Genomic DNA, 57,486 nt, shown 5'->3' with positions numbered 1-57,486 from the left:
TTTCATAATGCTGAATTCTTCAGCGGTCAATTTGCCGGGCTTGGTGAGAATGTATTCAGGAATTTTAATCTTGCCGACATCGTGTACGAGACCGACGATAAAGGCAAGACTGATTTCATTGGAATTCATGCCCAATTGGCTGGCCAGGCCGGCCATGAGCTCCGCCACATGCTCCTCATGCATAGAGGTATAGGGGTCGCAATAGTACACTTCCCGGCAGAAGGCCTCAATAGCATCCATGTTTACTTTGTCGATGATTGGTACGTTACTTTGCACTGGCTCGTTCACTGTACCCTCGCTTGTTTTGCATAATTTTTAATGGACATTCTATTTTAGGAATATTCTGGGTAATTCTACATAAGCGATAGGCTTTCCTTCCGGGCGGTCAATCTTTTTTCGGTCTGCGCCGCTGGCGGAGCGTCTAACCGCAGGGCATTGTAATCTTTGCGATATCCGGTATAATAAAAAGCGAATCAGTTATTTACCGGATTATAGGGGGAGGTTCCGTGGTTAAAATAAGCAATCGACGGGAAAGAAAGAAGAGAGATTCCAAAAATGCCATTATTGAAGCGGCTGTTACGCTGTTTGCTCAAAAGGGCTACAATGATACGTCCATTGCCGAAATTATGAGTGAAGCCGACTTGGGGCTGGGAACTTTTTATAATTATTTTCAGTCCAAGGAAGAAATATTAAAGCATTTTCTGGCCGAAATAACGCTAAATATCAACCAGTCCTACACCAAATTGCTGCAGGAGCCCAGGCCGGCCGCCGAGGTGCTGTCCGAGATGTTTTTATTGACCGGCCGTATCCTGGATCAAAACCGTTTTGTGCTGCCTCTGTTTTTGAGCGCCGCTGCCAGAGGAGCGGGCGGTAAGCCCCATGCTCCGTCGCCGGGACGGCTGACTTTTAAAAGCATTTTTCTCAGCATTATTCAGGACGGGCAGGCAAAGGGTGAATTCCGGTCGGATATTCCGGCCGAAGTCATTACGGAAATGTTTCATGCCGTGTTTCAGGCCGCTTCGTTCAGCAGTCTGGACATCGGGTTTATGGAGAATATCGAATACAAGCTGAAAATTATCCTGACCGGTCTGGCGGCGGGCGGCCGGCAGCCGGGTTAAGACGGCTGCCTGGCATTGGAAAATTAATGAGCGGACATTGACCGGGCTGTGCCGGCATGATAAACTACAGTTAATAGTGAATGTGATTCAGTTATGAATTATATTCTGTTTTAATGGACAGATTACAATAAATCGAGATAGGTGCAGGTGGATAAAACGAATGATAAGCGTCACGAAATTGTTATTTTCGACCGATTATTTCGGCGATGGATTACGGTATAATCATGCGTCGCGAGGCGCGCGGCACGGTGTTACGAAAGGAGCCGGTCCGGTAGTGGTCTGGAATTCCACTAAGACCTGCAATCTGCGCTGCCGTCACTGTTATATGGAATCGGATGCGCAAAAGTACCAGGGGGAGCTGACGACGGCGGAAGCTCGGCGGTTTATTGATGATTTGGCGGAGTTCAAAGTGCCTGTCCTGCTATTTTCCGGCGGCGAGCCGCTCATCCGGCCCGATTTTTTTGAACTGGCGGCTTATGCGGCTGAAAAAGGTATCCGTCCGACGCTGTCGACCAACGGTACGCTTATCACAGCGGAGGTCGCGGCCCGGATCAAGCAGATCGGTGTGGGTTACGTGGGCATTTCTCTTGACGGATTGCGGGAAGTGAACGATGCTTTCCGGGGCAAAGAGGGAGCCTTTGCGGCGGCTATGCAGGGAATTCAAAACTGTGTGGCTGTCGGTCAGCGGGTTGGACTGCGCTTTACGATCAACAAGCATAATTTGCAGGAGCTGGAGCATATTTTCGACTTCATTGAAGAGGAAAATATTGACCGCGTCTGTTTTTACCATCTGGTATACTCCGGCCGGGGCAATCAGATGCTGGATGAGGATGTGACACCGGCCGAATCGCGGCAGGCGATGGATATCATTATTCGCCGGACCCGGGATTTTGAACGGCGCGGTCTGGCCAAGGAGATTCTGACAGTCGATAATCACTGCGATGGCGTATACATGTACTTAAAGGCATTGGAGGAGAACAATCCCGCTTTGGCCGCCAGAATTAAGGAACTCATTTCGATGAACGGCGGCAACCGTTCGGGCATTGCTTTTGCCGAAGTTGATCCCAACGGCTATGTGCACCCTGACCAGTTTACGCAGCACCATACCTTCGGTAATGTGCGGGAAAGAAAGTTCGGCGATATCTGGACCGATTTGAGCCATCCCGTTTTGGCCGGTTTAAAAGACCGTAAACCACTCTTAAAAGGCCGCTGTGCCGCCTGTCAGTATCTGGCCAACTGTAACGGCAATTTCCGTACCAGAGCCGAAGCGATTACCGGTGACTTCTGGGAATCCGATCCGGCCTGTTATCTTACGGACGAAGAAATCGGCATTTGCGGACAGCAGCAGGATGCCGTATAAGGGTAGCAGAAGGAGCAACAAACTATGATTATTTCCTGGAATACAACCAACGCATGCAATATGTACTGTGATCACTGTTATCGTGACGCCGGCTGCAAAGCGGAGGAAGAATTAAATACGGTGGAAGCCAAAACCTTACTGGAGCAAATTGCCCGGGCGGGGTTTAAAATTATGATTTTCAGCGGTGGCGAGCCTTTGACCCGTCCCGATATTGTAGAACTGGTGGCCTATGCTACCTCACTGGGACTGCGGCCTGTATTCGGTACCAACGGCACGTTGATTACGCTGGACCTGGCTAAGCAGCTAAAAGCCGCCGGGGCGATGGGGATGGGCATATCCCTCGATTCGATGAATGCCGCCAGGCACAACGAATTTCGCCGTTTCCCGGAAGCCTGGGAGGGAGCGGTACGGGGCATGCGTAACTGTCGTGAGGCAGGGCTGGCTTTTCAGATTCATACGACGGTGATGGACTGGAACTCCCATGAACTGGAGGCCATTACCGATTTTGCCGTGGCCGAAGGCGCTGTGGCGCATCATTTTTTCTTTTTGGTGCCCACCGGCCGGGCGACTTCGATTGAGGCTGAATCGCTGCGGGCCGAAGCCTATGAAGAGACGTTGACCCGGATTTTGCAAAAGCAGAAGGAAGTGCCGATTGAACTTAAACCTACCTGTGCGCCGCAATTTATGCGGATTGCCAAACAAATGGACCTGAAGCTGCGCTTTGGCCGCGGCTGTCTGGCCGGTACCTCTTACTGTATTATCAGTCCCAGAGGACAGGTGCAGCCTTGCGCGTACCTGAATATGCCGCTGGGTGATGTGAGAAAAACGCCGTTTGATGAAATCTGGCGCAATAATGAAGTGTTTCAAAAGCTCCGGACACTGGACTACCAGGGCGGCTGCGGTTCCTGCGAGTATAAACGGGCTTGCGGCGGCTGCCGGGCCAGAGCGGCCTATTATCACGAAGGTGATTATATGGCCGAAGAGCCCTGGTGTCTGTACCATGGCCGGAAAGGCGAATAGCGGTATTGGTGATTTGAATTCCTATATTAAGGCCGTACACTGCTGCAGCTTGTTAAACTGCAGCAGTTGGTGTTTTGGGGTGAATGTATAGCATGGGAATATGACATAATAATGTCATATTCCCATGCTATACTTATTTTGGGTGATAAGAAATGAAGATGAACCGTTTATTTGAGATAACTATTATTTTACTTAATAAGGGAACTGCTACGGCCAAAGAACTTGCTGAACGTTTTGGCGTGTCAACAAGAACGATTTACCGGGATATTGATGTTCTGTCCGGAACCGGTGTGCCTGTGTATATGAGTAAAGGCAGCGGAGGGGGGATCTATCTTATGGAAAATTATTCCATCAACCGGACCTTCATTTCCACTCAGGAAAGTGAAAGCTTGTTGTTGGCGATCAGAACACTACAGGCAACTAAATATCCTGAAGTGGACAAAGTCTTGGAAAAGCTGGGAGCCATATTTAAAGATCTACCCAGTCAGGACTGGGTAGAAGTTGACTTTTCTCCCTGGGGGAGCACGACGAATGAAAGCGATAAATTTAATGACATCAAACGGGCCTTGCTGCAACGAAGGGTAGTTTATTTTCGATATGTGAACGCCGAAGGGCAAAAGAGCAACCGGTACGTCGAACCGGAAAAGCTGGTTTTCAAAGATAATGCGTGGTATCTTACCGCTTTTTGCCGGCAGCGCCAGGAATTTAGAACGTTCCGTATTTCCCGGATGAAAGAGTTGATGGTATTGCCTGATCTCTTTGAACGGAAAGCAGCTTATATTACGGCTAAGGAAACGAAAGATTCCAGCCAGCCTTCAGTGCATCTAAAAGTGCGAGTCTGGGCAAAGGCATTGAATCGGTTATACGATTATTTTGACGATACCTATATCACTGCTAACGGTGATGGCAGTTTTACTTTAGCTGTTGATCTGCCCGGCGGAGAATGGCTTTATAGCTATATTCTGTCATTAGGCGATTCTGCGGAGGTACTGGAACCACTTTCGCTCAGAAGGGGTATCGTGAGCAGAATGAAGCAGGCATTAAATATGTACGAGGTAAATTAAATATGACATATAGTTGTCTTATTATCTTGTGTACAATAAAGACAAGCACGGGATGATAAATATAGATATAGGAGGATGGGACTATGATTATTAATAACCTATTGTTAAAGCTAAAAGACAGAAGTCCGGAGAATATAACAAAGGCACGGGAAGTGCTGCTAAGTATGAAGGGGGAAATCGAGGTTCTTGTTGATTTAACAGTAGCGGCCAATATTCGTTCAGGGCCGGCCGCTTACGACATCTTATTGATTGCAAAATATAACACGATGGAAGATCTTGAAGCATATTTGACTCATCCGGTACATGTTGAAGTGGGGAAATATATAGCCGGTGTGGTAGAAAGCAATGCAAGTGTGTGTTATAGGGACTGATTAATTCGCACTGCGCGTTCTGACGGAGCTTTTCCGCCTTGCTGCGTCAGAAAAACCTTGAATAACTTAACTATTCCTGCGGTTTTGCTTCCTTGCCAGAGCCAAAATCTCTCGTCAGCCAGTGGTTCTCTAGAGATAGCTTTAGGAGGACGCAGGAAAGTTAATGTAAAGATAATAAGCTCTTAGTATTTGCCCAATTTGATTGTCATATAATGAATGGTAGGAATTTGGCAGGGAGGGAGTCTATTTAGTATGGATGCGATGGAAGTTAAGGGGTTGCCGTCCCTGTTCGACTTGGAGGCTCACCGGGGCGGCCGGGCTGCCCGGCCGGAAAACACGCTGATAGCGTTTGCTTATGCCCTGGAACTGGGCGTGACAACTCTGGAACTGGACATGCAGTTGACCAGGGACGGCCATATTGTCATCAGTCACGATCCGTTTATGAACGGTAATCTGGTCAAAGGTCCGGACGGCCAGTATGTCCCTTACGGCCGGTATGACTTGCGTGCCATGACAATCGATGAAATCAGGCAGTTCGATGTGGGAACAATCAATCCCCAGGCCGGCGATTACTATAAAAGTTATGGCAAAACGCAAATCGCCGTTCCCGGCACGGTCATACCGACGCTGGCAGAAGTGTTTGAACTGGTCCGCGCTTACGGCAATACTCATGTCCTGTTCAATATCGAAACCAAATCCTACCCCGATCCGGCCTTGCCGGCAGCGAAAAACAATCCAGATCCGGCTGTTTTTGTGAAAAAGTTCTATGAAGTGATAAAAAAGTATCATATGGAGAACCGGGTTATGCTGCAGTCCTTTGACTGGCGAACCCTGAAAGAAATGAAAAAACTGGACCCTCAGATTACCCTGGTCGCCCTGACCTGTGAGCAGCCTGCCTGGGGCCGCGACAGCCAGTGCCGCCAACCTTATGAAAAGGACGCTTCGCCCTGGATGGCCGGTTTGGCTATTGACGATTTCAAAGGAGATTACATCCAGGCGGCCAAAGTCATGGGCGCCGACGTGGTATCGCCCTATTGGGAAGAGCTTTCCAATGAATTGGTGGCCGAGGCTCATGACTTGAGTATGAAAGTTGTTCCCTGGACAGTGAACAGTCCGGCTAAAATGAACATGCTGATTGACATGGGAGTTGACGGACTGATTACCGATAAGCCTTGGCTTTTGCGGGAATTGCTGATTAAACGGGGCATTCAGGTCGCCCGGCCAACCGTCAATACCGCCAGTCCTTACCATACCGGCACAGGCATTGCCGGCGGTGCTATGGAAAAGTTGGGTCAAGACGGTGATTCGGCCGGGTAATTTCATTTAGCTATCAAGTTGAAAATTCTGTGCGTTGCGGCACAGAATTTTTTTATTTTTTACCCGTATCCTTTTGCCGGTTTTAGTAACTAACTGTATAAAGAAAGGGTGATCAATATGAAAGACACAATTCGCGGACTTATTGCACCGCATGCTCCGACCATGCTGGAGGATGAACTGGACCGGAAAGCATCGGCCGTAAATATAAAGTTGCAGGAAATCGGCAAAGAACTGCTGGACTGGGGAATTGAAGCGGTGGTGGCCGTCAGCACCCATTGGCAGACCGAAAGCTTTCTGGTGGACGATGCGGACTTTCACCGGACGGTGACTGATTACTATGGTTTCCGCCGGGAAATCGAATATGATGTGGCCGGTAAGCCGGAACTGGCGCGACAGTTGTTAGCGTCCGGTGAAAAAAATCTAGTCTATCCGGCTGCCGCACAACACGGTGTTGATCATGCCATTACCATTCCGCTGCATTTTATGTTTCCGGAAAAAAATATCCCGGTCATTCCCGTTTCGGTGGCCGGCTCGGCCTTGTCGGCTTTTCGCTGGGGCCGGATTCTCGGCCATACCCTGCGGCAGTGGGGCGGCAAGACATTGATGTTAGTATCCGGTTCACTGTCGCATGATTTAATGGCCTTTATGACCGGCCGTCGCCGCGACGAGTATGAGGCATTTGACCGGCAGGTCATGCAATTGCTGACAGCAGGAAATGGCATGGATTTGTTAAATATGGACAGTAGGCTGATTGCGGCGGCCAAGCCGGAAGGTGCCTTCCGGGATTTGTATATGTTGCTGGGGGCCATGGGGTCGCAGAGCCGGGGCCGGGTAGCGGCCTATGAGAACCTGCCTGGTGTCGGCCTGGGCGTGATTGAGTTTACCGAAGCCGCTTATGCCGAAACCGAAGAGGAATGGCTGGCTGCGTTTCCCGCTAGCGGCAGCATTCATTGAAAAGAAACCCACAGAGAAAAGGAAAAGGGGGCTATGTATATGGCCGAACAGGATATTGCAGTTGACCGGGATATTTTAGATTTATATCAGTCGGGACAGGAGGAACAGGCCTTTAAACTGTTCATCAATCAGTATCAGGCGCGGCTGTATTCATTGGCTTACCGTCTGCTGGGCAATCATGATGATGCGATGGATGCGCTGCAGGAAATACTGTTGCAGCTTCACCGTTCGCTGAAAAACTTTAAAGGACAGTCCGGTTTATATACCTGGGTATACCGTCTAAGCTCCAATGTCTGCCTGAATTTCCGCAGAAAAATGCGTAAGCCCGGCGGGCAGCTGGAATGGACGGAAAACCTGCAGCAGGCGGTATTGCCTGTGGAGCGCCCCAATGAGGACCCTGATACCATGTGCGAGACAAAATACAGTCAGTTTTTGATTCAGCAAGCGGTTTTAAAATTGCCTGACAGTCAGCGCGTGCCTGTCGTGCTGCATGATTTGGAGGGGCTGTCGCTGGCGGAGATCGCTGCCGTGCTGGATAGCAACCCCAATGCGATTAAGGCGCGGCTGCAACGCGGCCGGGCGGCACTGCGGCGGATCATCAGCAAGGGGTTTGTCGTCAAAGGGATGGAAGGCGTCGGGGTATTTACGGTAGGTCATACCGGAAAACTCATGTAATAAGCAATGAAAGTATGAATATAAAGGAGAGATGTATCATGACTAATCGTCAGTACGAATATAGTTTGCTGGTGCTCCGCGTAACGCTGGGCGTCATCTTTTTAGCCCATGGCTTGCAAAAAATCAGTCAACTGGATGGGGTTATCCAGTTCTTTGGATCACTCGGCATGCCGCCTTTTGCCGTTTATGCGGTGGCGGCCACGGAAACCATCGGCGGCGCTATGCTGCTGACCGGGTTCTTCCCGCGCATCGCTTCCATTGGTATCAGCCTGGTGATGCTGGGCGCTATTTTTACTACCAAGCTGGATAAGGGATTGCTTAACGGCTATGAGTATGAATTGATGCTGCTAAGCGCGGCCGTGGCTGTGGGACTTTCCGGCAGCCGCATCCTCTCGCTGGGAGAGGCTTTAAAGGCAAAAAAACAGCCTGAACAAAAGCAGTTTTAAAAACTGCAGCAAATGCTAAAACCGCTGCCTGTCGTAAGACCGGTAGCGGTTTTTTCAGTGCGTTTTTTTATGATGTTAAGTAATTACGATGTACACCGGGCATCGTTTGGTTGTATACCTGTTTGCATTTAAAAGTTACTGTAAGCCGGATTTTGTTCAGGAAGACCTTGCGGCTCCCTCGGACAACATTTATCTCGCAGCCTCCGGCTGCGCCCTAATTCAGTTCGCATTCCCGTCTTAGGGTTCCTCTACCATAATTTGAGTTGCAGGCTTGCGGGGTTTACCCTTGCACCGTTCCGTCGCCGGAACGAATCGTTTCTGTGGCACTTTCAGGTTATTTTCCGCTCCGGCCTGTAAACAGCCGGAGTGGATTTCACCGCCGTAAGGAGGGTATGTCTCCTTCCGTGACTTATTGGGTCACGCGCAATCACTACGGGCATCGCAGCCCGTGCCTGTCCGGACTTTCCTCTGCAACACGCCTGCCTTTGCGCGATGAGCCGGCGCCAGCACATTCTGGCCGCCTGGTTCGCGCTTTACAGGCTGCATTGTTGCAGCGTTTCCGCGTACACTTTTAAATGGGTGTTGGAGTGTTATTATAATCGATAATCAATCGGAATGCAATGGTATGTTTAGGAAACCATTACGGCAAGTCGCGCTAATGGATGGGATCTCTTTTTACGCCCAATATATTCTCCAGTTTTTGCGCCAAAAAGAAGCGGCTTTCTTCCAGTGCCTGATCATAAAGGTAATGGCCGGTTTCCTGGAGCATGAAGCTGAGAAAGCGGGATGCCTGCGTTTCATCCAGTGTTTCCTGCCGTTCTTCTCGAAAGAAAGCCTGTATTTTTTTGATAAGTTCTTCCTGTTTTAATGCGTCAAGTTTGCATAGTTCCATCTTGTACCCTCCCTTATTTAGGGTAGCGTATCAGTCTTGGAAACAGCTTTAGAAGCAGACGTGATTTAAACGAGAATTTTTTTATTTATTGGAATGAATTTCCTGGTATGTATGGTGGCGTATTGCAGATAATAGCAGTGTAAAGGGTTCGTAATGGTCGAGCCAAGGTGGGTGCCGGATATGAGAGTGTTCGGTATTCGCCGGCCAAAGGTTGTTGTCGGGTCGGAAGGTTCGGCAGCAGCCGGCGGGCAGATCGTTGGTATTCCTTAAAGGCTGTATGGCAGCCCAACTGTTGTCATGTGGTCCCAAGGGAGTGGCGGCGGTCGAGTCAAGATCATTGTGGGTTGTGAATACCAAGGGGTCTATTGCAGTCGGGAGATTGCAGTAGGTTCGGTAGCTATCTGCAGTGGTCGGGCAAAGGTCTGTATTGGTTGTGTAATGCCTGTGGGTAGTCGAAAGATTGCGTATAGGTGTGAAATGATCAGTGCGGGCCGGCGCGAAGATCATTACGGGCTCTTTACTTTCATAAACATACCGGGAGTGCCAAGGGCACTCCTTTTCTATTTGCCGGTTTATTCTGGTATAATATATATTTATAATGGATGAAATGACAGGTGGGGACAGTATGACGCAACAACATTCAGAATTTGATCTGGAACGCCAGCATTTGGCGAAAACGATAGCCGATATGAAGCAGATTGTTGAGGAACTGAATACGGACATTGATGAACGGTTGCAGCGGGCTCAGAAGTCATTGTCGCTGAAGGATGAGATCAGCGCCTATGTGCACACGATGCTGCGCAGTGATCACTCGTACCGGATTCATGACCTGGAAGCCGCTTTGCCCAGTCCTTACTTTGGCCGGGTGGATTTCCGGGAGGACGGAACACCGGATTTTCACAGCTACTATATTGGGCGTACCAAGGTGGCCCGCCTGCATATTGAACAGGACGAGGATATACTGGTTTTTGACTGGCGTGATCCGGTTTCCACCATTTTTTATGAATGCTATGGTGGCCGGGCCAGTTATGAAGTGCTGGGGCGTTATCATTATGAAGGCGATGTCCGGGTGAAACGGCAATACAAAATCGAAGACGGCGAACTGAAAAGCATGGTGGATAATTATGTCATGGATCAGATCTTGTCGCGTCAGCAGCAGGCGCTGCTTGGCGATCCGCTGTTGACAGAGCGGCTGAAAGCGGGCGCGGCGGATAAATTGAAAGACATTATCACCTCTATTCAGGCCGAACAGAATCAGATTATCCGGCAGCCGCTGCAGCAGGTTACCATCATTCAGGGGGTGGCCGGCTCGGGCAAAAGCACCATCGGGCTGCACCGCTTATCCTACTTGCTATACAATGAAAAGTTGAAGCCTGAACGGCTGATTGTCATTGCACCTAACCGGATTTTTTTGGACTATATATCGGATTTGCTGCCGGACATTGATGCGGCTGATGTGAAACAACTGGTCTGGGATGATCTGGTTACCGCCCTCACCGGCCGGGTCTTTACCATTACGGCTAACGACCGGCTGGAACATATACTGGCTGGCCGGGACAAAAAAAGCAGCCGTCTGCTGGCCGATACCGCTCAACTCAAGGGCTCCCTGGATTTTCTAAAAGTGCTGCAGGCTTATGTGGAGCATAAACTGCAGCGATTTTGTGTCAAGCTGGTGGATATCCGGCTGTTTGACAGCGGTCTGACCGTTACCGCCCAGGAGCAGTTGGATACCTTTATGGAGGAAGGCAAAACGCCGTATAATGAGCGGCTGCATTCGCTGATCCGGCATATTACCTTCCGGGTGAACAATTATGTGGAGGTGCTGGAGGCCAGGCAGAAACAGGGTACGGTAGCTGATGAAGCGGTTAAGCGGTGCAGCCGGGAAAGAGATAAATTTCTGGGCAGCTATTTTAAACGCTGGCAGCCGCTGGAACTGCTGGAAGCCTATCGTGAGCTGTATGCCAGCAAAATGATGTTTAAACCGCTAAAAGATATGCGGTATGATCTGGACGCTATTCGCAGCCATTCGCAGGATGTACTGTCCGCCGGTCTGGTAGAGCGGGAGGATTTGGCGTTACTGGCCTATCTGGCCTTTTTGCTGGACGGGTGGCCCCGGACGATCCGCTACGATCATATTGTTGTCGATGAGGCGCAGGATTTAAATGCCGTGGAATTTGCCATGTTAAAACGATTGTCCAGCAACGGCTCGTTTACTATTATGGGGGATGTGTCCCAGGGGATTCATTCGTACCGGAGCATCAACAGTTGGAATGTATTGACCAAAGGGGTCTTTGCTGACGACCGGACGGTATACCGGGAAATTCTGCACAGTTATCGTTCGGCTAAAGAAATTATTGATGTGTTTAACTGTGTGGTGCCTGCCGGTCATTCCCAGGCCATTCCGGTCTATGAGACCGGACGCAGGCCAGTACTGAAAAAAATGATGTCTGTCAGCGACGGCTTGCGGCACTGTTTTGACAGCATCAAAGAATTTATTGCCGGCGGTGCTGCTTCGGTGGCCGTTATTACCAAACGGGAGGCTGAAGCCATGGCGCTTTATGAGCCGTTGTCAGCCGCCGCGACCGAAGCAGACCTTGCGCTGCCGGTCTATCTGCTGGCCGGCGAGGAAACCCTGTACCGGGGCAGCATTTCGATAGCTCCCGTGGCACTGGCCAAGGGGTTGGAATTTGACGCCGTAGTGGTCTGGAACGCCTCGGCCACCGAATACCCACCGGAACCGTTGGCGCGGCGTCTGCTCTATGTGGCCTTGTCCCGGGCGATGCATAACCTGCATATTCTATATCAGGGAAACCTGACGCCGCTCCTCAAAGACTGGCGGCCGCAAGGGGATGCGTGAGCAGAGCGCGGTCTGGACTATAATAGCGCTATGGATGGTGTAATATTACGGTTATTTGTTTCAAGAAAGGATGCTCGCCGCAAGGAACTGCAAAAAGCGTAAGATACAGCCGCATAATGGGATGTGGGCTGCAGAGAGCTAAATAGGTCACGGAAAGAACTGATTCTTAAAAGTCAGTTCTTTTTTTATTGGTTAATTAGCTATAGGAGATTGGCTGCGGATGTGAAATAGTTTATGTTGTGTTGCCTTAATGGGAGATTTTTTGTGATTTTTTTGTTGCTTTTTTATAACCACTTTATAAGGGGACCTGTCTGAAAATGATTTTTTTGTTTTTAGAGGAAAGAAATATTTCCGAATATTCTTGGATTTAGGGAACCGCTGATTAAATGAGCCTGCCTGCCTGGCGAGAGATTTTTTCGGCTGGCAAGGAAGTAAAACCGCAGGAATAGCGGTCCCTATTTCAAGGTTTTACTGACGCAGCCAGACGGAAAAAGATCCGCCAGGATGTGCAGTGTGAATTAATCAGTGGTTCCCTAGAGGGCGGTTTAACAAAAAGATCAGATGTTGGTATGAAAATTGCTTTATATAAAAGTGAGGGGAGACGGAATGAAAGAAAAGCTACGAAGGCTAGTACAAAGCGAGGATAGCAAGAATCCGCTGACTGATACGGAGCTTGCCGCCCAATTGGGCATTCGCCGGGAAGAAGTTACCATTATCAGAAATCAGCTGGGAATTTTAGATTCCCGGGAAAGGAGGAAGGCCGGGCTATTAAAACAGATTGAAACGTTTTTAAAACAAGAGCCGGACATCGGCATGGTGGATTTAACGAGACTGGTGAATCAGACGGGGTATGCCGTGGCGCGCTGCACAGTCAGCAAATATGCCGAGGAAGTAAGGCTGCAGGAACAGCCGGTCATGAAACCGGACGGTCCTGTAAGTATCCCGGCAGAACAGCCGGAAGCGCCGGAAGGAGATGTTTTTGCCAAGCTGGTGGGGTATAACCGCAGTCTAAAGTCACTGGTTCAACTGGCCAAGGCCGCTGTTTTATATCCGCCCCATGGCCTGCATACCATCATCACCGGGCCAACCGGTGTGGGGAAAAGCGAGCTTGCGGAATGCATGTACGAGTTTGCAGTGGCATCCGGCACCTTTATAAAAGATTCTCCCTTTATTGTTTTTAATGCGGCCGATTATGCGGAAAACCAACAGTTGTTACTGTCCCAGCTATTTGGCCACGTCAGAGGTGCTTTTACCGGTGCCGACACGGATAAAGCCGGTCTGGTGGAAAAGGCGAATGGCGGCGTGCTCTTTATCGATGAAATCCACCGGCTGCCACACGAAGGACAGGAAATTTTGTTTCAGCTTATCGATAAAGGCAAGGTCCGGCGTCTGGGGGAAACCAAATTGTCGCTGCCGATCCGGGTGATGCTGATCAGTGCCACCTCGGAGCCACTCGACTCCTATCTATTGACTACGTTTAAGCGAAGAATCCCCATGGTGATTGAAATACCCGATCTTAACTCGCGCCCGCTGGGCGAACGGTATCACATTATTAATAATTTTTTCGTCAGTGAGGCACGGCGGATTGGTGCTCCAATTCTGGTTAAGGCCGATGTCTATAAAGCGCTGATGCTGTACAAATGTCATGGCAATCTGGGACAACTGCGCAGCGATATTCAGGTGGCCTGTGCCAGAGGGCTCCTAAACCGGCTGACGATGAGCCGGGAATCGGTCTGGATCGGTATTTCCGAGGTCCCCGAATATGTCATGCAAGGCCTCATTGATATTCGCAACTATCGCAGCAAAGTGGATACCTATGTCAAGGGTGACGTTGAGATTTCACCTGATTCGAATATTAACCAGTTGCGGCCTAATGACAGCTTGTATCATTTTCCCGAGGGGATTTACCGGTATATGGAAGAACGTTATTTGACTCTGCTGGCGGAAGGGTTAGCTGTGGAAGCCATAAACCGGATTGTTGGCGGCGAAGTGGAAAAGAAGATCCAGCAATATATCAAGAATATGAAAACCGACAGTGGTGATTTGGACGTTAGAGAGTTGACTTCCGTGGTAGGCAAGCAAATTGTCTCTTTGACGGAAGAAATCATCGCGATTGCCTCGGAAAAAATGGGCGTTCTGGACGGAAATTTGCTGTTCAGTCTGGCTATCCACCTGAAAGCAACTATTAGCAGGCTGAAAGAAGGCAAGAAAATCCAGAATAACAATTTGGCTGAAATTGCCCGGAACTATTCCCGGGAATTGGCGGTAGCCCGGGACATTGCTCGGTATCTGGAGCAAACCTATGGTATCCTCCTGCCGGAGGAAGAATTGGGCTTTATGGCTATCTATCTGAATTCAGGATATCGCAACGAACTGTATGCACTGCCGAAAGTCGGTGTTCTGCTGCTGGCTCATGGCCGGGTAGCCAGTGCGGTGGCGGAAGTTGTGAATAAGCTGCTGGGAGTTATGAAGCATATCCGGGCCTTGGATATGTCCCTGGAGAAAACTCCGCAGGAGACTTTGAATGAAGCCATTCGGCTGGTAAAAGAAATGGATGAAGGAAAAGGCGTGATTTTGCTTGCCGATATGGGATCATTAGCTTATTTTGGTGAGTTCATCACCAAAGAGACCGGTATTGAGACAAGAACGCTGACAAGGTTGGATACCGTACTGGCTATTGAGGTAGCGCGGCGAACGAATCTGCCGGACTTGGGGCTGGATGATGTTTTGTCTTCTATTCGCAATGAACTGCCTTACAATCTGGAGCCGGAAATCCCCGCGGGAGAACTGAGCGACAGCAAGCCGGTCATTTTGGCGATTTGTGTTACCGGAAGCGGCACAGCAAAACTGATAAAAGACCGGTTAACAGAGGCGCTGCCGGAAAGCGGGATGGATTTTACCATTGAAACGAGGGGCATTGTTGAATTTCCCAGGATTGATTTGGAAATTGACCGGATTAAGCAAAGAAGAAAGATCATTGCCATTGTTGGTACGATCAATCCACATAGTAAGGGAATCCCCTTTTTTAATGCCCGGGAAATCGTAACGGCAGCCGGCCTAAAAACCTTCAAAGAATTTATTAGTTCTCACAAGTACCGAGGGCCGGGGGAACTGACAGCAGGCTCAGCGGTGGGCGAGCTGTTGGCCGAAGAGAATATACACATCAAGCTGCCGTACACCAATAAGCAAGAGGTTATTACCTTTTTAGCCAAGCATCTGATCAAAAGTAAAGCGGTGGAAGCGGAGTATTTGACCGATGTCTTTCAGCGGGAAACGGTATTTCCCACCGAACTGGATGGTGGTGTGGCGATTCCCCACGCTGATGAGGCTCATGTCCTTCGGTCAGCTATTTCCATTGCGACACTGGCAGAACCGATCCAGTGGGTAAACAAGCAGGTAAACATAGTTGTTATGCTTGCCGTGGATAAACATTGCTTTACTGCACTAAGCTCCATTCTGGGGTGTGTCATAAAAGAAGATTTTAAAAAAATTGCCCGGCTGGACACCGCCAAGGCGATAAAGGAGGCCATCGTACATGCCTGTACGTAACACATTTGACCGGGAACTTGTTTTCCGGGAGGATGGAATAAACGATAAGAATGAAATCTTGCGGTATATTGCCACAAGAATGTACGAATTACAGTATGTGAAAGAAACCTATATCCAGGCGGTCATCGACCGGGAAAAAACATTTCCCACCGGCTTACAGACCGAAGCCTTTGGCGTGGCAATCCCTCACTCGGATACCATCCATGTACATAAGCCGGTGATTGCGGTTTGCATTCTGGCCCAGCCCGTGATATTTCAGGTCATGGGGTCAGGCGGCGGCGAAGAGGTGCCGGTCAGTTTTATCTTCATGCTTGCCATTGACGATCCCAATAAGCATATTGAAATGCTGAACAAGCTGTCCATTTTGTTTCAGAATAAAAATATTATGCTGGACCTGCTGGAGACAAAAACCGGTGAGCTGTATCAAAAGCTAAATTATTATATCAACCATTAGTAGTCTGTTGACATTTGAAAGGAGGAAGAAACATGTTAAAAAGAAAAGCTTTGGTGGCCTGCGGTTGTGGCGTGGCTTCATCGACGATTGTGGCTAAGAAAGTCGAGGATTATTGCCATGACAGAGAGATTAAGGTGGAGTGGCGGATTTGTAAGGCGGCTGAAATCCCTTCACTGGCAGATATGATGAAGCCCGATGTCATCGTATCGATTACGGCAGTTCCCGATCTGGGTAACGGCATACCGGTATTTGACGGTAAGCCCTTTTTAACGGGAATCGGTGTGGATAAACGGTTAGAGGAGATTTATCAGGCGATAAAAGCATAAGGAGAGATGAAAATGGACGCGATTGCAACTGTTTTTGAGTTTTTTCTCAGTCTGGGCGCGGCAGTCTTCTTACCTATACTGATCAGTATTTTTGCGATTGTCCTGGGGCAGAAACCGGGGCGGGCCATTCGCAGCGGCATCACCATCGGGATTGGTTTTATTGCGATCAATGCCATCCTTGGCATTTTTATGGATAATCTGGGGCCGGCGGCCGAGGCCATGGTCAAACGGTTTGGGGTGAACCTGACCGTTCTCGACGCCGGCTGGCCGGCAACCGCCAGTATTGCCTTTGCCTCCAAGATCGGGGCCTTTATTATCCCTTTGGGTATAACGATTAACGCCATCATGCTTGTCACCAAAATGACCAATGTCGTTGATGTGGATATTTTTAACTATTGGCACTTTACCTTTGTCGGGGCTATGGTGTATGGCAGCACCAATAATCTGATCTTAGGTTATGCCGCAGCGGGAGCGGCATTAATCGTCGGCCTGAAAAGCGGTGATTTTACCGCCCGGTATTTTCAGAAGTATTATGGATACGAAGGCGTGTCCATTCCCCATATCCTGTCTAACGGGTTTGCTATTATCGGCTGGCCGATCAATAAGCTTATTGACATGATTCCGGGCGTCAAAGATATCAAAGCCGATCCCGGAACCATTTCCACCAAATTCGGTGTTTTAGGCGAACCAATTGTTATCGGAATTTTCCTGGGGGCGGGCATCGGCGTACTGGCAGGCTACGATTTTGCCAAAATCACCCATTTGGCTATCGTTATGTCCGCCGTCATGATGGTGCTGCCCCGGATGGTGGGCATCTTGATGGAAGGGCTGTTACCCGTTTCCGATGCGGCCAAGGAATTTTTCTCCCGGAAATATTCGGACCGGGAATTTACCATCGGGATGGATTCGGCCATTGCCGTCGGTGACCCGGCTGTTATTGCCTCATCGCTGCTGTTGGTGCCCATCGCGATTGGTCTTGCCATTATCCTGCCGGGCAACAAGGTGCTGCCCTTTGGTGACTTGGCGACCATTCCCTTTATGATTTGCATGGTCAATATCTTTACCCGCGGCAATGTATTCAGAAATGTACTGATTGGTTCGGTCTTGACGGTATTTGCTTTATACAGCGGGACGCTTAACGCCGAAACCCATACGGTGATGGCTATTTCGTCAGGCTTCCAGATGCCGGCGGGGACGTCCACCTTATCCAGCTTTGTCGGTTCCACCAATCCGATTACACTGGTTATTTGGAAGCTATTTAGTCTGTTCGGCTAAACACACCCTGTTGGCAGGAGGTAATCGATGAATATAGTGAAAAGCACTCCTTTGGGAATCTATGAAAAGGCATTGCCCGGGCTGCCTGATTGGCTTGGGACGTTTAGGCTGATAGCCGAGTGTGGCTATGAGTTTCTGGAGCTATCGGTAGATGAAAGTGAAGAACGGATAGAACGGCTGTACTGGGACCGGCAGCAAAAGAAGGCATTTCTGGATGCCAGTGTTGCAACAGAAACACCGGTTTTAAGTATGTGCCTAAGCGCGCACCGCAAGTATCCGCTAGGCAGTGATTCGGCAGCCGTACGGCAAAAAGGACTGGACCTGCTGGCAAGAGCGATTCAGTTTTCTGTGGATACCGGTATCCGGGTCATTCAATTGGCCGGCTATGATGTGTACTATGAAGCGGGTAATGAAAAAACCAGGCAGTTATATGAGGACAGCATGAATCAGGCGTTGGCCTGGGCTGGGAAAGCCAATGTCACGCTGGCCATCGAAAATATGGACCATCCTTTTTTGAATTCGGTGACGAAAATCATGCAGTATGTGGAGCGCTATCAGTCGCCGATGCTGCAGGTATATCCCGATATCGGTAATCTTACCGCCTGGAATTTAAATGTCAGGGAAGAGCTAAAGCAGGGGACCAGCCATATCGTAGGTATTCATGTTAAAGATACGGTAGAACAGGTTTTTCGCCGTATCGATTTTGGTCAAGGGACTGTAAATTTTTCGCAGGCTTTTAAAGCTTTGCATGATATGAGTTATCAGGGACCTTTCGTGATCGAAATGTGGTCTGATCATGCAGCGGACAGTAAGGAAAAAATTATCCGGGCCAGAGAATGGGTGCAGGCCAGGCTGAAACAGGCCGGCTATACAGTTGCTGAGAGGAGGAACTAAGCATGTTATTGGAACAATTGCGCAAAGAGGTATTAGCTGCTTCACTGGATTTATTAAAATACGGGCTGGTTACTTTAACCGGAGGCAATGTAAGCGGACGGGATGAGGAGACCGGTTATATCGCTATTACGCCAAGCGGTATGTCTTACGAAACCTTATCGCCGGAGGATATCGTTGTTATTGACGGAAGTGGCAAGGTAATTGAGGGAAAGTGGAAGCCGTCGGTTGATACTCCGGATCATCTATATATTTACGGAAAACGGCAGGATGTTTTCAGTATCATTCATACCCATTCCACCTATGCCTGTTCGTTTGCCATGCTGCAGCAGGAAATTCCCTGCGCGACGACTACTTTGGCCAATGAGGTGGGCGGAGCCGTACCGGTGGCCCGGTACGCACCGGTGGCTTCCGGTCTGATCGGTCCGCATGTGGTGGAAGCTCTCGGCGACAAAAGCGCCTGCCTATTGGCAAATCATGGTGTTATTACGGTAGGGACCTCGGTACGGCACGCTTTAACCGCCGCGGTGATGCTGGAGGATAATGCGAAGTCTTACCTCTTTGCCAAACATATTGGCAATCCGGTGCTGCTGGAGGCGGCAGAAATACAAAAAGCCCGTGATGTCTTCACCTATTTGTACGGTCAGAAATAAGAAGAGGTAATTTTTAGCAATCCAGGAAAAACAATCCCATTTTGGCAGTTTTAGCTGCAAAACGGGATTGTCTTAGGTGCAAAAGCATAGTCTTGTTAATGGTAGTTTTTTATTGTTTCAGGGTTGGCGGAGTACTAGTACCTCAGATAATAGAATTAGATCATACATTCGATTCCGAAGCCGGCAAACCGCCGGGCATGTTCCTGAAGGTCCTCCTTGTGCAAGGCGTCGACGCCGGTAAAGGCATATGATCTATGCAGTGTCCGGTATTTATTCTCGCCGAACTGGTGGAAAGGCAGCAATTGTACTTTTTTGATACCAACTTCCTGAAAATAAGCGGCAAAGCCGTCGACGTCCGCCAAAGTATCATTGAAGCCGGGAACAAGCGGTATTCGCGCCAGAATATCCTTACCGGAGGCAACGGCCAGACGGATATTTTCCGTGATCGGCGGTAAGGGGACACCCACTATGCTGCGGTGTTTTTGGTCAGTAAAATGCTTTACATCAAATAGCAGGTAGTCGATTTCAGCCAGGAATTCGCGAAACACAGCAGGGGTTGTATAACAGGTTGTCTCGGCAGCGCGATGCAGTCCGTTCTCCTTAGCCAAACGCAGGATGGCGAGGGCAAATTCCGGCTGGGCCAGCACCTCGCCACCCGACAGCGTAATCCCGCCGCCCGATTCACTGTAAAATGCTTTGTCTTTACATACTTCCCGGATAATTTGTCCGGCCGATTTTTCCTCGCCCTCACTGTCCAGGGCATCGTACAGGCAGATATCTACCGGGTCGAGCCGTGAACCGCAAGCCTGAGCGACAAGCTGATCGACCAAGATCTCTCCCTGTCTGTGCTGAAATACCTGAGGATATTGCTGTACGCAATGCAGGCAGAGCCTGCATTTTTTTTTATCCCAGGTGATTTCACGGGTGAAGCGCTGCGATTCAGGATTAGCGCACCAGGGACAGCGCAGGGGACAACCCTTGAAAAAGACCACCGTTCGTATTCCCGGGCCGTCGTGAAGGCTGAAATGCTGTATATTGAATACCATTCCTGTATATGCTTCATAAGGCTTGTTGGGTTTCATTTTTTTCCGTTCCTTTCTTAATAAGATCTCGGTTGCTGTTTAAAACTATCATAGCATTTTGTTGCTTATGTTTCAATTGTATATTTCATTCGTAAATTAAAATAGTTTTGATAGAAATATTTTTCTTGAAATTTCTTGTGCGGTTTGCTATGATGAAGCTACAACAGGTGTTTGCTTGCTCATAGCTCTAACGCAATGCTATAATAAACGAAAGTAATATGGTTATGAATAAAGGGACTTTTGCTGTGTAAAGAGTTCTTTTTCATAACAAACGAAAGAGATGTGAGCAAATTGACACCACGACATTTAACCATCATCGATATCCTGCATAGCGAGAAAAAGATCGAAGTGGCCAAACTGGCGGAACGCCTCGGTGTATCGCAGGTTACCATCCGTAAGGATTTGGACTTTCTGGAGAAGAAACGGGGCCTGTTGAAACGGGAGCACGGTTATGCTGTAAGCATAGACAGCGAAGACATGGAAAATCGCCTGTCCGTTCATTATCAAGAAAAGCAGCGGATTGCCAAATTGGCGGCAGCCTGTGTAGAAGACAATGAAACGGTGATGATCGAATCAGGTTCCTGCTGTGCACTCTTAGCGCTGGAACTGGCAGAGACGAAAAAAAATATTACGATCATAACCAACTCCGTGTTTATCGCCAATTTCGTTCGTAATCATGCAAACCTGCATATCATCCTGCTGGGCGGCGATTATCAGGAACGTTCGGGCGTGACAATCGGACCGATCGTTCATCAGACAGCACAGCTTTTCTTTGTAGATAAGCTGTTTGTCGGTACCGATGGCTATCGGGCCGGGGTTGGTTTTACCGGCAGCGATGCGTATCGTACTGAAACGGTCCGCAATATGGCCAAAAGTGCGCGACAGACGATTGTGCTGACCGAATCGTCCAAGTTTTCTGCCCAGGGCGTCATGCTGCAGTTTAAGTTTGATGAAGTGGCCAAGGTGTATACCGACAACCGGCTGGCAGAACAAGCCCAAAAAGCTCTGACGACGGAAGGTTTGGTAATCGAATATGCGGATATTGATGGGAGTGAGTGATATTTTATAACAACAAAGGAGTTGTCTGCAATGAATAGCTATTTCGGAGCATTAACGCCGCGGATGGAAAAGTATCGCAGTGATGTACTGGCTCCGACCCGTTGGGTTTGCACGGAGCGGGCCCGCTATACAACTGAAGCGTATCGCCAGCATGAGGATAAACCGTTACCGTTAAAACGGGCTTATATGCTAAAAAACATTCTCGAGCATATGAGCATCTATATCGAGGAGGAGAGTATGCTGGCGGGAAACCAGGCATCGTCCAACTGCGCGGCGCCCATCTTTCCCGAATATGCCATGGACTGGGTCATTGACGAGCTGGATCAGTTCGCTGCCCGCGACGGCGATGTTTTTCATATTACCGAGGAAAATAAGCAGGTTCTGCGCGACATGGCTCCGTTTTGGGAAGGCCGGACAATTAAGGCAAAGGGACTGGCGGCCATGCCGGAAAAAAGCCGCCTGTTCTATGATCTTGGCATTATTAAAGCCGAAGGGAATATTACTTCCGGCGATGCCCACCTTGCCGTCAATTACGGCAGATTGCTGCGGGAGGGCTTGCGGTCTTATGAGGCTCATACCAGAGAAAAACTGGCCGGTCTTGATCTTGCCGTTTATACCGATCTCGAGAAATCTTATTTTTATCAAGCCATTCTGCTTGTGATTGAGGCGGTGCGGACCTTTGCCGGCCGCTACGTGAAGTTGGCCAGGGAGCAGGCAACTGCCTGTCATTCCCCCAAACGTAAGGCAGAACTGGAACGGATTGCCGATACGCTGTCGCGCGTGCCCTATGAGCCGGCGCAGAATTTCTACGAAGCCCTGCAGTCTATCTGGTTGATTCATCTGGTGCTGCAAATTGAGTCGAATGGACATTCTTTGTCTTATGGGCGCCTGGACCAGTATGCCTACGAGTATTACAGGCGGGACCTGGAAAATGGTACATTGACGGAAGCAGAAGCCGGCGAGCTTCTGACCAATCTGTGGATTAAGACCTATACGATCAACAAAATTCGCAGTTGGAGCCACACGCAATATTCAGCGGGCAGCCCGCTTTATCAAAATGTTACCGTTGGCGGCCAGACGCCGGACGGCAAGGATGCGGTCAATCAGCTGTCCTACCTGATCATCAGGTCAGATGCCCAGGTGCATTTGCCGCAGCCGAACCTTACCGTTCGTTACCATGCAGGACTGGATGACCGTTTTATGAAAGAGGCGGTCGAGCTATTGAAGCTTGGTACGGGGATGCCGGCCTTTAACAGTGATGAGATTATTATTCCTTCCTTGATTAAAAAAGGCGTAGCAAAGGAAGACGCTTATAATTATAGCGCCATCGGTTGCGTGGAAGTTGCCGTGCCCGGCAAATGGGGTTATCGTTGCACCGGCATGAGTTTTCTTAATTATCCCAAGACGCTTTTAATTGCGCTTAACGATGGTTTCGATCCAAAAAGCGGTGAAAAACTTTGTGAAGGAACCGGTCATTTCAGAGACTTTACTTCTTTTAATCAGGTCATGCTGGCCTGGGATAAGGTTATCACGCAGTTTACCAAGGAAAATGTTATTATTGATACCGCCGTCGACCGTACCCTGGAAAAGTATACGGCAGATATTCTCTGCTCAGCACTGGTTGATGACTGCATCGAACGGGGTCTTAATCTTAAAGAAGGCGGCGCTGTATATGACATGATTTCCGATTTGCAGGTGGGCATTGCCAATCTGGCCGATTCGCTGGCCGCGATCAAAAAGTGCGTCTTTGAAGCTAAGCTTTTCACACCGGCTGAGCTATGGGAGGCCCTGCACAACAACTATGAGGGGGAAAAGGGCGAACGAATCCGTCACGCCCTGCTGCGTAAGGCTCCTAAATTCGGCAATGATGACGACTATGTCGATGCTTTGATCAGTGAAGCGTACGATATGCATGTGCGGGAGATCAAAAAGTATAAAAATACTCGATATGGTCGCGGCCCCATTGGCGGCAACTATTATGCCGGGACCTCGTCCATTTCCGCCAACGTTGGCCAAGGTCTTGGCACGATGGCGACACCGGACGGGCGCAAGGCCTGGGAGCCGCTGGCTGAAGGCTGCGCGCCCTGCCACGCCATGGATATCAACGGTCCGACCGCCGTATTTAAATCGGTGGCTAAACTGCCGACGGAAGATATCACCGGCGGCGTATTGCTTAACCAGAAAATTACGCCGCAGCTATTGCAGACGGAAGAAGATAAGCAAAAGCTTATTCAGCTTATTCGCGGATTTTTCAACCAATTGCAGGGATTTCATGTTCAATACAATGTTGTTTCAAAAGAAACATTGCGTGAAGCACAAGAAAAACCGGACCAATATAGTGATCTAATTGTCCGGGTGGCTGGTTACAGCGCTTTCTTCAATGTGCTTTCCCGCAAGACCCAGGACGATATTATCGAACGGACAGAACAGACACTGTAAGCGAACCGGGCATAGTTGTTAATAGAAAGCGGATTGTCTGTGAATTGAAGGTTCTTGTTTATAAAAAAAGGTGCCGCGGCAGGAGACGTTTTTTTGCCGTGGCACTTTTTTTATATTTTATGGGACCGGCAATCATTGCAGCTGATACCGGAACTGATCAATAATTTCCTGAGAAATGACCAAATGAATGCCCGGCGCCCAGGTGGGCAGGAGACTGGGGGGCGAAGGAATGTTCATGATTTGGCCGAGCGTGTTAAAGACCGAATTGCAGTTTGGTTTGTAAAAGTGCTGCCACCAGTCCGGGTAACGCAGCTTTAGGTCGTTGATGGCCGGAATGGCATGCAGTGCCGCTTGCCAGAGCCGGGTAATCATGACCTGATCACCAGTGTGACAGGGAACTTTGGCCTGACCCGGTTGCTGGGACCAGGTTATGGCAGGATCATGCAGCACCTGCAGCAGGCAGGTGGAGTTGCCGACCGCTTTGGTTCGCTGAGTTACGGGGTCATGGGCCAGACCGTGAATCTGGTCAAGAATCTGGCCCTCCGGTCCGGTCAGTACCCAGAAATTGTGGGTAAACGGCGTACGGGCTATGGCAAAGGCGCGAGCCTGAATGCTGTACGCGGCAGGTAGTTGTTTGTTCATAGGACACCTTCTTTCTGGCAGATCAATCAGGCGGAGCGTCGGGATAAATGCAGGTGACATAAGCCCTTCGGTATGAAAGCTTCACTGGCGGATATAATAAAGAAATAACTTGTCGGGAGGTGGGAGCGTGGAGCCGATTGACGATATACTTGGCAGGCTCAAGCGTATGGAATGTCCGGCTGGCGAGGTGGCAGACAGGGTGCGTACCATGCTGGCCGAATATGAAGCTGTGGCGGAAACGGAAATTGCTGTTTTCAGGGAACGCAGTTTGGACCGGGATGGCACACAGGGCTATGTAGCCCGTTTTCCCCGCAATCAAAACGGACTGGGACTGGCTGTACTGACTGAATCGGGAATGGATGATTATGTGGCGAAAGTGGTTGATGCCTATCTGTTGTAGTATATGATATCTGTTGCGATTCTACACAGCCGGCTTGTTGGAGGTTATTTCTAAGCATAATAAAAAAGTGTATAAAATTTGCTTTACTTTTGTGGTAAGGTAAAGTATACTAAATACAGCCCATATAATAGGTTCAGTGAAACTGCCATTAGTCCTTCTCCTTAGAGAATGCCCAATGAGTAATCATAAAACTATTAGGGTACAATATATTGAGGAGGCTATTACATAATGGCTCAAGACAAAACTTTATCCTGCCGCGACTGTGGCTCTGACTTCGTATTTACCGCTTCGGAACAAGATTTCTATGCGGAAAAAGGATTCACCAACGAACCGGGTCGTTGCCCGAGCTGCCGTGCAGCCCGTAAGCAACAAAACAACCGTGGCGGCTTTGGCGGCCGTCAACAACGCGAAATGCATGACGCAGTTTGCGCATCTTGCGGTGTAGAAACTCAGGTTCCTTTCCGTCCGAGCAATGACCGTCCGGTTTATTGCAGAGACTGCTTCAGCCAAAACAATTCTCGTTACTAAGAGAACAGCTCCCTTGCAGCTTGCAAGGGAGTTTTATATTATGCATTTCAAACGGTAGCTCTTGATAAAAACGGCTAAGATCCTGTCTGTACTGCCAGCGGCGGCGGATAGGATACTTAGCCGTTTTTGTTTTGCCGAACCGGCGCAGCCGGTTCCTCAAAGAAGGAGTTTGACGGGGACAGCGGGAATGAGATATACGGTAATGGTTGATGTAACCGTCAGGTAAAGGGAAGGGGTAACTATGGAAATACATAAGGCTGTTGTGGCGGAATTGGCCGCTCAGGTGATTGACGCCTACCGGAAGCGGGGAAGCGAGCGTTTTTTGCTGGGGATTACCGGTATACCTGCCGCCGGCAAAAGTACGCTGGCCGCTAACCTGACAAAAGTAATTAACCGGCAGGTAGGTCAGGATGTGGCGGTTGTTGTTCCGATGGACGGCTTTCACTATCATAATGATATATTGCGAAGAAAGAATCTGCTGCCATTGAAGGGAATACCGGAAACCTTTGATGGGGAAGGGTTTGTGGCGTTGGTAAAGCGGCTGGCCGGGGAACCGGAGACGGTCATCGGCTGCCCCGCTTACGATCGCCGGCTGCATAATCCTGTACCTGACGGAATTCGTGTGGTGCCCGGGCATAAAATCATTGTTATTGAGGGAAATTATTTGCTGCTTGATAGTAAACCTTGGAGCGAACTGGCGGCATTGTTGCACGAGACCTGGTTCATTGATACGCCGTCGAACGTTACCCGCGGCCGCTTGATCAGGCGTCATTCCCGTTCGGGACGGACAGTGGCTGAAGCGGTGCGGAAAATAGAATCCACCGACAGACCGAATGCGGAACTGATTAGGAAGAGCCGCAGCCGGGCCGACAAGGTGATTATGCTGAGAGAATAGGTGACTAAAGATATGGAAATACAAAAGATAGATGTTGTAGGATTAGGTGCGTCAACACTGGATATGTTTACTGTGGTGGAACGTTTTCCCGAGACCCGGGAAGTGCAGAAAGCAGGCGACATGCTGTTGGACGGCGGCGGTCCGGTGGCGACGGCCCTGGTAACGTTAGCCAAGCTGGGGGCGTCAACGGCGATGATCGATCATGTAGGGAATGATTGGGTCGGTTCGCTTATTCTTGAGGATTTTACCAAGAACCGGGTTAATAGCGATTTCATCACCCGGTTTCCCGAGCAGTCTTCGACGGTTGCCAATATCCTGGTCCACCAGGCAACCGGCAACCGGGCTATTTTGTTTCATCCCGGCTCGGCACCGGAGGTCGGTGCCGAAGAGGACTATACGGCGCTAATCAAGGCGGCCAAAATCCTTCATGTTAACGGCCGTTATTTGGCGGCCTGCCGGACAGCCATTGCAGCGGCCAAAGCATCCGGTGTGCTTGTTTCGTTTGACGGCGGCGCCAACCGCTATCATCCCGGCATGCGTGAATTGGTACAACAGAGCGATATCTGTATTGTCGCCAGGGATTTCGCCTTTCATTATACCGGAGAGGCGGAACCGGTGGACGCTGTGGTCAAGCTGCTCAATGAAGGCCCTGATATTGTGGGGGTTACCGATGGCGTTCATGGCAGTTGGATTGCCCGCCGGGGCGGTCAGCTGTTTCATCAGCCGGCGTTTATGGTCGAGGTGACCGATACTACCGGTTGTGGTGACAGCTATCACGGTGCCTTTTTGTTCGGACTGTTGAGCGAAATGTCTCTAAAGGAGGCGGCTGAGTTTGCCAGTGCCGTGGCGGCGATTAATGCCCGTACACTGGGCGGCAGGGCAGGGCTGCCTTCGCTGGAGCAGGTGCGGAATTTTCTGGCGGAATATCGTTAGTCAGTCTTGGACCGGGGAATGCTGTGAAGTTTTGCGCAGCAATGACGAATGACCGTCCCTGCCGGCAGGTTATGCCGTAGGCGGCAGCTTGCCAGCCATTGCGGCGGTGTGCTGTGAGGCTGGCTTCCTCTGGCTGGAGGAAGATATGGTAGTCGCGTAAAAACAAAACAGGCCCGGGTCTTATTGGACTCGGGCCTGTTTTTAGCTTCTTATGTACCGGGTTACAGCGTGTTATCGCCCGGATGCCAGTCAATCGGGCAAAGGCCGCCTGACTGTAGTGCATGCAGCACCCGGATGGTTTCATCCACGCTGCGTCCGACGTTCAGGTCACAAACAACCTGATAACGCAAAATACCGTCAGGATCAATAATAAACAGGCCGCGCAAGGCAATGCCTTCTTCTTCGATCAGAATGCCGTAATCTCTTGACACCTGTTTGGTGATATCGGAAGCCAGCGGATAGTTCAGGCCGCCGAGTCCGCCCTGCTCGCGGGACGTTTTAATCCAGGCCCTGTGTGAGTGGACACTGTCAATGCTCACACCCAGTACATCGGCGCCCAGCTCACGGATTTCATTGATTTTAGAATTGAACCCTCTGATTTCAGTCGGGCAGACAAAGGTAAAATCAAGAGGGTAAAAAAACAATACAAGCCATTTTCCCTGGTAATCCTCCAGTGTGGCAACATGATCCAGTGCCTCAAGATTTTTAGTAGTTGCCATAGAAAAAGCGGGAGCCTTTTCGCCAACTTTTGCAGCCATACAATCACCTCTTTGTTAAATAATAATTATTATTAATTAGATCATAGTGTTTATTATAAAATTTGTCAATTGTTTTGTAACCTATTTCTAGTTAAAGCGGTTGTGCTGAGCGTTAGTAGTTAGTCCTGTTGTCGATGATCCGGGTTTATGCAGCACTGTGTTGCTATTCGACAGGTCTTTTTTTTTACGGGCTGGACTTGGGCAGGAAGAAATAGACGACGCCGATGATGAGCAGGATGATTCCGCCACTGTAGAGGCCGGGCATCTGATCAGGATATAGTACGGCTGAGCAGATAGCGATGAAAATGGTAACAAAGCATAACCAGGGCAGGTAAGGGAAGAAAGGAGCCTGGTATTTTATTTTTTCCGGTGCGGTGGCCAGAATTTTTTTACGGTAGAAATAATGGGTGGCAGAAACGCTCATCCAGTTGATGAGTGCCAAAAAACCACTGGCGCTTACCGTATAAATGAAAACCCTTTCCGGCAGCAGATAGGACAGTAAAGTGGCTCCCAGGAGAAAGAAGCCGCTTAAGGCTACGGCGGCGACCGGTACGCCACGACGGCTTTGGTAGGCGGCAAAGGCGGGAGCCTGGTTGTTTTTGGCCAGGGAAAACAGCATGCGGGATGAGGAATATACCTGGGAGTTTAGAGCGGAAAGCGTGGCCGTGAGCAGGATGATATTGACCACATCGCCGGAATAGGGGATGTTGGCCAGTTCAAATAAGGAAACAAAAGGACTGGTGTCAGGCTGGAGGCTGCTGCGCGGCAGGAGAACGGTGATTAAAAAAGCGACCAGAGTATATAATGCCACAATAAACAGAGTGACAATCCTGGTGGCCGGCGGTACCACCTTCTCGGCCTGTTCGGTTTCGGTGGCCGCTATGCCAATGATACCTGTGCCAGTGTAGGCAAAGAGAATAAGCAACATGGATGCCAGCAGACCGAGAATTCCCTCGCGGGGAGCGGTTAGCGCCTCCGTATATAAGGTGAAATCCGGGGAAATCTTGCCAATCGCCAGGCCGCTGACCGCGGCAAAGCCGACCAGTACGAACAGACTAAGGGCGATAATTTTGATCGACGCCAGGGACAGTTCGAATTTGCTCAGACCTTTCAGGTCATTTAAGTTAATTAAGGTGATCAGGATGGAAAACAGCAGGCTGAACATCCACAGTGGTGTAGCCGGCGACCAGAGCCGGGCGAATATGGCACAGGCCGTCACTTCGCTGGCCATGCCTAAAATGCCGCTGGTCCAAAACATCCAGCCCACGACGAACCCCCACCAGTTACCGAATATCTCCTGAGCGTGCACCTTGAAGGCACCTGGTGCGGGATCGATAATTGACATTTCGATCAGAAAAGCCACTTCCATCATCATGATCAGGCCGCCCAGCAGATAGGCCAGCGGCGCCCAGGCGCCGGCTACGGTGATAACCAGACTGCTGGCCAGGAAAATACCTGAGCCGATAATATTGCCCAAGGCCATAATAATAAATTCAGTTTTATTAAACGTCTGCAAAGCATACACCTCATAGCAGAGAGTCATTTTTATCGTTTCTTAGCATTCACCGATCTTGTGGTGCTTATTCGTGCTGGCAGACATAAGAAAAGCAGGGCCATTGACTGGACGGCACCTGCTCTTTGTGTGGTATTAGATACGGACTTCAAAGTTGCTTTTCACTTGAGGTTTATCAGTTGACGGGGGAGCGATGGTTACATCTACCCCCGAATCATTGGCGATAATTTTGCTGCGCCCTGAGTAGTCGATTACGGTGCGGGCCGGCTGAGGCGGTTTTTTCTTCTTAAGGAAGGATAGTCCCCAACCCGTCAGACCGACGAGCAGGACGGCGGCCAGCAGCCAGGAAGAGACGGCTGAGGGGAACAGGCCGTCGGCCGCCTTGGCTTTGGCGGGTACTGCGGCGGTAGCGGTTGTTGTTTCGCTGCCGTCACCGGGAGCCAGTGAAGCGGCGGCAGCGGTTTCGGCTGGGGCCGGAGTGGCTGGGGTGGTGCTGTTATTATCGGGAACTGCCGTTTTCTGACTTGTTTTATCCGAACCTGCCGGTTTTTCACTGCCAGCGGCGGAGTGGCCCTGTTCCTTGCCGGTGGTAGTTGTTGTACCAGCCGGTGGCTGTGCTGCCGGCGGTGAAGAAGTTTGGGGATTTAGCGGCGCCGGAGCGGGAACAGTAGGAGGCACCGGCTTAGTGGGGGCGTCGGGCAGCGTAGGCATGTTACCTGGCTCCTTCCTGCAGATTATTAATTTAATATTCTTCGACAGAGCCGGTGGTTTTTCCTGTGTTAAACACTAAGGTGGCTGCGACCCGGGACGGGGAGAGCTCCAACAGGATAAAGGAAAACCATCTTTCTTTACGTTTGTTGGTGGGAGAGCCGGGATTGAGCAGGAGGATTTTATTCTTAGTAAATATGGCGGGCTGGTGGCTGTGGCCAAAGACGATGATGTCTACAGGCTGATCGGCAAAAGCGGCATACGCCCTTTCGGGTGTGCTTTTGCCCGGACCGTGTCCGTGAAACAAGCCGACACGGTAAGCGGCTAGCTCCAGGATCTGTTGTCCGGGAAGAACGGCGGCCACTTCCGGTTGATCGCCATTGCCCGTAACGCCGTGAAAGCCGGGAAACTTCCGGAAAAATGCGAGTGTGGCCGGTGTGGTAAAATCGCCGGCATGCAGGACGGCATCGGCTGTCGTTAAGTAGGGCAGCGCCCAATCCAGAGTAAAGGAGGGACCGGTGCCGTGGGTGTCGGAAAAGACGGCTATTTTCATAGACAACTCATGCTGTCCGCTCATGTTAACCCAGCCTCCCGTCTGTATAGTAAGTCGTAGGGGCAGCCAATTTACTTATTCTCCTTGGAGCGGGTTAAGATGGTTGGACTAAGGTTTTGAATTTTTTGCAGTACCTGCTCCGCTTCTTTTCCCTTTTGAACTAAATCATCGAGTAATCCGTCGAGCTGGTTTAAATCATCACAGGCAATGTTCGACAGATGCCCTTCGCTTTGAAACAACATCTTGATTTTAGGCCATAGGCTTTTGACAACAACAAATGTCAGCAACAGACTGCCGGCGGAATAGACAGCGCCGCCCGCTGCCCGGATAAGCAAATAGGGCCTGATCAATTCATTGGTCTCGTCAATGCTCAAGCCCATTACCCACCAACAGTAGACTTGTAAGCCGCCGGCAAGTAAAAGTCCTGTTCCCATGGTCAGTAGGCCGGCATTTAGTGAGAGAAGGGCAACCCAGCACCAGGGATATAGTTTTTTTGCAAGGCTTATTTCGGTAAACAGCATATAAAAACACAAGGCTAACACCAGGAACCCGAATACGCCGAATAAGGCAAAGTGTGAATGGGCTGAGGTAATATACGTTCCGTGGATAAACCGGTTGAGCGGCGGATACGCCATAAGAAAGCCTAAAAAGGCAGCTCCGAAAATATGATAAAATATGCTGCAGCCGATTAGGGCAGCCACGATTTTATCACGGTCGGAGCGACAGGAAAAAGTCTTAAGGTTAGTTGATTTTAGGGTTGTATATAACAAGATAATGGATGGCAGAACCTGCATCGCACTAAAAATGCCGCCGATCCAAAGCCAAAAAGCCGGCACACCAATCCAATAATAATGATGTCCTGTTGCCAGTATTCCGGCTAAAGCGGCAAAGATAAGATCTAAATAAATAGCCGTTTCCACTGCCCGCCGCTCCACGCCGATCATACGAATCACCAATGCTGCCAGAATGCCGGTACCAAGCAGTTCCAACGACATTTCTTCCCATAAGTGAACCACCAAGAACTTGGCAACTTCATCGGTAGTCGGATGGGAATAAGACATAATATTAGGCAGGTAAAAAATAACCAGAGTAATACTGCCGGCTACGATACTGATCAGTGTGGCCCGGCTCTTGGGCATAGTGGAAGCCTGATAGGTACGGAGCAAATTAAAGCTCAGGAGCAGCGTGGAAGCGAAGGTCGCTAATTTAAAGAGCCAGTTGGTCTCGAGATATTCCCGGCCTTCCGTAAAGCCTAATAGCAGCCAGCCTAAAGTCAAGCCTATGGTTGTTGTCAACAGCCAGAAATTAACGGTAATCAGCTTAAGACTATAAAATTCCCGTTCTGCCTCCTGGCTAAAGAAAAAATAAATGGCTCCCATCATGCCGAGCAGCGGCCAATAGATACTGATGTTTAAGTGAAAGGCCCGGCCGGCGGCAAAGGAGATGGGAGAATTCACGTCGGGAAAGAGTAATTGTATCGCACCGCCGGTAGCGATCAGTCCTTGCAGGCCAAAAAGCAGATACGCAATTAAGGCATATTTATAACTTAGATGCTGAGATCGGAACAAGTCGGCTGGCTCCTTTGCTGAATTACCTGGCTTGTGGCTTGGCTTCATAAAGCGGATGCGGCGGCCAATTTGTGGTATTAATGGAATCAAGGAATTCTAAGTAAGCGATCATAGCATTGGTTTCCGCTTCGTTCAGACGTTCATGCCGTTTTTGTTTGGCTCCGCTAATGAGTGGCGGGTGGGTTAGAAATTCCTTCAGTGCATCGCTGCCAAGCTTTTCATATACTTTGGTAAGATCGCCGCCATAATAACCGCCATTGCCCAATACCGTGTGACATTCGATACAGGCCTTGCGCTGAAAAACCAGTTTGCCCTGCTGTGCCGCAACCGGTATGGGCTTCATTTGCTCATTGGTTAGAGAAACATAAATCAGCCAGGCAAACATAACCAAAGAAACAATAAGCGTTGTCAGGAATGCTTTCAGGCGAAAATCCATAATTTATTTCTCTCCTATAGCTCTCCCCTTAGTATCCAGAATGCTGCGGCTTTCTATGCACTCGAGGAGTGAAGTTATCTTTGGAGGCAAGCCTGGACGGGCCGGACAGCAGCAATATTTCTTATTGATGCCGGCAATTTTAATCTATAAATATCCACGTATTATAGAGGAAGATGAACCTGTAATTGAGAGCTTTAAACTGTTTTTTATATTCACATTTGAGATTGTTTGGTATGTTAGTGGAGGGTACATATTTCATCTCTGCTTGTAAGAAGATAATCATGACTAGGATTTTATCGATTACAGGATTTTTACAAAAGTTGTTTAATTTAATATAGTATATCAAAGGAACGGTTTACCCCGTAACCTTGATTGTAAAATCACCTGTTTGAGTCGGACTGACAGCCAGCTCAACCGTTTTGTTAAGTTGGGCTTCTTTTTTTCGTTGAGGGACGTTTGTATGGTTACAGGGTGTAAGCAGGACTTGCGATTTGTTGATTATATTTCTAACATGGATTGAACCTGATTGGCATAGTTTTATGGGAGATGAAAAAGCGTATTGGGGCAGCTTTCTAAAAAATAGGGACTGAAAGTGAGTGTTTATGGACAACAAAGAGCGGGAATATGAGCTCGCAAGACTGAGCATGACAATAGAGCATATCAAAGGGCAGTTGGCGGCCAGCGGCAGCCAATGCAGCGATTCGCAGCAGCAATTGAAGGGAACACTTGCCGATTACTGGGGCAACCTGGGCAGCAGCGCCTGCGATGAAGCGCAGTTTATTGAGGAAATGGACCGGCAGAAAAGACTGACGGCACTGGTTCACCAAAAGTACAGCCGGTTGCAGCGAATGGCCGATTCCCCTTATTTTGGCCGGATTGATTTTTGGGAACCCCAGTCGGGCAGCGAAGAAGCTGAACGCATCTATATCGGTATTTCCAGTCTGAGTCATCCCGGCAGCGGGGAACTGCTGGTGTATGACTGGCGGTCGCCGGTAGCCGGTATGTTTTATGATTTTGAACGGGGCAAAGCCTGGTATGAATGTCCGGCCGGCCGGATTGAGGGCGAGATCAGGCTTAAGCGGCAGTTTAAAATTGTCAATGGTATCATGAAGTATATGTTTGACGCCGATATAACCATCGAAGATGAAATGCTGCAGGACGTGCTCAGCAAAAGCTCCGACGCCAAGATGCACACTATAGTGACAAGCATTCAGCGGGAGCAAAATCAGATTGTGCGGGATGAAGGACATCCGGTGCTGTTTGTCCGGGGCCCGGCCGGCAGCGGGAAAACATCGATTGCGCTGCATCGCATTGCCTATCTCTTATACCGTGAACGGGAGCATCTGTCGTCCAAGAATGTGATTATATTTTCGCCTAATCATATTTTCAGTGATTATATTGCTGACGTATTGCCGGAAATCGGGGAAGAGAACGTACTGCAAACCACCTTTCAGGATTATGTGAAAGATACCGGTGTGGGACAGGAACTGGCGCTGGAAGATCGTTCCGCGCAATTGGAATGGCTTTTGGGCGACAAGCAGGCCGGCTGGGCAACGAAGGTGGAAAATATCCGCTATAAGTCTTCGGCGGCTTTTGTAAAACTATTGGATTCTTATGTGAGCTTCCTGCAGGAAAATCTGGTTCGGGAACATCCGCCCATCCGGTTTAATGGGGAAGTTATTTTTAGCAAGGGAGAGTGGAAAAAGCACTTTTTCCATAACCTGGCCCATTTACCGGTGGGACGGAGATTGAAAAAAATCCGGCAGCTGATAAAAAACAAGCTCCAGTCGGCGATACAGCGACTGCGGCAGGAAAAAATAAAAGAAATAACGGAAAACGGCAATGAAGTGAACGCCAAGACGGTGGAGGCCATGGCCCGTCTTGCCGCCGGCGAGGCGGCCGCCCCGCTGTACGAAATCATACATAAACTGACGGAACTGCATGCGCTGTCTTTGTATAAGGCGCTCTTTACGCGTGAAGATTTTCTAAACAACCGTGAGGTAGCGGCCCTGCTGCCGCAGACATGGCAGGAGATTTGCCGGCAGACGCTGCGAGAGTTGCAGGCCGGGCGGGTTACCTATGAAGATTCTTTTGGGTATCTTTATCTGTTGGGTATGCTGGAGGGCTTTCCGGCTAACAGGGAAATACGGCATGTGGTAGTGGACGAGGCTCAGGATTATACCGCTCTGCAATATAAGATCATTAAGCAGCTATTTCCCGCCAGCCGGTGGACTATCCTGGGCGATCCGGCGCAGGCGGTTCATCCGTATTTGACAACGGCTGATTTTGCTGAGGTCAGCCGGATTTTACAGCAGGCAGGCTCTTATTTTTACACGTTAAAGCGGGCATACCGGTCGACTTGCGAGATCCATGCCTTTTGCCAGGCCTTATTGCCGGCGACCGAAATGACGGAGGCTGTTTTGCGGTTTGGCGGTAAGCCGCGGGTAGTCCGGCAGCGGCAAGCAGACGGCACCAACGCCTGGCTGCGGGCCGTTGAAACCTTGCAACAAGAGGGGTGGCAGTCTATCGCCCTGATCTGCAAAACGGCACGGCAGGCGATGTTGGTGCACCGGGCTGTAAGTGAGCGCCTACCGGCTCATGTTATATTGTCGGAGGAGGACCGGTTCCGACGAGGTGTCGTTGTCATCCCTTCTTATTTGGCCAAGGGACTAGAGTTTGACGCTGTTTTGGTTGTTCAGGCGGAGCAGGCGCAGTATGGCCGGCCGGAAGAACGCAATCTTTTCTATACTGTCTGTACCAGGGCGCTGCATCGACTGTGCCTATTTCACTTTGGTGCGCTTACGCCTTTTGTGGCGGAACTGGATACGTCGTTATACGACGTTGTGTGGGAAGAAAATGATTAAAAAATTAGTAGGCCGTCAACCTTGAAGGTGTAAATTAAATTTGCGGAAAATTTTTCGTTTCCAAGGCGGAGGAGCCGCGCATATCGGGCATATGCAAAGCGACGACAACAAAGTGGGACGGAAAAGACGGCAAGATGATTCATGCAGGTGACGCAAGGAACTAAGTTTAGGAGGAACCCGATGAGTAAAAAGATTTTTTTATTTTCCTTATTATGCCTTTTTCTGTTAAGTTCTACGGCGCTGGCCGCGGCGGCAGTGCAGCCGCCGAACATATTGGCGGAAGCCGCCGTAGTGATGGTGGCGGATGATAACCGGGTTTTGTACGATAAACAAGCTCATGCCATTATGTATCCGGCCAGTACAACCAAAATGACGACGCTGATCACCGCGTTAGAGCAAGGCAAGCCGGATAGTATTGTCACAGTCAGCAAGCGCGCTGCCCAATGTGAAGGCTCCAGTCTGGACCTGACTGCCGGTGACAGGCTGACCCTGCAGGAGGCTTTATTTGGGATGATGCTTGTTTCCGGTAACGATGCGGCCGAGGCGGTGGCCGAAACGGTAGGCGGCTCGGTGGCGGGTTTCGTGAATCTGATGAATGCCGAGGCGGCGAAAATCGGTGCAACCCGCACACATTATACCAATCCGCATGGTCTGCCTGACCCGATTAATCACTATACGACAGCCTATGATCTGGGCTTGATTGCGGCCTATGGCCTGAAGAATCCGGTATTTGCCAAAATTGTTTCCACTCAGGCCTATGACGTGCATTTTCTAAATAAGCCCACTCTGCATGTTACCAATACCAATAAGCTATTGGGTAAGTATCCGGGCGCCAACGGCGTAAAAACCGGCGTTACCAATGATGCCGGAGACTGCCTGGTGGCTGCCGCCAAACGGGGTAATGTCGAATTAATCGCCGTCGTACTTAATGATGATGAACGCTGGGCCGATGCGGCCCAATTGCTTGACTACGGATTTCAGCAGCTAGGGCTTTAAACTGAATCAGTCTGTATAAAAACTCCCTTCCTGTAATCGGAAGGGAGTTTTTGTTTGAAGTAACCTATCTCAAAGCTGTTAGGCAATATGGCAGGCTAAATAAGCGCAGGTGTAAGTACGAATAAAATGTGACTTGTCTGATCGGCTTTGTTTAAAAATCTATGTCTTACATTCGGGGGAATGCGGACAACATCGCCTTCATCTAAAAGATACTCGACGCCTTCCAATTCGACATAGGCCGTTCCCTTCATGACAACGGCAATTTCCTCTTTGGCAGCATGGGAATAATAGCTTTCTGTGGTACTGGCGCGGGCATTTAAATCCATCATTAATAGTTCGATATGGGCTTTCATAAAATCTGGTGTTAATACGTCATAAACAATATGGTCATTGTTTTCACGGTAGATTTTTTTGCGGTCTTGTTTCTTTGAAATAAGCGATTTCGTATCAATAGCATTAATAAACAGGGTATAGAGCGGCACATTTAATGCCTGGGCGATTAATTCCAATACGTTAAGGGACGGATTGGCCTGGCCACGCTCAATTTGACTGACCAGTGACGTGCTGATACCGGAATAATCGGCAAATTCACGAATAGTCATTCCTTTTTTCTTACGATAGCTTAAAACCGTCTGGCCCAGACGATACTGATTCATAGTCTGATTTCCTTTCCATAATAGTACATCTTTTGGCCCTTTTGTGCTGACATACTGGAAACACAAGCTAAATGCTGTCTTCTTGCGGCAAATATATTATAATAGTTTTGTACATTATATCATATCTTGTCTTTTATGAAGCACAAGTGGAGAGGTTGTTTCTATGAAGTCACGAATCTTTTTGTATTCCGCTTTATTTTTTGGAGTGTTTTCGCTATCCACCTCCGCCATATTTGTGAAATTAGCGAATGCCCCTTCCGGTATCACGGCGTTTTATCGTCTGTTTTTTGCGGCCTTGCTGCTCCTGCCAGCTTTTTTATTCAGTAAGAAGAACCGGCAGGCGTTGCTATATCTCTCCCTGAAGCAATGGGGCTGGGGGCTGCTGTCAGGTTTATTTTTAGCTGTCCATTATGTATTGTGGTTCGAATCGCTGCGCTATACATCTGTGGCAAGTTCAACTGTCATTGTCACATTACAGCCCCTTTTCTCGCTCGCAGGCGGCTATTTTCTGTTTAAGGAGCGTTTGAGCCAGGGGGCAATCGTTGGGTGCCTTATCGCTATAACCGGATATTTCATCATTGGCTGGGGAGATTTCCAGATCAGTGGCACGGCGTTATTTGGCGATTTGCTAGCGTTTCTTGCCGCAGGTCTGATCACCGCGTATTTCTTTACCGGCCAATTTCTGCGAAAAAACTTATCCGTTATTCCCTATTCCCTGCTGGGGTATGTGAGCAGTGCGTTATTTTTAGCAAGCTATGCTGTTAGTCAACAGGTTTCTTTCGTTGATTATCCCTTACCAACGTGGGGCGCTTTTATTGGATTGGCACTGATCGCGACGATTCTTGGACAATTGATTTTTAATTGGTTGCTAAAGTGGGTATCTACAACGGTTATTTCCATGGCTATTTTGGGAGAGGTGATAGGAACCTGCATGTTGGCCTATTTTATTTTTAACGAGACTATCTCTTTGCAACAGGGGATCGGTATCGGAACGGTTCTGGCGGGTTTGGCTTTATTTTTGCTGCAGCCTCCCCAAGCTCCTGTGCCGAGATCGGATAACAAATCCGCTATTTAAAAATTGTGAGGTGTATAAAATGGAAAAAATTAATATTCAAGAAAAGCTAAATCTGTTTAACGAGTATTGGAGTCCCCGGATTATTGGGGAGGTCAATGACTCTTATGTGAAAATTGCAAAATTTAAAGGAGATTTTATCTGGCATACTCACCAGAATGAAGATGAAATGTTTTACGTGCTGAAAGGCAGCTTGACAATCAAATTCAGGGATAAAGCTGTTCTTTTGCAAGAGGATGAGTGTATCGTCATTCCGCGCGGTATTGAGCATATGCCGGTTGCTGAGGAGGAAGTCTGGGTGATGCTGATAGAGCCCAAAGCGACTTTAAATACCGGCAATGTAATAAATGATCGGACTGTGGAAACGCTGGAAAAAATATAATGCATGGACAATCGGTGCAGCAGTAAGAAGGCAAGAGGTGCGTAGGCGCAATGGTGGGGCCGCAGTTATAAGCCGGCAGCGTTTATTAGGGAAAGTGCAGACCTAAGGTGTGGAGGTACGGCTGGAATATCTTTTGGGTGAATTATCTGATGATTGTAGAAGAATACATAATACAATGTCTGAATTGTCTATATCGTGAATAAATTCACTAGACAAAAAACCGATTATGCATTATGCTATAAGCAGAATATAAATAGTGGGGTAGAGTTACGGTGAACCCCCTAAAGTAGGCGTTGATTTTTAAAGAAATCAGCAGCTATTTTAGGGGGTTCTTTTTATTTAAATAAGGTCGATTACAATGTGGAGGTTTACATGAAACAGAAAAAAGTATCACGAAGAGGATTTTTTAAGCTTCTTGGTACAGCGGGGGTCGTGGGGGTTGGTGCAACGGTTAGCGGCTGCAGCAATGAATCGGCCGGAGGCAAAGGCTGGATGCCAAGTCAGTATAATGTTCCTGCCAACTGGCCTGTTCAGGTTAAAGGACGGATTCCGATAGATAGCAACAATGTATCCATTGAACGGGATGATGCCAAATGTATTCTGTGCGGTCAGTGTCTGGAGGTATGCCGCAATGTAATGAGCGTATACGGCTATTATGAGCTTCCGGTGAAAAAAGAAATTGTGTGCGTAAACTGCGGCCAGTGTACTTTGTGGTGTCCTACCGGAGCCATCACTGAGCGGCAGGATACGGCGAAAGTGCTGACGGCGCTTGATAATCCTGCGGTTCATGTGCTGGTGCAAACAGCGCCGGCCACCCGTGTATCTTTGGGGGAAGAATTCGGACTGCCGCCGGGCAGCATTGTCCAGGGCAAGCAGGTGGCGGCGCTTAAAGCGCTTGGCTTTGATGCTGTGCTGGACACCTGTTTTGGCGCCGACCTGACCATTATGGAGGAAGCGTCGGAGCTATTAGAACGGGTGAAGCACCCGGAACACAGCCTGCCGCAATTTACCTCCTGCTGTCCCGGCTGGGTGAAATTTGTTGAATATTATTATCCTGATCTCATGCCTCATCTATCAAGCTGTAAATCGCCGCAGCAGATGTTTGGGGCGGTGGCTAAGACATATTACGCAGCTAAGAAACAGATTAGTCCGGACCATATTGTGTCGGTGGCGGTCATGCCCTGTACGGCGAAAAAGTTTGAATGCCAGCGGCCGGAAATGAATGCTGCCGGCGTCGAAGCCAAGCTGCCGGCGGTGCGTGATGTGGACATTGTTATCACTACACGGGAACTGGCCCAGCTGTTAAAAAAGCGAGGCATTGATATGAATAGTCTGGACAGTGCCGAGTATGACTCTATTTTGGGAGAAACCAGCGGTGCCGGCATTATCTTTGGCGCCACCGGCGGGGTAACGGAGGCGGCTGTGCGGACAGCGTATCATTTGAGCACCGCTCAGGACCCGCCTGACAGTCTGCTGACCTGGAGCCCTGTGCGCGGCCTGCAGGGAGTGAAAGAGGCGACAGCCGATATTCCCGGTCTTGGCACTGTCCGGGTAGCCGTGTGTCATGGTCTGAAAAATGCTAGAGAATTGTTGGCAGCAGTACGGGAGAAGAAGGCTCCCTGGCAGTTTATCGAATTTATGGCCTGCCCCGGCGGTTGTATTGGGGGCGGCGGCCAACCCCGGACCTCGTTGCCGCCGACCGATGAAGTGCGCAAAGCCAGGATTGCCAACTTATATAAACTGGACTCGGCTTTGCCGGCCAAACGCAGCAGTTATCAGAACCAGGAAATCCGTCAGGTATATCAGGAGTGGCTGAAAGAGCCGTTGAGTGAAGAGGCGGAAGCATTGCTGCATACCCGGTTTGTTGACCGCAGCGATCAATTGACGGCAAAACGATAGGGAATTGCTGATAGATGATTCCCTGTAAGCCGGTTTAAAAACAGGAGGTACCTGAAATGTCGAAGGGCGTGTTAACCGATCTTACCAAGTGCATCGGCTGTGGCAGTTGTGTGGTGGCTTGTAAGATGTGGAATAAGCTGGAATATGATACCAAGCAGCCGACCGTAGGGTCTGCGGCGAAATTAAACGATAAGAACTGGACGATTGTCAGCACCTGTGAGACGCAAAACAGCAAAGGAGAACCTGTCTGGCGGTTTGTCAAACGCCAGTGTATGCACTGCCTGGAGCCGGCCTGTGTTTCGGCTTGTTTTTCCCGGGCACTGCAAAAAAATCCCGACGGCTCCATCGTTTATTATCCCGATCTATGCGTAGGCTGCCGCTACTGTATGTTCGCCTGTCCGTTTGATGTGCCGAAATACGAGTGGCACAAGGCGGCGCCGGAAATCACAAAATGCCAGATGTGTTCTTCCCGTCTGGAAAATGGGGAAGCCCCTGCCTGTGTGTCGGTGTGTCCGACCGGGGTCATGCAGCTGGATGACCGTGATAAACTGGTGGCCCGCGCGGAGCAGCAGATCAAAGATAATGATCAATATGTAAAAAAAATCTATGGAAAAGACGAGGTAGGCGGCACATCCTGGCTGTATATTTCGGATATTCCCTTTGAAGAACTGGGCTTTAAGGTTGTAGGCATGACGGCCCTTCCCACCTATACGCAACGCTTCCTGAGGCATACGCCGTTTATTGCCGTTGGTTGGGGCGTTTTGCTGGCGGCATTATCTTTTTATACCAGGCGGCGCAATGAGCTGGCCAAGGAGAAGCAACAAAACCGGTCAATGGAGGATGAGCATCATGAAAATTGAGATACTGGGCTGGAAGTTTACCATTACACCGACTCGCCTGATTCTGGCGGCTATCGCCGGCTTGAGCATTTTGACGATGCTTGTCCGGTTTATTACCGGCTTTGGTATGCTGACTAATTTAAGCGATGAATGGCCCTGGGGCCTCTGGATTGCTTTCGATGTACTGACCGGCGTGGCTCTGGCCGGCGGCGGTTATTCCACCGCGCTGATTGTGCATATTCTGCATCGGGACAAATATCATCCCATCGCCAGAGGCGCCTTACTGACGTCACTGCTGGGCTATATCCTGGTTATGCTGGGGTTGTTTCTGGACATCGGTCAGTGGTTCAATTTCTGGCGGCCTTTTGTTTCCTGGGGGCATGCTTCGGTATTATTTGAGGTGTTCTGGTGTGTTTCCATCTATACCACCATCCAGACCCTGGAGTTCGGCGAGATTGTTACCGAAAAAATCGGCGTCCGTCTTCATGGACTATTTAAAAAGATACTGCCTGTTCTGATGATCATCGGCGTCATTTTTCCGACGCTGCACCAGTCGTCGCTGGGAGCGTTATTCCTGATCGCGCCGACTAAGGTGTATCCGCTTTGGTGGACGGAATTTTTGCCCGTATTTTTCCTCATGTCGTCCTTCTTTGTCGGACCGGCCATGATTACTATCGAGTCGGCGCTGGCAGGCAATTTCTTTGGCCATAAGGTTTCAACCGAGGTTCTAAGCGGTCTGGCACGGATCAGCGGCGCCATGATGGCACTGTACCTGCTGCTGAAGGTATATGACCTGGTGTCCCGCGGCGTGTTCGGGTTGATGTTTGCCGGCAATTTTGAGGGCAATATGTTTTTGCTGGAAATGGTGCTGGGGCTTCTTGTGCCACTGGGTATTGTATTCAGTAAATGGGGCAACACCAAGGCCGGCCTGACCGCTTACGGAGTACTGACCGCGGGAGGCGTTATTTTGAACCGCATGAATACCGTATTTACCTCCATGCTGCATTACTCTGACGGTGCCTATTTCCCTTCCATATGGGAATTCATCATCAGCATCGGTCTGGTAGCCATCGGCTGTTTGTGTTATTGCTTTATTGTCGAGAATTTTAATATCTTCGATCATAATCATATTGACAAGGAGAGCAGTGGAAAGACAAAAAAACGGCTCAACCGGAACTCAATCGGATCTATTCTGTCCGGACAATAAGGCGTGCGCCATTCATAATTCTTTCATCTTTTCTTCACAATATCTTCACAATGATCTGCTATAGTAAGTAACTACAGGTTAAAGGAGAGATGAAAAGTGAACATGACGCATTACATGGAATTATTGGCAGTGAACCAGCCCTGGAATCTGATTATATATATGGTGATTCCGGTAGCGTTGGCGGAAGCGCTTGTTGCTACTGAGTTTTTCGTGGTTTTTAACCGGCTGCAGGCCGGCGCTGTGCGGACCTGGAACAAGTGGATCGGCATTGTGCTGGGCATTTACTTCTTAGGTGTTTTCCTGCAACTGTCGGTTACGGTAGTTCCCACCCTTGCCTGGCGGGGCGCGGCAGATTTGATTGCCGTGGGAGCCTATTTGAGCGGAGTGATTCCACTGTTTTCCATCGCGCTGCTGGAACTGGGCGTGATTGGCGGTGGTAAAACTCAGGAAGAAAAAATGAAACTCCATTTCATTTTGTTGACCGTCTTTTTGGTCGTGGCCCATGTGGCCATGGTGTTTGGCATGATTGATCCCACCATCATGGGATGGAACCCTGGGGCGATGCACATGCCGGGCGGACATATGAGTCACCCGCAATAAAAAAGTGGGGATAGTAGAAAAAGCAAAAGAAGGAAAACATCGACTGCCTCCGGCGGTTGGTGTTTTCCTTCTTTCCATTATGGACCGATCGTAGTACAATAGGCAATATAAGTGGCAGGGTATTTTCCAGCCATCTGGGGTTGGAAGAAAGAGGGTGGCAGGTTTGACTGTTAGGAAAATCGCTTTTTTCGAATGCGATAAAAAACGCAAAGAATTTTATAGCCGCAATCTGCCGGGCGTTGAATTGCTATTCTATGCGGAAACTCTGGGACAGCAGCATATCCCGGCAATAAAGGACTGTGAAATTATCTCGGTGATTAATTACTCACCGGTAACGGAAAAGATCATAGAGCAACTGACCGGCACCAGGCTGATTGCGCTGGGCTGCACCGGTTTTGTTAATGTCGATGTCAGGGCTTGCGCCAGGCAGGGCATTCTGGTCGCCAATACACCAGGCTACAGTGACGATGCGGTAGCCGAGCACACGGTTGCGCTCATGCTGATGTTGCTGCGGCACGCTCACACGGCTTTTTTACAGGCCAGGGATAATAACTTCTCCTGGCAGGGGCTGCGCGGCAGAACGCTGCGCGGCAAAACACTGGGCATTATCGGCACCGGGAAAATCGGGCTGAAAGTAATTGAACTGGCTAACGCCTTTGGCATGAGGGTGCTGGCCTATAGCCGCCGGCAAAGAACCGATGAAGCGGAGCGGCTAGGGTTTGCCTACGCCGATTTGGCTACAGTACTGGCTGAAAGTGATATTCTGTCGCTGCACCTGGCAGCCAGCCCGGAAACCTTTCATCTATTCAATCAGGATAAAATAAGCCACTGCAAACCGGGGGCTGTGCTGATCAATACCTCGCGCGGCGAAATCTGCGATACCAGGGCGCTGCTGTGGGGACTGGAAGAGGGCATCTTGCGGGGTGTTGCTTTGGACGTTCTGGAGGAAGAAAAGCTCTGCCAGGACAGCCGTCTGCTTACACCGGAGCTGACCGGCGCCCAACTGGAGACCTATGCGCTGAATCAGCGTCTGCTGCGCCATAAAAATGTGTTAATCACACCGCATATCGGCTGGTTTACCGAAGAAGCCATTGCCAGCATGCTGGCCGTTCATTTGGAAACGCTGCAGGCTTTCATTAACGGTACGCCTATTCATCTCATAACCCCCTAGGGAACCACTGATTAATTCACACTGCACAGCCTGGCGGATCTTTTTCCGTCTGGCTGACAGGCTCATTAAATCAGCGGCTCCCTAGATTTTAAAAAAAACCTTAATTCTTTTTAGAAAGGTAACCTTTGATTATGAATCAAACATTTTCCGGCCTGGCGTCCGCCGTCGGCTCCTATGTACTGTGGGGAATTTTACCCATCTACTGGCGGCTGCTGCTGGACGTTCCGGCCTATACCATACTGGCTCACCGTATTGTCTGGTCTTTTATCTTTATGATGCTTGTGGTGGTTTGTGTTAACCGCGGCGGGCAGTTTATAGCGGAATGCAGGGAGATTTTCAGTGACACTAAGCGATGGCTGGCCCTTGCCTCCGGTTCTGTCCTGATCAGCCTGAATTGGCTGACCTATATTTGGGCGGTCAATCATGACCGGATTATTGAGACCAGTCTGGGTTATTACATCAATCCGCTGGTCAGTATTTTTCTGGCCATTGTTGTCTTGAAGGAGCGGTTGAGCTTCTGGCAGATGATCTCTGCTTTGCTGGCTTTGGCCGGGGTTATGTTCATGGCTGTTCATATCGGCACCGTTCCCTGGGTGGCCTTGGCGCTGGCACTTTCCTTCGGGTTGTATGGCCTGTGCAAAAAACTGGCCAAGGTTACGGCTGTTGCCGGGCTGACGCTGGAGACCTGCCTGGTGACGCCGCCGGCGCTTTTCTATTTATTCTATTTTCACCAAGGCGGTGCAACAACCGGTTTGACCGGCTTTTCCACCACGGCGGTCCTGCTGGCGGGTACTGGTATTATTACCGCTATTCCGCTGCTATTGTTTGCCAATAGCGCTAATCGCCTGTCACTTACGGTACTGAGCTTTGTCCAGTATTTGTCGCCGACCATTGCCTTGCTTATCGGAGTCTTTTTATATCACGAACAGTTTACCGCCGTGCATGCGGTAACGTTTGCCTCTATTTGGTCAGCGCTGCTGCTGCTTTCCCTGGGGAAAACGGCTTGGTTTAAAAAGGTGGAGGCTTATGCCGTTAGTCTGAAAAAGGCGATGGAATCCTAAACTGTGTCTTCAAACTAACGGAATGCACCATGGCGAGTGATTTCTGCGCCGGACGAATTATACCCCCCAAAGGGCACGCGAAATTTTGCAGGAATAGCGGCCCCTGTTTCAAAGTTGGCGGGGACTAGGAAAACTCGGCGAGCAGCTTGCGAAACTCGCTTTCGTCGGGAAACCGGCTATGCAGTACCAGCTTTCCGTTGAGCACCAGAGCCGGTGTGTACCGGTCGCTGACGCTGTCGCGGGGCGCGTGGTTGCAGCCGGGGCAATAGCCGATGAGACAGCCAACATAGACATTATATTCCCGCTGGAGGATATCCTCGGCTTCTATTTTTTCAATCCTATAGGCAAGGCCAAGCTCCTGCGCTGTTTTTTCCACGACTTCCTGATAATAGTCGCTGACGGCGCACTGAGAACCGAGAATTTTAATATTCAGCATGGTGTTAGTTCCTCCTCTTTGGGATGTTTACTGGCTTTAGCAATAAAAAAGGAGATATTCGGCCGATGAGGACGCGGATATCTCTTTTTATTTGATTAAAGAAAAATAAAAGATTGTCGTGTATGCTGATACCGTCATCCCGTTATGGTATTTTATGAATGACGGCATATAAATCAGTAAGGGCGATATGCAGGGCGGTCAAGTCCTCATCGTTCAGGCCGGATAACTTTTCCTGCAGGATGGCAAGTGTTTCCACTTTGCATTTTTCCCGCATTTCGTATCCAGCGGCGGTAAGTACGATGTGAATGATCCGGCGATCTTCCATGTCCGGTTCACGTTTCACCAGGTTTTCCGCCACCAGTTTGTCAACAATCGGGGTCATTTGTTGTTTGGACATAACCAGCTCTTTGGCCAGGGAGGTCATGGTGGTGCCCTTTTTATCACTCAATCTTACCAGCACCCGTATCTGTGCCGGGCTGAGCGGGAGCCTGCTCTGCTGCATGACCGGCCGGACGAAATTTTTTTCAAGCAGGGGGATCAAATGAAATAAGGTTTCCGCAGTTTGACGGTAATCCAAGAAATTCCCTCCTGTAGCATATTTTACATTTGTTGCTAAGATTGACACTGAGATAGGGGAGAGGATAAGATATAATAAACAATTATTAAAGATATAGAATCATGGATATTTCGCAATAGTGAATATTTTCAGAGATAGTGTAACACAAATGGCAGTAAAAGTCGATAGAAGGTAACGTGTCAAAATGGCGGAAAGGAGCGGGAAAAGGCGAGAGGGACAGATGTTTTTCATCGCGGTTTTTTATACAATTTTTAAGCGAGGATTATACTATGCAAATAAGTTGGAAGCCCTTAACGAAACATAAAACATGGATTGTGGTTGTGGCCGTACTGGCTGCTGCGGCAGCCGGCGGCGCGGTTTACTATCAAAAGAGCAGTACGCCGGTGGTTAAAGAAAGCACGACGGCAGTGAGCCGTGGCGACGTACAAGAGACGGTTTCAGCTACTGGCACCATATCGGCGGTTAATTCGGTAGAGATTAGTTCACGGGTAACAGGGTTGATTTCTGAAATGAAGGTGCAGGAGAACGATCTGGTAAAAGCCGGTCAGGTATTGCTTGTCCTGGATGATACGACCTTGCGGGCGCAATTGTCGCAATACCAGGCACAACTGCAAAATTACGCAGCCATTTATGAACGCGGCAAAAAGCTGGCTTCCGTAGGTGGTTTATCCACTCAGGAGCTGGAGGCGGAGCGGACCAATTACTTAGTGGCCCAGTCAACCTACAACAATTACGCGGCGCAACTTGATTATTATGTAATCAAATCTCCCATTGACGGCGTGGTTGTCGGTAAACCGACCCCGGCCGGCCAAACTGTGGCCCAGGGTATTTCCAGTCCGCAGGTCATCATGACTGTAGCGGATATGTCTAAAATGCAAATCAAAGTGCTGGTCGATGAAACGGATATTGGCAAGATCAAGGTGGGGCAGAATGTGACGTTTACAGTCGATGCCTATACCGATACGACCTTTAACGGCAAAGTGACCAGTATTTCCAAAAGTGCGACCACTTCGTCCAATGTCGTTTACTATCCTGTCTATGTGGATGTAGATCAGACCCAGGGGCTGCTATATCCGACGATGACTGCCAGAGTAAATATTATTACCGGTCAAAGCACCAATGCCATGCTTGTGCCGCTGGCGGCGGTGAAGGATAATGGCGGGCAAAAATATGTACAGGTCATGGTCAATGGCAAAGTGGAAGATGTGCCGGTACAAGTTGGTTTAAGCGATGATCAGCATAGCGAAATTATAAGCGGACTCCAGGAAGGGGCCCAAGTGGTTATACCTGCTGCCAAAGCCGCTATCACCAAAACTCAGAATCAGCATCAGGGACCTCCGCTATAAGGAGGGCTAAAACATGATTGATTTAACGGATGTTACCAAAACCTATGTGATGGGTGATTCGACAGTGTACGCATTGGCAGGCGTTAGCTTATCGATTGCTGAAGGGGAGTTTGCCGCCATCACCGGCCCTTCGGGTTCGGGAAAATCGACTTTGATGAATATTCTTGGCTGCCTTGACCGCCCGACCAGTGGCTCCTACCGGCTGGATGGGCAGGAAGTGGCCGCTTTAAGTGACGACCAATTGGCCTGGACCCGCAATAAGAAAATAGGGTTTGTATTTCAGAATTTTAACTTGCTGACCAAACTGTCGGCTTTGCAGAATGTAGCATTGCCGTTGGTATATGCCGGTGTCGAAAAGACGCAGCGCCTGGAAAAGGCGGCACAGGCCCTGGCTCGTGTGGGGCTGGAAGAACGTAAACATCATCTGCCGACTGAACTGTCCGGTGGACAGCGGCAGAGGGTTGCCATTGCCAGGGCGCTGATTAACGATCCGGCCATTGTTATTGCCGACGAACCGACAGGCAATTTGGATACCAAATCCAGCCTGGAGATTATGGATATTTTTTGCCGGTTACATGAGCAGGGCCGTACGATTATCATGGTAACCCATGAACCGGACATTGCCGCCTATGCCAAACGGGTGATCCATGTCCGGGATGGAAATATTACCAGAGATGAATGCAATTAGGGGGTGGGAGCATGTTCTGGGAAAGTGTTTCTATTGCCTTTGAAGGATTGAAGACCAATAAGCTCCGCTCCATTCTCACTATGCTGGGCATTATTATCGGTGTTGGCGCCGTAATCGCCATGGTTTCCATCGGCCTCGGCGTCCAGCAGAAGGTACAAAGTTCAATTGCCAGCCTGGGCAGCAATCTGCTCATTGTCATGCCGGGAGCTAACTCGCCGTCCGGCGGAGTGCGCCTGGCGGCCGGCTCGAATATCACGCTGACCAATCAGGACGCTAAAGCTATTGCCCGGGAAATCTCCGGGGTAAGTTATGTAGCTCCTACCGTAAGTCAACAGTATCAAATTGTTTACGGCAATCAAAACTGGAAAACCAGCGTACAGGGGACAACACCGGAGTTTTTGGACATACGTAACTATACGGTGGCGGCGGGCAGCTTTTTTAATACCAGCGACGACAATTCCCGGGCCCGGGTAGCTGTACTGGGCAACACGGTAGCTACCAATCTGTTTGGCAATGTCAGTCCGGTGGGCAAGACTATCCGTATCGGCAGCGCCCCGTTCCGGGTGATCGGGGTATTGGCGACCAAAGGGCAGTCGTCTATGGGGCAGGACCAGGATGATTTGATTCTGGTGCCGTTGACCACCGCTCAGGATCGTATGATCGGGATTACCTATGTAAACTCCATCAGTATTCAGGTGGAAAATGAGAAGGTTATTGATAAAGTGCAGGAAGATGTTACTGCATTGCTGCGGACCCGGCATCATCTGGCCGCCGGCGTAGACGATGATTTTTCGGTGCGCAATTTGGCGGCGATTATGGCTACGGCCCAGGAAACCACAGGGATGATTACCTTGCTGCTGGGCATTATTGCCTCCATATCGCTGCTGGTGGGCGGCATCGGCATCATGAACATCATGCTGGTGTCGGTTACCGAGCGTACCAGGGAGATCGGTATCCGCAAATCGCTGGGCGCTACCTATCGAAGCATCTTGATGCAGTTTTTGATTGAAGCCATCGTGATCAGTGTGGCCGGTGGATTGGTTGGGATCGGACTTGGGGTGGCCAGCGCCAAAATTGTGTCCATGGTTGCCGGCTGGAATACCGTTATTTCCGTCCTGGCCATTGCGGCCGCTTTTGGAGTTTCGGTGATGATCGGTCTGTTTTTCGGCATCTACCCGGCGCGCAAAGCCGCGCTGCTTGATCCCATTGATGCATTGCGGTTTGAGTAGAATAGGAGAGTCCCGCCTGGCCATATATTGGCCGGCGGGACTTTTATCTTTGTTGCTGTTAGATTTTTTGTTCTGATAATCGGTCGGTTTTCTTAAAACTTTGCCCGATACTTTTGTCATGATACAAAGTATCCAAAAAATCTAGGTCCGACACTCCAAAAGACTTGGAAAGGTGGGGCTTTCCAGCCTACGGCACGTCTTTTTCCGTAACGGACCGGAAAAGCCTCCGTGCATTGGGCGTTAGGGCGTGTTTCCGAATTGTTCGAAACGTTCCTCTGTCAGCATCCTGTGGACCGCTTTTTTCCGTAATAGGCCGGAAAGGCTTCTCGTTTAGATCATATAAGGTTTTAACTAAACAGTATAGATATACTTTTGCTATGGCGCAAAGTGATAGGCGTTAGAAAGTCGATGAAGAAAACTATCATATCTACATGTTTTTTAAACGCAGGCGGTCGATTTTGCCGGTTGTCGTCAGCGGCATTTCCGGGACAAAGATAATCCGCTGTGGGTGGCAGTGGGGCAGCAGTTGCCTGTGGCAAAAATCAAGTACCTGGGCTGTCGTCAGTGACGGCGCCACCAGCCAGGCATAGATCTTTTCCCCCCGCAAGGCGTCGCTAACACCGGCGACACAGGCCTGAACAATGCCGGGACAGGTGAGCAGCACCTGCTCCACCTGCTCCGGGATGACCTTGACGCCGCCGGTATTGATGAGTCCGTTTTTTCTCCCCCATAGATAGAGAAAGCCGTTTTCATCCAATTCGCCCAGGTCGCCGACCGAGGCTTCCGGCTGATAAGCGGGAGCAAGATAGGGGCTTTTGACCCAAATAGTCTGATCTGCCCTGATGGTAATGGTTACACCGGGGAACGCTTTGCCTACTGCTGTCGGATGGGCAAGGATATCTTCCGCCAGCAGATAGCTTATATGGCCAAGCTCACTGGCGCCATAATATTCGCAGATTTGGGCTGACGGAAAATAGATCAGCAGGCGTTCTAACGTCGCTAGGTCCATTTTGGCGCCTGCCGTCACCAACGATGTGATGGCTGTCAGCGGAGCGTTTAGCGCGTGGAGCAGCCGTTTGTAATTGGCCGGCACCATAAATAAAGCGCTGATTTGACAATCGGTGATTTCCTGTACCCAGGTGCGCGGCATACCTGACGAAGCAAAGACGACGGTGCCGCCTTCCGTCAGCAGGTGGAGGCAGGCGTTCAGGTTGGCCGTATAGACAAGCGAACCGGCCAGGTAGAGTGTGGCAGCACCGCTTAATTTAAATATCCGGCTCTGGGCGGCGAAAGCACTGACCCAGCTTGCGTGGCTGCGCCAAATGATCTTAGGGGTGCCTGTGGTGCCGGAGCTGAGCGCACCCAGGAAACAGTCCTGCGGCAGGATTCGGGGCAGGCTGCCGGCCTGTGTTGCTGGCAGTCTGTAGTGGCTGTCAATGCAAAGGTGAATGTTCTGAGAATGTAGTAAACGGGCGCATAATTCATCACTGGTAGCGGCGTCGGCCAGCAGACAAATTCCTCCCGCCTTGATAATGGCAAAAAAATAAAGCAATTGTTCCAGGGGGCGGGCCAGCTTGATTAGCACGACCTCTTTGGGCTTAATTTGCGTTGCCAGACAACGGGCCATTTCGTCGGTCTGTTCCGCCAACTGCCGGTAAGTCAGGTGTTGGCTGCCCCAGATCAGACAAGGTTTATCGGGAAATGAAAGCGGTGAGCAGAGAAAACGATGAATTAGCATAGCCATCAGCACCTTTCCAGCAGGGTGGCCGTGCCCAGACCGCCGACCGCTCCGATGGCGGCAATGCCGTAGCGCCCCTCGGTTTGCTGCAGTGCCTTTACCAGATGCAGCAAGATAATAGCCCCCGAGGCCCCGTAAGGATGGCCGTAGGCCAAGGCGCCGCCCAGACGGTTTACTTTTTCCAGGGGCAGGTCAAGTGCCTGGCAACAGGCCAGTATTTTGACGGCAAAGGCTTCGTTGATTTCCACCGAATCAATGGCTTCCAGCGGCAGGCCGCTGGCGGCCAGTAACTTTCCTATAGCGGCCACCGGGGATAAAGGAAAGAGGTTGGGATCATAGCCGCAGGTAGCATGAGCCGTCAGGACGGCCTGCGGCTTTAACCGGTAATTGCGTAACGCCTGTTCGGAAGCTAACAGGATGACGGCGGCGCCGTCATGTTTTAGACAGGTATTGCCGGCGGTAATACGGCCGTCCGGTCGAAATACCGCCGGCATTCTGGCAAGCAGGCGCGGGGTTAAGGACGGACGAATGCATTCATCGTCCCGGATGAGCTGGTCTTTTTGGTTGACGGGAACGATGATGTCGGCTAGCAGTCTTTTGCTCTGGGTGCGGGCGGCCTTCTGATGGCTTTCCCAGGCCCAGCGATCCATAGCTTCCCGGGAAATGTTCAGTTGCTCCGCCAGATTTTCTGCCGCTTCTCCTACGGAAGGATTGCCGACCGTAGGTGGTGAAAAGGGGGCCTGTTCATAAAAGTCATCAGGGCCTGTGAAACGCGGATCGGCAGGATGGAACTGCCTTTTGGGAGCCAGGCTGGTACTTTCCAGGCCGCCGGCCAGAATCAGGTCGGCCTCGCCGGCGCGGATTTGGCTGCAAGCCAAATGAATGGCACTCAGGCCGGAGCCGCACTGAGCATCTACGGTCAAGGCGGGGATGGCATAGGGCCAGCCGGCCTCCAGCACAGAAACCCTGGCGATATTGCCGCCAGGGCCTACAGCGTTTCCTAAAATAACTTGGTTGATGGCGGCCGGTGATAAATGATAGGCAGCAAGTGTGTTATGTAATACGGCAGCAGCCAGTTTCTCCGGCAGAAACTGTTTTAGTCTGCCGCCTGTCTTGCCGATGGGAGTTCGGCAGCCGCCAATGAGATAGACGGTATTCATGATGTTGCCTTAGCTCCGGGTAAATGCCTGGCAACGGCGGAACCCACCAGGGTGGCGATAATTACTTTGAACAGATCGCCTGGGATGTATGGCAGGGCACCTACGGTTATGGCCTTGGCTAAAGGCATACCGGTAACCGTGCTTAGCCAGCATACGCCCAGAATATAAACAAGACCGATTCCGCCGGCGATATTGGCGGCCGCCAGATGCCACAGCTTACCGTTTTGGCGCCGCATGAAGGCAATCAGGATGGCTGCTGCCCAAAAACCCAGCAGATATCCGCCGCGGGGACCGAGCAAGATGCCGACACCTGCGGTGCCGCCGGCAAAGACGGGTACGCCGGCAACGCCGAGCAGCAGAAAGGTCAACAGGGCCAGATTGGCCTGACGTGCTGTCAATATGCTGCCGGCCAGCATAACCCCCAGAGATTGGCCGGTAACAGGAACCGGGCTAAAGGGCAGGGGAATGGAAAGGAACCCTAATACACTAATCAAGGCGGCGAACATAGCCGCATAAATAAAATCGGTTAGTTTGTTTTTATTCATGCTGTATTCCTCCTAAATTCGGGGCAATTGAGTAAGATAGTTACTAAAAAAGTGTAAGACATGTCCAAATGATTGTCAACTAATCTGCTGCATATAGTTAACGTCGGAGAAAAATTTAAAAATTTTCAGGAATATAGCAGGAATCTGGCGCTTTTGTTTAGAAATTAGTTTGTAAAAGTGTCTTCCAAATTCTCCAAATTCAGGCAAGTTGAACGGTGTAAACCTGGATGAATAGTGAAAGCGGGGTATTGCTGTTGGACAGGCAGATTGAAGTGCAGCAAGAGCGGATTCTGGTGGAACTGAAAGGTTGTATGTATGAGGATCATGCTGCCCTGTTGGGACAGGAGCTGTCCAATTATGTCAGCCGCGGTTACAATACCTATATTATTGATATGAGCAGTCTGGATTATATTGACAGTTCAGGCATCGGCGTGCTGATGGCCATCAACAAGCTGTCGCAGCGTTCGGGCGGGAGTGTCACTTTGCAGGGCCTGAAGGGAACTGTACGGGAACTGTTTGAGATTACCCATCTGAACAAGGTGTTTAAGCTGCAGCAGGTTTCTTGCTAGCCGGCAGTATGCTGCGGATGGCGGTATTGCGGTATTATTGTAAATAAAAATAAGTCCTAAATAAGACCGGTGCCGGTTTACCAATAAGGTGAACCGGCACCGGTCTTATTTTATGTGTCTGGCAGATGAGGTACTGGTACTTTGCGTCACTTAAATCATAAGAAAGGCTTGTCAGAATTTTTTCGTCCTCCAAGGCGGAGAAACCGCACCTATCGGACCTATGTAAGGCGACGACAACAAAGTGGGACGGAAAAAACTGCAAGATGATCTATGTATTTAAGTGACACAAGGACTAGATATTGACGTCGATAATGGCAGAGACGCCTACCCCATTTACGCGGGAGAAATTGGTGACACTTTTGGCATTAACCGGGACAAGCGCTTTTACCCGGAACTGGCGGCCGTTAAATTCGCCTTCCATTTGAATGACGGCTTCTGTCTGATCGACCAGTTCCTGAGAGCCAATTACCTGTGCGGCGCCAAGGTAGCCTCCGTTGCCTAAGGAGAGAATGGGAACGACTTTCGTGGCAAAATCGCTGCCGGCTCCATGCTTGAAGGTCAGTGTATTAATGAAATTGTTTAACGGATCGGCAAACTTGCTGATGAGGACGGAGATGCCGCCGACCTTCAAAATATCTCCTAAACTAAAAGCCTGCGTGACAGGTACGGCTGTTACCGATAACAGGCAAATGAGCAATAGACCGCTGACAAAACGTTTTTTCATGCTGCTGCTCCTCTCGTAATAGATAAACCGGAAATCTACGGGATGCTATGGAAATATCACTCTCCTTGCGGCAGCCGGATAGTAAGAGTACTTGTCATGATCCTTATTAGGCTTGTCACAGTACTACAAGGAGCATAGCAGGAAACTATGACAGAAATATGACGGAAACAGCAGATTCTTACAGTAAAGTAATGGAAAAAGCGCATGCAATAAGCTGCATGCGCTTTTTTAGTATGTTTTGACAGTAAAAGAAGTGCTACCAATCAAGGAGTTAGAATACCGACGTTATGGGATTGGAAAAATTCAACATATTCTTCGGGCGGAAGCTGATCGGAAACAAAATAATCAAACTCCTCCAGTTTCGCGTAAGTCATTAAAGCGGCGATGTTAATCTTGGTGTGATCAATCAATAACACCTTTACGGCACTGTTGGCCATAATATGTTTTTTAGTCTCCGATTCTAACGGAGAAATGTTGGTTGCTCCTCTGGTCAGGGATATGCCGGTCGATGCCAGAAAGGCTTTGGTAATGTTGTAATTTTCGATGGAACGGATGGCCGATGTGCCGGTGAAAGAGTAGGCCTCCCGGAACAGTTCGCCGCCGGTGGAAATAACCCGCAAATTGGGCATGAATAAAGCGGCTACGATGACATGAAGATTTGGGGTTATGATGGTTATATTTTCCTTGTCCTTAAGGAAGGGGATAATATGTTTCGTAGTAGTACCGGAATCAATAAAAATGACATCACCGTTTTCGACAAGATCGCCGGCCAGTTTACCGATAAGTTCTTTTGCATCCTGATTGGCAATTTCACGGGATTCAAATACTTCCACGTTCTTCTTAGAGTTTATGGTAATACCGCCATAGACCTTTTTGATCAAACCCTTTTTTTCTAATTCGGCGATATCGCGGCGAATGGTATTCTTAGAGACTTTAAACATATCGCATAAGTGGTCTAAGGATACGTTTTCAACTTCTTGTACATATTTTTCAATTTCATTAATTCTATTGAATTTCATTGTTTTTGCCTCGCTTATCAATCTATTAAATTTAATTATAAAGGATTATGCACAAAGGCACAAGTGTATGCTATGAACTTTTGGTGATTTTTTGATTATTTCTTTAATTGATTATGTGTATTTGCCAACAAGTAAATAAATTATTATTAAAATCTAAAAGGTAATTGACAGACATTATAATTGCGTAGTATATTGTAATCAAAATATAACCAAGAATTACTCAAAAATGAAAAAAGTCAATGATGGACAGGGAGTGAGTAGGTTGAATCAAATATTTCTTATGCCACCTAAAGTTTTATCAGGAATAGGGGCAATCGGCCAGTTGAAAGAGCATATTGGCGGCAAGGGAACCAAGGCACTGCTTGTGACTGATGCCATGATGGTGCAAATCGGCAATTCCCAAAAGGTAACCACCGTATTGGAAGAAGCCGGGATTGATTATTGTTTGTATGCGGAAGTAAACAGTGAACCTACCGATGAAATGGTTAAAAAGGGTGTTCAACTGTTTAACTCCGAGCAATGTGATTTTATTATTGCCCTGGGGGGCGGGAGTCCGATTGATGCAGCGAAGGCCATTGGCTTCATGTCGGTCAATGGCGGGGAAATCAGCTCTTATCTGAAAAAAGTGATTACCACGCCGATTCCCTATCTCGTGGCTGTGCCGACAACGGCAGGAACCGGGTCGGAGGCTACTCAGTTTACGATCATCACAGATACCCAAAAGGATGTAAAAATGCTGTTGCGCGGCCCGGCGTTGATGCCCCAGTTGGCTGTGGTTGACCCGGCCTTTAGCCTGACGACACCGCCTAAAGTGACCGTGGCTACCGGGATTGACGCTTTGACCCATGCCATTGAGGCCTATTCGTCCCGGCAGGCGCAGCCTTTATCCGATGTGTTTGCCTTGTCGGCAGTCAAACGTATTTATCATAATTTGAAGGTAGTCTATAAAGACGGCGGTAATGTGGAGGCGCGGTATCAAATGTCGCTGGCCGCCTTGGAAGCCGGTATTGCCTTTAATAATTCCTCGGTTACCCTGGTGCATGGGCTGAGCCGTCCGATTGGCGCTTTGTTTCACGTACCTCATGGCTTGTCCAATGCCATTCTGCTTACCAAATGTCTGGAATTTGCCGTGCCGGGAAATACGAGAAGATTTGCTGAAATTGCCAAGACGATAAACCTGTGTTCGCCTGATGCGAAAGTGGAGGAAGCGGCTGGCCGGCTTATCGAAGCGGTAGCAGATTTTTGCAGGGATCTGGGGGTTCCTTCCGTCCAGGAATTAAAAATAGATAAAGAAGAGTTTTACAAGAATCTAAACAAAATGGCGGAAGATGCCCTGGACAGCGGCAGCCCGGCCAACACCTTTAGAATACCGACAAAAGAACAAATCATGGAAATATACAAACAATTATGGTAAGCCGTACAAAATATTCAACATAAAGTGGCGCTCAGAAAAGGAGGAGGAAGATGTCTTTAGTTACACTGGAGCAAATACTAAAACAAGCAAAAGCCGGGCGGTATGGCATTGGCGCTTTCAACGTGGCGAACATGGAAATGGTTATGGGAGCCATAGAAGCGGCGGAAGAACTTAACTCGCCGATCATCCTTCAAGTGGCGGAGGGCCGTTTGAGGTATTCCCCCCTGCCGCTCATTGGCCCGGTGATGGTAGCCGCGGCCAAAGCGGCAAAAGTTCCGGTAGCCGTGCACTACGACCATGGCTTTGATCTTGCTTTGATCAAGCAGGCGTTGGAACTTGGCTTCTCTTCGGTCATGTTTGACGGCTCCCATGGTCCCCTGGACCAAAACATAGAGACAACCAGGAAAGTTATGACCCTGGCGGCGGAATTCGGCGCTTCGGTAGAAGCCGAGATTGGCAAGGTCGGCGGCAGTGAAGGCGACTATGCCGGTGTGGAAATCATGATCACCTCGGTAGAAGACGCAAAACGCTTCTACGCCGAGACTCAGGTCCACGCCC

Annotated in this window: 56 protein-coding genes and 1 other RNA gene (2 of these 57 cut by a window edge); 38 read left to right on the top strand and 19 right to left on the bottom strand. The window is 49.6% G+C overall.

Features of this window, described 5'->3' with window-relative positions:
* On the bottom strand, window positions 1-288 hold the 5' portion of the coding sequence (locus tag BMW43_RS04420; RefSeq protein WP_091744194.1) for an HD-GYP domain-containing protein. Its footprint begins 324 nt before the window's first position; only the first 288 of its 612 coding nucleotides appear in the window; it begins with the start codon at window positions 286-288; its stop codon lies beyond the left edge, outside the window.
* Between the two features lie 218 nt (window positions 289-506).
* Between BMW43_RS04420 and BMW43_RS04415 the strand changes: the two genes are divergently transcribed.
* The 9 genes from BMW43_RS04415 (at window position 507) to BMW43_RS04375 (ending at window position 8,325) form a co-directional block, all read left to right on the top strand.
* On the top strand, window positions 507-1,118 hold the full coding sequence (locus BMW43_RS04415) for a TetR/AcrR family transcriptional regulator (protein WP_245732218.1): 612 nt from the start codon (window positions 507-509) through the stop codon (window positions 1,116-1,118).
* Window positions 1,119-1,278: 160 nt separating this feature from the next.
* Complete coding sequence (nirJ1, locus tag BMW43_RS04410) at window positions 1,279-2,478, top strand: putative heme d1 biosynthesis radical SAM protein NirJ1 (RefSeq protein ID WP_091744193.1); 1,200 nt, start codon at window positions 1,279-1,281, stop codon at window positions 2,476-2,478.
* 24 nt (window positions 2,479-2,502) lie between these two features.
* Entirely contained in the window at window positions 2,503-3,498 is a 996-nt protein-coding gene (gene nirJ2, locus BMW43_RS04405) for a putative heme d1 biosynthesis radical SAM protein NirJ2 (RefSeq protein ID WP_091744192.1), read from the top strand.
* A gap of 152 nt (window positions 3,499-3,650) precedes the next feature.
* On the top strand, window positions 3,651-4,562 hold the full coding sequence (locus BMW43_RS04400) for a helix-turn-helix transcriptional regulator (RefSeq protein ID WP_091744191.1): 912 nt from the start codon (window positions 3,651-3,653) through the stop codon (window positions 4,560-4,562).
* An 83-nt stretch (window positions 4,563-4,645) separates the two neighbouring features.
* The gene (locus tag BMW43_RS04395) at window positions 4,646-4,933 is read left to right on the top strand and encodes a Dabb family protein (protein ID WP_091744190.1); all 288 of its coding nucleotides are present in this window, start codon (window positions 4,646-4,648) and stop codon (window positions 4,931-4,933) included.
* Between the two features lie 252 nt (window positions 4,934-5,185).
* Entirely contained in the window at window positions 5,186-6,250 is a 1,065-nt protein-coding gene (locus BMW43_RS04390; protein ID WP_245732217.1) for a glycerophosphodiester phosphodiesterase, read from the top strand.
* A 117-nt stretch (window positions 6,251-6,367) separates the two neighbouring features.
* Window positions 6,368-7,204, top strand: coding sequence for a dioxygenase family protein (locus BMW43_RS04385; RefSeq protein ID WP_091744188.1), 837 nt, complete (start codon window positions 6,368-6,370; stop codon window positions 7,202-7,204).
* Window positions 7,205-7,243: 39 nt separating this feature from the next.
* A complete protein-coding gene (locus BMW43_RS04380) occupies window positions 7,244-7,879 on the top strand; it encodes an RNA polymerase sigma factor (protein WP_091744187.1) in 636 nt (211 codons plus the stop codon).
* A 38-nt stretch (window positions 7,880-7,917) separates the two neighbouring features.
* Window positions 7,918-8,325, top strand: a complete 408-nt coding sequence (locus BMW43_RS04375) for a DoxX family protein (protein WP_091744186.1) — start codon at window positions 7,918-7,920, stop codon at window positions 8,323-8,325.
* Window positions 8,326-8,461: 136 nt separating this feature from the next.
* Here BMW43_RS04375 and rnpB read toward each other — a convergent pair.
* Together rnpB and BMW43_RS04365 are read right to left on the bottom strand one after the other, a co-directional pair.
* An RNA gene (gene rnpB / locus BMW43_RS04370) (RNase P RNA component class B) lies at window positions 8,462-8,830 on the bottom strand.
* 150 nt (window positions 8,831-8,980) lie between these two features.
* A complete protein-coding gene (locus BMW43_RS04365; RefSeq protein ID WP_091744185.1) occupies window positions 8,981-9,217 on the bottom strand; it encodes a DUF2164 family protein in 237 nt (78 codons plus the stop codon).
* 625 nt (window positions 9,218-9,842) lie between these two features.
* Here BMW43_RS04365 and BMW43_RS04355 point away from each other — a divergent pair.
* The 7 genes from BMW43_RS04355 (at window position 9,843) to BMW43_RS04325 (ending at window position 19,222) form a co-directional block, all read left to right on the top strand.
* On the top strand, window positions 9,843-12,074 hold the full coding sequence (locus BMW43_RS04355) for a HelD family protein (RefSeq protein WP_091744184.1): 2,232 nt from the start codon (window positions 9,843-9,845) through the stop codon (window positions 12,072-12,074).
* A 606-nt stretch (window positions 12,075-12,680) separates the two neighbouring features.
* Entirely contained in the window at window positions 12,681-15,623 is a 2,943-nt protein-coding gene (locus tag BMW43_RS04350) for a sigma 54-interacting transcriptional regulator (RefSeq protein WP_091744183.1), read from the top strand.
* Window positions 15,610-16,077, top strand: a complete 468-nt coding sequence (locus BMW43_RS04345; RefSeq protein WP_091744182.1) for a PTS sugar transporter subunit IIA — start codon at window positions 15,610-15,612, stop codon at window positions 16,075-16,077. The genes BMW43_RS04350 and BMW43_RS04345 overlap by 14 nt, the downstream gene beginning before the upstream one ends.
* Before the next feature lie 32 nt (window positions 16,078-16,109).
* A complete protein-coding gene (locus BMW43_RS04340) occupies window positions 16,110-16,403 on the top strand; it encodes a PTS sugar transporter subunit IIB (protein WP_091744181.1) in 294 nt (97 codons plus the stop codon).
* Window positions 16,404-16,415: 12 nt separating this feature from the next.
* On the top strand, window positions 16,416-17,678 hold the full coding sequence (locus tag BMW43_RS04335; protein WP_091744180.1) for a PTS galactitol transporter subunit IIC: 1,263 nt from the start codon (window positions 16,416-16,418) through the stop codon (window positions 17,676-17,678).
* A 27-nt stretch (window positions 17,679-17,705) separates the two neighbouring features.
* Window positions 17,706-18,572, top strand: a complete 867-nt coding sequence (locus BMW43_RS04330) for an L-ribulose-5-phosphate 3-epimerase (RefSeq protein ID WP_091744179.1) — start codon at window positions 17,706-17,708, stop codon at window positions 18,570-18,572.
* 2 nt (window positions 18,573-18,574) lie between these two features.
* Window positions 18,575-19,222 carry a class II aldolase/adducin family protein gene (locus tag BMW43_RS04325; RefSeq protein ID WP_091744178.1) on the top strand — a complete coding sequence of 216 codons (648 nt, stop codon included), beginning with the start codon at window positions 18,575-18,577 and terminating at the stop codon, window positions 19,220-19,222.
* Window positions 19,223-19,377: 155 nt separating this feature from the next.
* Here the strand turns inward: BMW43_RS04325 and BMW43_RS04320 are convergent, their stop codons facing one another.
* Window positions 19,378-20,304: a glycyl-radical enzyme activating protein gene (locus BMW43_RS04320; protein ID WP_091744177.1), complete on the bottom strand. Its 927-nt coding sequence runs from the start codon at window positions 20,302-20,304 to the stop codon at window positions 19,378-19,380.
* A 291-nt stretch (window positions 20,305-20,595) separates the two neighbouring features.
* Here BMW43_RS04320 and BMW43_RS04315 point away from each other — a divergent pair, with 291 nt between their 5' ends.
* Together BMW43_RS04315 and BMW43_RS04310 are read left to right on the top strand one after the other, a co-directional pair.
* On the top strand, window positions 20,596-21,363 hold the full coding sequence (locus BMW43_RS04315; RefSeq protein ID WP_091744176.1) for a DeoR/GlpR family DNA-binding transcription regulator: 768 nt from the start codon (window positions 20,596-20,598) through the stop codon (window positions 21,361-21,363).
* Between the two features lie 30 nt (window positions 21,364-21,393).
* The gene (locus tag BMW43_RS04310) at window positions 21,394-23,802 is read left to right on the top strand and encodes a glycyl radical protein (protein ID WP_091744175.1); all 2,409 of its coding nucleotides are present in this window, start codon (window positions 21,394-21,396) and stop codon (window positions 23,800-23,802) included.
* Window positions 23,803-23,934: 132 nt separating this feature from the next.
* Here the strand turns inward: BMW43_RS04310 and BMW43_RS04305 are convergent, their stop codons facing one another.
* Window positions 23,935-24,444, bottom strand: a complete 510-nt coding sequence (locus BMW43_RS04305) for a hypothetical protein (RefSeq protein WP_091744174.1) — start codon at window positions 24,442-24,444, stop codon at window positions 23,935-23,937.
* 127 nt (window positions 24,445-24,571) lie between these two features.
* On the opposite strand from BMW43_RS04305, the gene BMW43_RS04300 reads away from it, so the two are divergent.
* The 4 genes from BMW43_RS04300 (at window position 24,572) to BMW43_RS04285 (ending at window position 27,200) form a co-directional block, all read left to right on the top strand.
* Window positions 24,572-24,844: a hypothetical protein gene (locus tag BMW43_RS04300; protein ID WP_091744173.1), complete on the top strand. Its 273-nt coding sequence runs from the start codon at window positions 24,572-24,574 to the stop codon at window positions 24,842-24,844.
* Window positions 24,845-25,072: 228 nt separating this feature from the next.
* A complete protein-coding gene (locus tag BMW43_RS04295; protein WP_091744172.1) occupies window positions 25,073-25,372 on the top strand; it encodes a zinc-ribbon domain containing protein in 300 nt (99 codons plus the stop codon).
* A gap of 241 nt (window positions 25,373-25,613) precedes the next feature.
* Complete coding sequence (locus BMW43_RS04290) at window positions 25,614-26,267, top strand: nucleoside/nucleotide kinase family protein (RefSeq protein ID WP_091744171.1); 654 nt, start codon at window positions 25,614-25,616, stop codon at window positions 26,265-26,267.
* Between the two features lie 12 nt (window positions 26,268-26,279).
* A complete protein-coding gene (locus BMW43_RS04285; protein ID WP_091744170.1) occupies window positions 26,280-27,200 on the top strand; it encodes a carbohydrate kinase family protein in 921 nt (306 codons plus the stop codon).
* Between the two features lie 221 nt (window positions 27,201-27,421).
* Here BMW43_RS04285 and BMW43_RS04280 read toward each other — a convergent pair whose 3' ends face one another.
* The 6 genes from BMW43_RS04280 to BMW43_RS04255 all read right to left on the bottom strand — a co-directional run bounded on the left by BMW43_RS04280 (window position 27,422) and on the right by BMW43_RS04255 (window position 32,736).
* The gene (locus BMW43_RS04280; protein WP_091744169.1) at window positions 27,422-27,958 is read right to left on the bottom strand and encodes a peroxiredoxin; all 537 of its coding nucleotides are present in this window, start codon (window positions 27,956-27,958) and stop codon (window positions 27,422-27,424) included.
* Window positions 27,959-28,142: 184 nt separating this feature from the next.
* On the bottom strand, window positions 28,143-29,474 hold the full coding sequence (locus BMW43_RS04275; RefSeq protein WP_091744168.1) for an amino acid permease: 1,332 nt from the start codon (window positions 29,472-29,474) through the stop codon (window positions 28,143-28,145).
* 132 nt (window positions 29,475-29,606) lie between these two features.
* Window positions 29,607-30,182: a hypothetical protein gene (locus BMW43_RS04270; RefSeq protein WP_091744167.1), complete on the bottom strand. Its 576-nt coding sequence runs from the start codon at window positions 30,180-30,182 to the stop codon at window positions 29,607-29,609.
* A 31-nt stretch (window positions 30,183-30,213) separates the two neighbouring features.
* Entirely contained in the window at window positions 30,214-30,756 is a 543-nt protein-coding gene (locus BMW43_RS04265; protein WP_245732216.1) for a metallophosphoesterase family protein, read from the bottom strand.
* A gap of 47 nt (window positions 30,757-30,803) precedes the next feature.
* Window positions 30,804-32,300, bottom strand: coding sequence for a cbb3-type cytochrome c oxidase subunit I (locus tag BMW43_RS04260; RefSeq protein ID WP_091744166.1), 1,497 nt, complete (start codon window positions 32,298-32,300; stop codon window positions 30,804-30,806).
* Between the two features lie 22 nt (window positions 32,301-32,322).
* Window positions 32,323-32,736, bottom strand: a complete 414-nt coding sequence (locus tag BMW43_RS04255; protein ID WP_091744165.1) for a c-type cytochrome — start codon at window positions 32,734-32,736, stop codon at window positions 32,323-32,325.
* Between the two features lie 602 nt (window positions 32,737-33,338).
* On the opposite strand from BMW43_RS04255, the gene BMW43_RS04250 reads away from it, so the two are divergent.
* A complete protein-coding gene (locus BMW43_RS04250; protein WP_091744164.1) occupies window positions 33,339-35,600 on the top strand; it encodes a HelD family protein in 2,262 nt (753 codons plus the stop codon).
* A 180-nt stretch (window positions 35,601-35,780) separates the two neighbouring features.
* Entirely contained in the window at window positions 35,781-36,596 is an 816-nt protein-coding gene (locus tag BMW43_RS04245) for a D-alanyl-D-alanine carboxypeptidase family protein (protein WP_091744163.1), read from the top strand.
* A 95-nt stretch (window positions 36,597-36,691) separates the two neighbouring features.
* Here the strand turns inward: BMW43_RS04245 and BMW43_RS04240 are convergent, their stop codons facing one another.
* Window positions 36,692-37,252 carry a helix-turn-helix domain-containing protein gene (locus BMW43_RS04240; protein ID WP_091744162.1) on the bottom strand — a complete coding sequence of 187 codons (561 nt, stop codon included), beginning with the start codon at window positions 37,250-37,252 and terminating at the stop codon, window positions 36,692-36,694.
* A 163-nt stretch (window positions 37,253-37,415) separates the two neighbouring features.
* On the opposite strand from BMW43_RS04240, the gene BMW43_RS04235 reads away from it, so the two are divergent.
* The 8 genes from BMW43_RS04235 to rarD all read left to right on the top strand — a co-directional run bounded on the left by BMW43_RS04235 (window position 37,416) and on the right by rarD (window position 45,483).
* On the top strand, window positions 37,416-38,327 hold the full coding sequence (locus tag BMW43_RS04235) for a DMT family transporter (RefSeq protein ID WP_091744161.1): 912 nt from the start codon (window positions 37,416-37,418) through the stop codon (window positions 38,325-38,327).
* Between the two features lie 19 nt (window positions 38,328-38,346).
* Window positions 38,347-38,706, top strand: a complete 360-nt coding sequence (locus BMW43_RS04230; RefSeq protein ID WP_091744160.1) for a cupin domain-containing protein — start codon at window positions 38,347-38,349, stop codon at window positions 38,704-38,706.
* Between the two features lie 372 nt (window positions 38,707-39,078).
* The gene (locus BMW43_RS04225) at window positions 39,079-40,605 is read left to right on the top strand and encodes a [FeFe] hydrogenase, group A (protein ID WP_091744159.1); all 1,527 of its coding nucleotides are present in this window, start codon (window positions 39,079-39,081) and stop codon (window positions 40,603-40,605) included.
* Window positions 40,606-40,661: 56 nt separating this feature from the next.
* Window positions 40,662-41,465: a 4Fe-4S dicluster domain-containing protein gene (locus BMW43_RS04220; RefSeq protein WP_091744158.1), complete on the top strand. Its 804-nt coding sequence runs from the start codon at window positions 40,662-40,664 to the stop codon at window positions 41,463-41,465.
* Window positions 41,455-42,651 (top strand): NrfD/PsrC family molybdoenzyme membrane anchor subunit, encoded by a 1,197-nt coding sequence (gene nrfD / locus BMW43_RS04215; RefSeq protein WP_091744157.1) that lies wholly within the window; start codon window positions 41,455-41,457, stop codon window positions 42,649-42,651. The genes BMW43_RS04220 and nrfD overlap by 11 nt, the downstream gene beginning before the upstream one ends.
* A 102-nt stretch (window positions 42,652-42,753) precedes the next feature.
* Window positions 42,754-43,251 (top strand): DUF6803 family protein, encoded by a 498-nt coding sequence (locus BMW43_RS04210; RefSeq protein ID WP_245732225.1) that lies wholly within the window; start codon window positions 42,754-42,756, stop codon window positions 43,249-43,251.
* 163 nt (window positions 43,252-43,414) lie between these two features.
* A complete protein-coding gene (locus BMW43_RS04205) occupies window positions 43,415-44,422 on the top strand; it encodes a 2-hydroxyacid dehydrogenase (protein WP_177173457.1) in 1,008 nt (335 codons plus the stop codon).
* A gap of 131 nt (window positions 44,423-44,553) precedes the next feature.
* Window positions 44,554-45,483 carry an EamA family transporter RarD gene (gene rarD, locus BMW43_RS04200; protein ID WP_091744154.1) on the top strand — a complete coding sequence of 310 codons (930 nt, stop codon included), beginning with the start codon at window positions 44,554-44,556 and terminating at the stop codon, window positions 45,481-45,483.
* Window positions 45,484-45,607: 124 nt separating this feature from the next.
* On the opposite strand, the gene BMW43_RS04195 is transcribed toward rarD, so the two are convergent.
* Window positions 45,608-45,919, bottom strand: a complete 312-nt coding sequence (locus BMW43_RS04195) for a thioredoxin domain-containing protein (RefSeq protein WP_091744153.1) — start codon at window positions 45,917-45,919, stop codon at window positions 45,608-45,610.
* A 142-nt stretch (window positions 45,920-46,061) separates the two neighbouring features.
* Window positions 46,062-46,496 carry a MarR family winged helix-turn-helix transcriptional regulator gene (locus tag BMW43_RS04190; RefSeq protein WP_091744152.1) on the bottom strand — a complete coding sequence of 145 codons (435 nt, stop codon included), beginning with the start codon at window positions 46,494-46,496 and terminating at the stop codon, window positions 46,062-46,064.
* Window positions 46,497-46,765: 269 nt separating this feature from the next.
* Between BMW43_RS04190 and BMW43_RS04185 the strand changes: the two genes are divergently transcribed.
* From BMW43_RS04185 to BMW43_RS04175, 3 genes are read left to right on the top strand one after another with little or no spacing between them, the layout of a single operon-like run.
* Window positions 46,766-47,842 (top strand): efflux RND transporter periplasmic adaptor subunit, encoded by a 1,077-nt coding sequence (locus BMW43_RS04185; protein ID WP_091744151.1) that lies wholly within the window; start codon window positions 46,766-46,768, stop codon window positions 47,840-47,842.
* Window positions 47,843-47,855: 13 nt separating this feature from the next.
* On the top strand, window positions 47,856-48,530 hold the full coding sequence (locus BMW43_RS04180; protein WP_091744150.1) for an ABC transporter ATP-binding protein: 675 nt from the start codon (window positions 47,856-47,858) through the stop codon (window positions 48,528-48,530).
* Between the two features lie 11 nt (window positions 48,531-48,541).
* On the top strand, window positions 48,542-49,759 hold the full coding sequence (locus tag BMW43_RS04175) for an ABC transporter permease (RefSeq protein ID WP_091744149.1): 1,218 nt from the start codon (window positions 48,542-48,544) through the stop codon (window positions 49,757-49,759).
* 427 nt (window positions 49,760-50,186) lie between these two features.
* Here BMW43_RS04175 and BMW43_RS04170 read toward each other — a convergent pair whose 3' ends face one another.
* The 3 genes from BMW43_RS04170 to BMW43_RS04160 are packed head-to-tail and all read right to left on the bottom strand — an operon-like array spanning window position 50,187 to window position 53,202.
* Window positions 50,187-51,497 carry a class I adenylate-forming enzyme family protein gene (locus BMW43_RS04170; protein WP_091744242.1) on the bottom strand — a complete coding sequence of 437 codons (1,311 nt, stop codon included), beginning with the start codon at window positions 51,495-51,497 and terminating at the stop codon, window positions 50,187-50,189.
* 5 nt (window positions 51,498-51,502) lie between these two features.
* Window positions 51,503-52,657, bottom strand: coding sequence for a thiolase family protein (locus BMW43_RS04165; RefSeq protein WP_091744148.1), 1,155 nt, complete (start codon window positions 52,655-52,657; stop codon window positions 51,503-51,505).
* A complete protein-coding gene (locus BMW43_RS04160) occupies window positions 52,654-53,202 on the bottom strand; it encodes a biotin transporter BioY (protein ID WP_091744147.1) in 549 nt (182 codons plus the stop codon). Before BMW43_RS04160 ends, BMW43_RS04165 begins: the two co-directional genes overlap by 4 nt.
* Window positions 53,203-53,429: 227 nt before the next feature.
* On the opposite strand from BMW43_RS04160, the gene BMW43_RS04155 reads away from it, so the two are divergent.
* Window positions 53,430-53,771 carry an STAS domain-containing protein gene (locus tag BMW43_RS04155; protein WP_091744146.1) on the top strand — a complete coding sequence of 114 codons (342 nt, stop codon included), beginning with the start codon at window positions 53,430-53,432 and terminating at the stop codon, window positions 53,769-53,771.
* A gap of 292 nt (window positions 53,772-54,063) precedes the next feature.
* On the opposite strand, the gene BMW43_RS04150 is transcribed toward BMW43_RS04155, so the two are convergent.
* The gene (locus tag BMW43_RS04150) at window positions 54,064-54,495 is read right to left on the bottom strand and encodes a hypothetical protein (RefSeq protein WP_091744145.1); all 432 of its coding nucleotides are present in this window, start codon (window positions 54,493-54,495) and stop codon (window positions 54,064-54,066) included.
* Window positions 54,496-54,758: 263 nt separating this feature from the next.
* Complete coding sequence (locus tag BMW43_RS04145) at window positions 54,759-55,514, bottom strand: DeoR/GlpR family DNA-binding transcription regulator (protein ID WP_091744144.1); 756 nt, start codon at window positions 55,512-55,514, stop codon at window positions 54,759-54,761.
* A gap of 253 nt (window positions 55,515-55,767) precedes the next feature.
* Here BMW43_RS04145 and BMW43_RS04140 point away from each other — a divergent pair, with 253 nt between their 5' ends.
* On the top strand, window positions 55,768-56,928 hold the full coding sequence (locus tag BMW43_RS04140) for an iron-containing alcohol dehydrogenase (protein WP_439331446.1): 1,161 nt from the start codon (window positions 55,768-55,770) through the stop codon (window positions 56,926-56,928).
* Window positions 56,929-56,978: 50 nt separating this feature from the next.
* Window positions 56,979-57,486, top strand: the 5' portion of a protein-coding gene (locus BMW43_RS04135; protein ID WP_091744142.1) for a class II fructose-bisphosphate aldolase. It continues 341 nt past the right edge of the window; 508 of the gene's 849 nt are visible here — the first part of the coding sequence; it begins with the start codon at window positions 56,979-56,981; its stop codon lies off the right edge, out of view.

The sequence above is a fragment of the Propionispora vibrioides genome (assembly GCF_900110485.1).
Classification (GTDB): Bacteria; Bacillota; Negativicutes; order Propionisporales; family Propionisporaceae; genus Propionispora; species Propionispora vibrioides.
Note: the sequence above shows the minus strand (reverse complement) of the source record. Positions and strands in the feature narration are given on the sequence as shown.

Bases quoted from the DNA above. Each gene is read 5' to 3' on its own strand.
- nirJ1 (WP_091744193.1), top strand. From the start codon at position 1,279: ATGATAAGCGTCACGAAATTGTTATTTTCGACCGATTATTTCGGCGAT.
- nirJ2 (WP_091744192.1), top strand. From the start codon at position 2,503: ATGATTATTTCCTGGAATACAACCAACGCATGCAATATGTACTGTGAT.
- BMW43_RS04400 (WP_091744191.1), top strand. From the start codon at position 3,651: ATGAAGATGAACCGTTTATTTGAGATAACTATTATTTTACTTAATAAG.
- BMW43_RS04395 (WP_091744190.1), top strand. From the start codon at position 4,646: ATGATTATTAATAACCTATTGTTAAAGCTAAAAGACAGAAGTCCGGAG.
- BMW43_RS04390 (WP_245732217.1), top strand. From the start codon at position 5,186: ATGGATGCGATGGAAGTTAAGGGGTTGCCGTCCCTGTTCGACTTGGAG.
- BMW43_RS04385 (WP_091744188.1), top strand. From the start codon at position 6,368: ATGAAAGACACAATTCGCGGACTTATTGCACCGCATGCTCCGACCATG.
- BMW43_RS04380 (WP_091744187.1), top strand. From the start codon at position 7,244: ATGGCCGAACAGGATATTGCAGTTGACCGGGATATTTTAGATTTATAT.
- BMW43_RS04375 (WP_091744186.1), top strand. From the start codon at position 7,918: ATGACTAATCGTCAGTACGAATATAGTTTGCTGGTGCTCCGCGTAACG.
- BMW43_RS04365 (WP_091744185.1), bottom strand. From the start codon at position 9,217: ATGGAACTATGCAAACTTGACGCATTAAAACAGGAAGAACTTATCAAA.
- BMW43_RS04355 (WP_091744184.1), top strand. From the start codon at position 9,843: ATGACGCAACAACATTCAGAATTTGATCTGGAACGCCAGCATTTGGCG.
- BMW43_RS04350 (WP_091744183.1), top strand. From the start codon at position 12,681: ATGAAAGAAAAGCTACGAAGGCTAGTACAAAGCGAGGATAGCAAGAAT.
- BMW43_RS04345 (WP_091744182.1), top strand. From the start codon at position 15,610: ATGCCTGTACGTAACACATTTGACCGGGAACTTGTTTTCCGGGAGGAT.
- BMW43_RS04340 (WP_091744181.1), top strand. From the start codon at position 16,110: ATGTTAAAAAGAAAAGCTTTGGTGGCCTGCGGTTGTGGCGTGGCTTCA.
- BMW43_RS04335 (WP_091744180.1), top strand. From the start codon at position 16,416: ATGGACGCGATTGCAACTGTTTTTGAGTTTTTTCTCAGTCTGGGCGCG.
- BMW43_RS04330 (WP_091744179.1), top strand. From the start codon at position 17,706: ATGAATATAGTGAAAAGCACTCCTTTGGGAATCTATGAAAAGGCATTG.
- BMW43_RS04325 (WP_091744178.1), top strand. From the start codon at position 18,575: ATGTTATTGGAACAATTGCGCAAAGAGGTATTAGCTGCTTCACTGGAT.
- BMW43_RS04320 (WP_091744177.1), bottom strand. From the start codon at position 20,304: ATGAAACCCAACAAGCCTTATGAAGCATATACAGGAATGGTATTCAAT.
- BMW43_RS04310 (WP_091744175.1), top strand. From the start codon at position 21,394: ATGAATAGCTATTTCGGAGCATTAACGCCGCGGATGGAAAAGTATCGC.
- BMW43_RS04305 (WP_091744174.1), bottom strand. From the start codon at position 24,444: ATGAACAAACAACTACCTGCCGCGTACAGCATTCAGGCTCGCGCCTTT.
- BMW43_RS04295 (WP_091744172.1), top strand. From the start codon at position 25,073: ATGGCTCAAGACAAAACTTTATCCTGCCGCGACTGTGGCTCTGACTTC.
- BMW43_RS04290 (WP_091744171.1), top strand. From the start codon at position 25,614: ATGGAAATACATAAGGCTGTTGTGGCGGAATTGGCCGCTCAGGTGATT.
- BMW43_RS04285 (WP_091744170.1), top strand. From the start codon at position 26,280: ATGGAAATACAAAAGATAGATGTTGTAGGATTAGGTGCGTCAACACTG.
- BMW43_RS04280 (WP_091744169.1), bottom strand. From the start codon at position 27,958: ATGGCTGCAAAAGTTGGCGAAAAGGCTCCCGCTTTTTCTATGGCAACT.
- BMW43_RS04270 (WP_091744167.1), bottom strand. From the start codon at position 30,182: ATGCCTACGCTGCCCGACGCCCCCACTAAGCCGGTGCCTCCTACTGTT.
- BMW43_RS04265 (WP_245732216.1), bottom strand. From the start codon at position 30,756: ATGAGCGGACAGCATGAGTTGTCTATGAAAATAGCCGTCTTTTCCGAC.
- BMW43_RS04255 (WP_091744165.1), bottom strand. From the start codon at position 32,736: ATGGATTTTCGCCTGAAAGCATTCCTGACAACGCTTATTGTTTCTTTG.
- BMW43_RS04250 (WP_091744164.1), top strand. From the start codon at position 33,339: ATGGACAACAAAGAGCGGGAATATGAGCTCGCAAGACTGAGCATGACA.
- BMW43_RS04245 (WP_091744163.1), top strand. From the start codon at position 35,781: ATGAGTAAAAAGATTTTTTTATTTTCCTTATTATGCCTTTTTCTGTTA.
- BMW43_RS04240 (WP_091744162.1), bottom strand. From the start codon at position 37,252: ATGAATCAGTATCGTCTGGGCCAGACGGTTTTAAGCTATCGTAAGAAA.
- BMW43_RS04235 (WP_091744161.1), top strand. From the start codon at position 37,416: ATGAAGTCACGAATCTTTTTGTATTCCGCTTTATTTTTTGGAGTGTTT.
- BMW43_RS04230 (WP_091744160.1), top strand. From the start codon at position 38,347: ATGGAAAAAATTAATATTCAAGAAAAGCTAAATCTGTTTAACGAGTAT.
- BMW43_RS04225 (WP_091744159.1), top strand. From the start codon at position 39,079: ATGAAACAGAAAAAAGTATCACGAAGAGGATTTTTTAAGCTTCTTGGT.
- BMW43_RS04220 (WP_091744158.1), top strand. From the start codon at position 40,662: ATGTCGAAGGGCGTGTTAACCGATCTTACCAAGTGCATCGGCTGTGGC.
- nrfD (WP_091744157.1), top strand. From the start codon at position 41,455: ATGAAAATTGAGATACTGGGCTGGAAGTTTACCATTACACCGACTCGC.
- BMW43_RS04210 (WP_245732225.1), top strand. From the start codon at position 42,754: ATGACGCATTACATGGAATTATTGGCAGTGAACCAGCCCTGGAATCTG.
- rarD (WP_091744154.1), top strand. From the start codon at position 44,554: ATGAATCAAACATTTTCCGGCCTGGCGTCCGCCGTCGGCTCCTATGTA.
- BMW43_RS04195 (WP_091744153.1), bottom strand. From the start codon at position 45,919: ATGCTGAATATTAAAATTCTCGGTTCTCAGTGCGCCGTCAGCGACTAT.
- BMW43_RS04185 (WP_091744151.1), top strand. From the start codon at position 46,766: ATGCAAATAAGTTGGAAGCCCTTAACGAAACATAAAACATGGATTGTG.
- BMW43_RS04180 (WP_091744150.1), top strand. From the start codon at position 47,856: ATGATTGATTTAACGGATGTTACCAAAACCTATGTGATGGGTGATTCG.
- BMW43_RS04175 (WP_091744149.1), top strand. From the start codon at position 48,542: ATGTTCTGGGAAAGTGTTTCTATTGCCTTTGAAGGATTGAAGACCAAT.
- BMW43_RS04170 (WP_091744242.1), bottom strand. From the start codon at position 51,497: ATGCTAATTCATCGTTTTCTCTGCTCACCGCTTTCATTTCCCGATAAA.
- BMW43_RS04165 (WP_091744148.1), bottom strand. From the start codon at position 52,657: ATGAATACCGTCTATCTCATTGGCGGCTGCCGAACTCCCATCGGCAAG.
- BMW43_RS04160 (WP_091744147.1), bottom strand. From the start codon at position 53,202: ATGAATAAAAACAAACTAACCGATTTTATTTATGCGGCTATGTTCGCC.
- BMW43_RS04155 (WP_091744146.1), top strand. From the start codon at position 53,430: ATGAATAGTGAAAGCGGGGTATTGCTGTTGGACAGGCAGATTGAAGTG.
- BMW43_RS04150 (WP_091744145.1), bottom strand. From the start codon at position 54,495: ATGAAAAAACGTTTTGTCAGCGGTCTATTGCTCATTTGCCTGTTATCG.
- BMW43_RS04145 (WP_091744144.1), bottom strand. From the start codon at position 55,514: ATGAAATTCAATAGAATTAATGAAATTGAAAAATATGTACAAGAAGTT.